Origin of the sequence: Nocardia cyriacigeorgica (genome assembly GCF_005863245.1) — a bacterium.
GTDB classification, from domain to species: domain Bacteria; phylum Actinomycetota; class Actinomycetes; order Mycobacteriales; family Mycobacteriaceae; genus Nocardia; species Nocardia cyriacigeorgica_C.
The window spans coordinates 1-57,671 of record NZ_VBUT01000016.1; the positions used below are offsets into that span (position 1 = coordinate 1).

The window sequence follows — 57,671 nt, forward strand, 5'->3', positions numbered from 1 at the left end:
CGCGCCAGAGCCGACGTCAACGCCACGGCTAGCGACGGCAGCACCCGCATCCGCGTCGGCGGCAGCCGTACCTGCACCAGCACCACGGTCGGAGACAGCGCCCGCAGCGGCACGACGACCAGCGGCAGTAGCAGCGGGACCGGCAGCACCACGACCAGTGGGAACGGCAGCGGCAGGACCAGCAGCAGAACCAGAGCCGGAGGCGGAGGCGGGTGCAGGGGTGGGGCTTTCGGGGTCGTCGGGGTTGCACATGCCGGGGCGGGCGTATTTGGCCAGTAGTGGGTCGAGTAGGGCGCGCAGGACGGGGTCGATCTCGCCGCGGATGGGGCTCATGCCGTCGGGGCGTTGGCGGCCGATGATGATGCCGCGCATGCGGGCTCGATCGTTGTCGGTGGTGAGGCGGCCGTCGGGGTCGAGGTAGGCCAGGATCTTGTCGCCGACCTTGCCGATGTCGTCCGGGGAGCCGGTGCGGGCGAAATCGGTGAGGATTTCCTCGGCGGCGGCCCGGTCCTCATGTGTGGCGCCGCAGGGAACGCGGTTCATGACGGTGGCGATGCCGCGGGCGTGGTCGGCGGAGATCTCGCCAGCGGTCAAGGCTTGCGCGACATTCGGCAGGCGGGGTTCGATGGGGTCGCCGCCCATGTCGTGGAAGGTGGCGACGGTGTGGGCTTGGTGGACGCGGGCACCGGCATCAGCAGAGGCCAGGTTCAGCGTTTCCATCAGGAACCGTTTCAACGTTTTCGCGCCGTGCCGGGCGGGTAGTGAGCGTTCGGAGGCTTCCACCAGCAGCCGGTGACGCACCATGGTCAGCCTCCGCGAACACCGCTCCACCTCACGCATCATCGCGATGACCGCGGCATCCGACAAAGGTGTCAACGGCTCGGCCAGCAGGTCGGTGACCGCGGCGTGCAACCGGCCGACCGCGCCCTCGTCTCCTTCGATCCCCCCACTCGAATACATGTTCGAATACTGCCGCCACCCACCATCCCAGCACCAGCGAAAACAGCATCTGATTGTCTTGGGTCAAGATCTTGGCAGGATCTGACTGCCCACGTAGTTGATGCCCTGGATAGCGAGGCCATCTAGAACGCGCTGTATTGCCGATGAGTGGATACTTCGGAAGGGGCGAGCCGTTCGCTGATCTGTGTTGCATCCGCCGAATCCGGTGGTCGGCAGCCGGTGCGCCCGAAGAGTGTTTCCTCGAAGCATTTCGGAACCCATCCTGCATGTTTGTGTCGTACACCACTGGTCCTTGACCTCATGTTTTGTTGAGGTACGAGGATGTGGTGACCAAGCAGCCGAGGAGAGTAGTGGTGGCGAGATGCGGGTGATCGAGGTGTCCGAATTCGGTGCGCCGGAGGTCTTGCGGGTTCGGACCCGGCCGGACGCAATTCAGGGACCGGGACAGGTTGTCGTCCAGGTCGCATACAGCGGAGTGCTGTCGCTGGATACGGTGATCCGCAGCGGTCGAGGCGGCGACCTGTTCCCGGTGGAACTTCCGTACATACCCGGAGTAGGCGTCGCCGGGGAGATCATCGCAGTCGGATCGGGAGTCGATTCCGATTGGCTGGGCCGGCGGGTTCTGGCCGACATAGACAGTGGTGGCTACGCGGAGCAGGTCGTGACGTCGGTGGAGAACGTAATCGCGATACCGGACATGGTGGACCTGCCGACCGCGATGGCGTTGCTGCACGATGGCAGCACCGCGCTGGCGGTGTTCGACGCGATGGAGGTGCAGGCGGGTGAGTCCGTGCTTGTTCAGCCCGCTGCGGGTGGCCTGGGCAGCTTGCTGGTCCAGCTGTCACACGCCGCCGGTGCACGAGTGATAGGCGCCACCCGGGGCCGGGTCAAGCTGGCCGCTGTCGAAGGACTCGGCGCCGACGCCGTAGTCGACTACAGCGCACCGGATTGGGCCAGCGACGTGGGGCCCGTCGATGTGGCATTCGACGGTGTCGGCGGCGACCTGGGTCTGACCGCGTACCGATTGGTGCGAGCGGGAGGCCGATTCTCCGCGTACGGTTTCGCCGGCGGTGCGCCGGTCCCGGTCGGCGCCACCGATGCTCAGGGGCGGCGCACTTTGGGGCTGGGCCAGCTCGCTGGCTATTCCCCGGACCGGCGGCGCCGGACCAAGCAGATCCTGGATATGGCTGCTCGGGGCGATATCCGGGCGGTTATCGGTGCGACCTACCCGTTGGCAGCGGCAGCGCAAGCGCATCGAGCGCTGGAGTCTCGCGCGGTGACGGCAAAGTTCTGCTGGAGGTTTCCTGACATGACAGAGTCGGCTCAGCTCAGGGTCGGTGTCACGCTGCCCACATTGAGTGAAATTGCCTCTCATGGAATTCCGGACGTGGCGACCATGGCCAGGCATATCGAGCAGCTCGGCTTCGATGCGGTGCGCATTCCCGATCTGGTGATCGGTGACGGCACACCCTCGCTGGATGCGACAGTTGTGGCGGCGACCGCAGCGGTGGCCACCACATCAGTGCGTATCGAGTTCGGTGTCAGGGTTATTCCCTTGCAGCCGGCAGTCACACTTGCTGCACAAATCATTGCCCTGCAACATCTTTCGGACGACCGGATCGTTCTCGGGGTGGGTTCCGGCGGATTTCCCGGCAGCCCGTTCTGGCAGGCGGCGGGTTCGGCCACCCGCGACCGGGCGCGGGCGACCGACGAAACACTGGCGGTGCTGCCCGGTTTGATTGCGGGCGAGGCTACCGAAACGAACGGCACCGTCGTTCAGCTCGCTCCCGGTGCGCACGTTCCGCCGATTCTGGTCGGCGGGAACTCTCCCGCCGCCATCCGGCGTGCGGTCCACTATGGGGACGGCTGGTTACCTTCGAGCCTCACTGCCGAGGACGTGGCGCGTGGTGCTGCCCGTTTGCGGGACATTGCTGCCGAATCCGACTGTCCGGTCCCCGCTATCAGCGTGGCCGGTGGTGCCATACCGGGAACCAGTGAAACGGCACGCAACGCCCGGGAGGATTTCGTGCGGCTGCTACAGCAGTCCTACGGGCGATCGGCCCTGGAGGCCGCACAAATCCCGATCGCGGGCAGTGCCGGCGAGATCGCGGCCGGTCTCGCCACATACGCCGCCGCCGGCGCCGACCGAGTCGGACTCGCAGTCCTGCCCGCCGAGGGCAGTTGGCAACACGCCGTCGAACAACTTGCTCGAGGCGCCGACCTGCTGTCCTGACAACCGATCCCCGACCACAACCTACCCGCATGGGAGACCTCTCCGCGGAAGCAGGGGCCATTGTCCGACACCACCGCGATCGACACCGGCGCGCCATAGATGATCTACACGTCTTCACACTGGACACCCGACCGACAATGGTTGGACGCCAACATATTTCGACGCGCGGGACCTACGCGATCAGCAACTACGAGAAGAAGTAGCTTTCAGTGCGTGTCTGGGAATTCTGGTTATTGTCGCGTGCCGCGCTTCGATACCGCTCGATGTTCCTGGGGCTCGGCCGTGTCCTCGGTCACGGCCGGCCGACAGCCAGAACAGAGCTGTGAGGCCCGATCAGACAGCCGATCAGCCCGCTTTCCGCGGCTCCCACTCGGGACCGGCGAGCAAGGTAGCCGCCCGCTGCCGAACGAGCGATATTTGCTCCCCCCCCCCCTCGAAGATTCGTCTTTGTGTCGATCGTTGCAGCCGGTGGCGGCGATAGCGCAGCGTCACCTGCCCGACGACCACGCCGGGCGCCAGCGCCGATGCCGTCATCAGCAGCCCGGTGTCCTCCATGTTGGACAGCGCCTGCCATCCGCCGGCGGCGATGAGGAGTTCGCGCCGCCACATGATTCCGGCGGGATGCACAGGCAGCCGGTATGTTCCGGTATCGGTCACCCAGTGCTGGACGAGCGCACCGCGGGGGATCGGACCGGGTGCAAAGGGCACCGGATAATCCACGAGGTCGCCGGATCCGAGCAGGTCACGCGCGGGTCCTACAGCGAATCCCGCTGACGGATGCTGCTCGAGGGCGGTGGCGAGGACGGCGAGTGCGTCCGGTTCGAGCTCGTCGTCGGCGTCCAGATTCTGGATCAGTGCTGCGCGCGCCCGGCCCAGCGCGACATTGCGTGTCACGGCGGGGCCTTCCCTGGTGCCGTTGGTCGCGACGCGAACGCGGGGATCCTCCGCCGCACCGCATTCGACCAGGGCGGTACGCGCCGCACGGGCCGGGCCATCGATCTGCACCAGCCACAGCCAATCGGTGTGCGTCTGCGAACGCAGCGAAGCCCAAGCGGCGGAAAGGAATCGGGAATAGTCGGCATGTACCGCCGTGACCACCTCGACCCGCATGACCGAAAGTGTGCCATCCGAGCCGATCCGGCGCTCATATGGTAGGTATGCACAAGGTCGGACTGGTGCCGTTCGGGAGGCAGGGGCAGGTATGGATCATGCGGTGATCGAGGCCGAATTGGCCAGTCTGGTAGGCGGTTCGGCTCCGGGGACGCGGGAGCTCGAGCGGGAATGTCATGTCTTTGCCCAGCGGTACATCGCCGAGCCGGGAGTGGTGGAGCCCCAATTCGACATCACTTCGGCGAACTTCACCTCCGACCCATTCTTGATCTGCGCGGATCGCTACTGGAACCTGCGATTCACTGCCGAGCCGACGCTGGCGACGGCGGTGCAGTGTGCCGGGTGGGCGGCGGAGCGGATCGAGGCCGAGTACCGGCAGCCGATCCTGGAGAAGTGGGCGATCGGCTACGCGTTCATCACGCGCGGCACGGTCGAATCGCTGACCGAGATCGCCGACGCCACCGCCGACATCATCGCCAGTGACGATCCCGAATGCAGCCGGGCCTATTTCGCCACGCTCTACCATGCGGGCAAGTTGCGTGCGAATCTGTCCTTCGATGAGCTGAACCTGTTTCTCAGCTCGTCGCCGCTGGCCAACGCGGCCGGCCGGAATCGCGACAAGCCGCTGTTTGTCGCGCTCCAGGCTTTCGCGGGATTCGGCAGCCGCCAGACCACCAACGAGCACGCCATGACGCTGTTCGAGAAGTCGTGGACCGCGCCGGACCGCACCCACGCCTCGATCGACATCGCCCTGCACGCGCTCGAGGCCGCCGTGCCGTTCGACGAGCAGGGGACGGTGTTGCGTACCAAGGCCGCCGAAGCGATCGCCGAGTATCCGGACAATGCCCTGTTCCGGTTCCGTCTCGGACTCGGTGCTTTCCTCTGTGACGATCACGACGCCGCGCTCACCAGCATCGACGATGCTCTGCGGCTGCTGCCCGCGACCGGTTGGCGTAGCAGCCATGAACTGCTGTCCGAGCAGTTCCTCCACGTCCGCCGCTCGATCCTGCTGGCCCGCAGCGACGCCCGCCGCGTCGCGGATCAGCAACGTCGCCTGGACCGGCACGAACAGGCCGTCGCCGAAACCGCCGACCTTGCCCGCCGTTCGGTGATCAGGGCGGTCGAGCTGGTCGCGGTCTTCGCTGCCGTCATCGCGTTCGCCGTCGGGTCGCTCAACGTCACGTTGAACGGCAACCTCGATCTAGCGTCCCGGCTCTGGATCCTGGTCGTCTTCGGCGGTGGGCTCCTGCTGTTCGTTCTCCTCGTCGTCGGCGGCACCTGGTTGATCACCCGCGATTCGCGGCGAAGCTCACACGGCTGAAGGCGTCGACCTGATCCGGCGAAAGGCCACGGTCTCAGAAACTCCACACCACCGGCACCACGACAACCGCGACCAGCAGGTACCACACCATCATGGCCGAGCCGAGTTTCCAGTAGTCCCCGAACCGGTAGCCGCCGGGTCCCATGATCATCATGTTGGCCGGGGTGGCGACGGGGGTGAAGAAGGAGGCCGCGGCGGCGACGCAGACGGTCATCAGTAGGGGTAGCGGGGAGACGCCGAGGTCGGCGGCGATGACGACGGCGATCGGGGCGATGATCAGGGTCGTGGCGGTGTTGCTGATGAGCTGGCCGAGTGTCACCGTCACCAGGAACAGGCCGACGAGCACCAAGTGACGATCGGCGTCGCCGAGCACGGACATGAACACCGAGGCGAGCTGGTCGGCGGCGCCGGTGTCTCGGATCGCGGTCGACAGCGGGATCATCGCGCCCACCAGGATCAAGGTGGTCCAGGAGATCGAGCGGTGGGCTTGTTCGACGGTGAGGACCCGGCACACGACCATGGCACAGGCCGCGAGCAGGGCGGCGACCGCGGCGGGGACGAGCCCGGTCGCCAGCAGCACCACCATCACGGCCAGGATCGCCAGCGCGGGCTTCGATCCGGGACCCATCGGCAGGGTTTGGCGCCGGATCAGTTCCGGCTCGTGCACCACCCGCACTTCGGGGGCGGCGATGTGCTGGTCGAGTGCGCGCCAGCTGCCACACAGCAGCAGGGTGTCACCGGCCTCGAGTTTCCGCGGGCGGGAACCGAGATCGCGTCCGCCGCGCTGCGCCGCGAGCACCACCAGATCGCCACTGCTGGTGGCCATGCCGGGAAAGACCTTATGGCCGACGAACTCCGAGCGCGGCGGGATGATCACCTCGGCGACACCGTATTCGGCGCCGATCAGCTCATCGGGATGCGGTCCGTCGAAACTGCGGCACGGGGTCAGGGTGTTGTCGTCCACGAAGTCCGTGAGCTGGACGTCCGCGGCGTCGACCACCAGGACATCGCCGGCGCGCAGCGGTGTGTCGCCGGGATCCTGGCCGTCGCGCTCGACGCCACGCAGCTGCGCGCCCTCCGGCAGCGCGTCGACGACCGAGTCGCGGGCTGCCCCGGCGAAAGGCGATTCCGCCGCCACCCGCAACCGGATGAGCCCGCTGTGGATGGTGTACTGCTTGGCCAGCGTGGTCGCCAGCCTGCTCAGATCCGGTGGCATCACGGCCGCGGTGCGGTTCGGCAGCAGCTTGTCACCGAGCAGCACCGCGATGGCGATGGTGCCGATGACCAAGGGCACGCCCACCCAGGCGAATTCGGCGAACCCGATGTGCCGGGCGCCCGCGTCGGCGGCGGTTTCGGAGATGATGATGTTGACCGGGGTCCCGGTGAGCAGCAGCAGCGATCCGGCGTGCGCGGCGAAGGCCAGCGGCATCAGCAGCTGTGAGGGTGAGCGGCCCAGCCGCACCGCGAGCACCACGACCATCGGGATGAGCGCAGCCACCGCGCCGTTGACCGAGATCACCGCCGTCAGCACCGCGCACAGCAGCATCATCGACACCAGCAGCCGGGTGCGGCTGGTGCCGACGCGCGCCATCAACTGCTGCCCGGCCCAGGTGGTGACGCCGGTCGCGTCCAGTGCCTCACTGACCACGAACAGCGCGGCGATGAACACGACGGTGGGGTCACCGAACCCGGACAGCGCCTGGTCGACGGTCAGGATGCCCGTCGCGTACAGGCTCAGCGCGACCGCGAGCGCGACGATCCCGACCGGGAGGCGGTTCCACACGAACAGCACGACCGCGCCGCCGGTGATCAGGAAGGTGATGGTCGACTCGGCCATCAGCGAACCTCTGGCGCGCCGGCGAACGCCGCTGCATCGAGGTGCCGACGTGGGTGGGCGCAATGTTGTTGCCGCGCACCGCCGGCGCTTCGACCGAGTACCGCCGAGGTCGCGGAGCCGGACCGCGCCGCTACGCGCGGAAGGGCCGCGGGGCCGGGAAGGGTATTGCGCATGGCACCCCCTGAGGTCGCTGGATCGGCGGTCGGCATCCGGCTGGCTACGCGCATTAGATCACAGGCCCGTCTGAAGCGATGGTGATCCACATCACAGTGACTATTTCCCGCTTTCGACCCGTTCTACCGCCTCGGCGTGGGGCAAAATCGGCGATGACTATTCCTGTCCTGCCCGCTACCGCACGCCACCGATCGGGAAGTGCGGTCCGTCCGGCCGCCTGCGCGGCTCGCGCAGTCGACCTCCCGCGCGTCACCGCGCGAATTCGGTTCGCGAGAACGAAGTTTGTGCAACTATCGAGCAAGCAAATGTAGGCCTGCGTAATACCCAGCGAGTTGGCGAGGGAATGCGATGTCCGTGCCTGTGTTTCGTCCCGTCGGTGAGGTGGAGGATGCTGTCTCCGCTCTCCTGCCCGACCTGAAGTCGGCCCTGAACCGATTGGTGAGCATTCCGTCGATCGCGCTGGACGGATACCCCACCGAACCGCTGATGCACGCCCACGACGCGGTGGTGGAGCTGTTGCGCGACAGCGGGATAACCCAGATCGAGGAGCTGACCATTCCCGGCAAGACGGCGCCGGTGGTGATGGCGACCGTGCCCGGCCCTCCGGGCGCGCCGACGGTGCTGTTCTACACCCACTACGACGTCGTCCCCGCCGATGACGTCGAACTCTGGGATTCGCCGCCGTTCGAACCGCAGGAACGCGACGGCGCGATCTACGGGCGGGGCACCGCCGATTCGAAGGCCAATCTGGTCGGCATCATCGGCGCGCTACGGGTTTTCGACGCGAACCCGCCGGTGACGGTGAAATTGGTGTTCGAGGGCCAGGAGGAATTCGGCAGCCCGTTCGACTTCTATCCGGCCACCCACCCCGAACCCTTCCGTGCCGACGCCATGGTGATCGCCGACGTCGGCAATGTGCGCCCCGGCGCGCCGACGGTGACCGTGGCCCTGCGTGGTTCGGCGCAGATCACCGTCTCGGTGCAGACACTGAAGGCCGACAAACACAGTGGCCTATACGGCGGCGCCGCGCCCGACGCCCGGCTGGCCCTGATCCGCGCACTCGCCTCGCTGCACGATGATGCCGGCGATGTCGCGGTCGAGGGTCTGCGTCGCGAGGAATGGACCGGAACCTCCTACACCGAGCAGGAGTTCAGGGATCTGGCCGAGGTGCTCGAGGGTAAGCCGCTGATGGGTACCGGCGGTCTCGGCGAGCGCATCTGGTCCGGCCCGGCGATCACCGTCATCGGGTTCGACGCACCCGCGGTGGAGGGGCCGGTGAACGCGGTCGCCGGCTCGGCGCGGGCGGTCCTCAACGTGCGCGTGCACCCGGCTCAGGACGCCGCGGAGGCGCAGGCCGCGGTGATCCGTCATCTCGAGGCGCAACGGCCCTTCGGCCTGGAGGTGACCGCCACCGCGGGCGAGGTCGGCAACGGATTCGCCGCCGAAACCAGCGGACCCGGTTTCGAGGCCGCCGTGGCCGCGCTGAATTCGGCATGGGATGCCGACACCGGCGAGATGGCCGGTGGCGGTTCGATTCCGCTGGTCATGGCTTTGCACACCGGGATACCCGAGGCGGAGAAGCTGCTGTTCGGCGCCACCGACGGCTACGCCAATATCCACGGACCCAACGAGCGGGTCCTCATCGACGAAATGCGCAGGGCCACCGTGGCCAAGGCGTTGTTCCTGCAGGAGTACGCCGCGAGATACGCGGCCGGGCGATCGGACACAGCGCGATGAGTGAAGCACAGACCGCCACCGAGGAGCCCGGCGGTAAGCAGCGCAAGAAGTTCGAGTTCCCCGGCGCCGTCACGGTGTTGGCCATCGTCATGGTGCTGGTGTGGCTGGCGGCGCTGTTCATCCCGGCCGGCGAATACCGTACCGATGCCGACGGCGCCCCGATCCCCGGATCCTTCGATCGGGTGGATTCCCCGCTCACCTTCTGGGAACGGGTCCAGCAACTGATTCTGGCCCCGGTCAACGGCCTCTACGGCATACAGGACACCGCCACTGGATTCGTCGACACGGAGAACATGGGCCGGCTGTTCGGGTCGGTCGGTGTCGTGCTGTTCATCATGGCGCTCGGCGCGTTCATCTCGGTCAGCTTCGCCACCCGCAGCCTCGAGGTCGCCGTCGGCGGTCTCGGCGCCAGGCTGCAGGACAAGGGCTGGATGCTGATCGCGGTCATCATGGTGCTGTTCTCGGTGGGCGGTACCACCATGGGTTTCTCGGTGGAGACCTTCGGTTTCTACGCGCTGATCATCCCGTTGATGCTGGCCATGGGTTATGACCGGATGGTGGCGGCCGCGACGATCATCGTCGGCGCGCTCACCGGGACGATGGCGTCGACGGTCAATCCGTTCTCCATCGGTGTGGCCTCCGGTGAGGCCGGGGTGTCGATCGGCGACGGCATCGTGCTCCGGTTCGTGCTGTGGGTCGTGCTCACCGCGGTCGCGGTGGTGTTCGTGATCCGGTATGCCCGGCGCATCCAGCAGGACAAGTCGCGTTCACTGGTCGGGTTCGACAGCGACGAGGACGAGCCGGACACCGACACTCCCGAGGGCGAGCGGCAGCTGACCGGCACGCAGAAGTGGGTGCTCGCCATCACCGCGTTCACCTTCGGCCTGATGATCTTCTCGGTCATCCCGTGGTCGGCCATCTTCGGCGCCACGACCACGCCCGCCGAATACGACGTGTACCACGAAACCGCCACCGAGCCGTACTGGTTCGAACTCGGCTGGTGGTTCCCGCAGCTGTCGATGCTGTTCATCATCGCGGCCATCGTGGTCGGTGTGGTGGCCAGGATGAGGGAGAAGGACATCGTCTCGCTGATCACCCGCGGCGCGGGCGATATGGTCGGCCCCGCCATCGTGATCCTGCTGGCGCGCGGCGTCTCGGTCATCATGACCAACACCCAGACCCTCGACACCGTGCTCAACGCGATGGAGGAACTGGTCAGCGGCGCGTCGGCCGGGATCTTCGCGGTCCTGGTGATGATCGTCAACATTCCGCTGGCGGTGCTGATCCCGTCCTCGTCCGGGCATGCGACGCTGGCGATGCCGCTGCTGGCTCCGCTCGGCGATTTCGCCGGGGTGAGCCGTTCACTGGTGATCACGGCGTTTCAGATGGGCCACGGCCTGACCATGCTGATCGCGCCGACCAATGTGGTGGTCGTCGGCGGCCTGGCGATGGCCAAGGTCGGCTACGACAAATACCTGCGCTTCATCTGGCCGTTGATGCTGATCAACTTCGTTATCGTGTGCGTGGTGATCGGCGGCGCCGCGTTACTGGAGTGATACGGGGCTGGACGACGACCTGAGCACCGCCACCCGCGGTGGTCAGGTCGTTCGTCGTTAGAGCAGCGACGGGGCCCGGCCGGGATCCGCTGCGCCCGTTAGGGTTGATGGTGTGAACGTGGATGTGACCCCGCTGCCGGGAATCGGTGTGCGCAAAGATTTTCAGCTGACGGGTGTCCGTCGACGGATCGGCGTGATCGACCACAAAGACGGCAGTATCGACCTGATCTTCACCAAGGCCGGCGACCCCGACACCACCGTGCAGATCCCGTTGAGCGCGAACGAGGCGGGCGTGCTGGCCAACCTGCTCGGTGCGCCGCAGCTGGTCGCGCAGCTGCGCGAGGAACACCGCGATATGGACGGCGTCATCACCCGTCAGCTGCCCATCCTGGAGGGCTCGCCCTACGACGGGCGCACGCTCGGCGAGACCGGAATGCGCACCAGGACCACCTCCTCCATCGTCGCGGTCATGCGAGCCGGACAGGTGATCGCCTCGCCGGGGCCGGACTTCGCGTTCACCGCGGGCGATCTGCTGGTCGTGGTCGGCACCGGTGAGGGGCTCGACGCCGCCGCCCGGATCCTGACCGACGGCTGAGCGGTGCAGGTGAGTGCAACCGCGCTGGCCTTGATCCAGCTGGGGGCGGTGTTCTTCGGCCTTGGTGTGCTCGGGCGGATCGCGGCGAAGATCGGCATGTCGCCGATTCCGCTGTATCTGCTCGGCGGCCTGGTCTTCGGCGAGGGCGGCATTGTCGAACTGCACGAGGTGGACGAATTCATCCACCTGGCCAGCGAAATCGGCGTGGTGTTGCTGTTGCTGCTGCTCGGACTCGAGTACAGCGCGTCCGAACTCGTCACCGGGATGCGACGATCTTGGCCCGCCGGGCTGCTCGATATCGCGTTGAACGCGACGCCCGGTGTGATCGTGGCCCTGATGCTCGACCTCGGCGCGACCGGAGCCATCGCGATGGCAGGCGTCACCTACATCTCGTCGTCGGGCATCGTCGCGAAAGTGCTCAACGATCTCGGGCGCCTCGGTAACCGGGAAACACCGGTCGTGCTGTCGATCCTGGTGTTCGAGGACCTGGCCATGGCCGGATATCTGCCGGTGCTGACCGCGGTGCTCGCGGGCGTCGGGTTCGTCGCCGGGCTGAAAACCCTCGGTATCGCGTTGATCGCCATTACCGTCGTGCTCGTCGTCGCGCTGCGCTACGGCAAATACGTCTCCGCGGTGGTGGCCAGCGACGATCGAGAGATCTTCCTGCTCAAACTGCTCGGCGCCGCGCTGCTGGTGGCCGGGATCGCCTCGGCGGTGCAGGTGTCGGCGGCGGTCGGCGCGTTCCTGCTCGGCATCGCCATCTCCGACTCCACCGCGCACAACGCGACCAAGATCCTGGAACCGCTGCGGGACCTGTTCGCGGCCATGTTCTTCGTGCTGTTCGGGCTCAGCACCGACCCGGCCAGCATCCCGCCGGTGCTCGGCTGGGCGGTACTGCTCGCGGTGGTCACCACGGCGACCAAGATCGCGACCGGCTGGTGGGCGGCGGCCCGCTCGGGCGCCACCGAACTCGGCCGGGCCCGCGCGGGCGCCGCGCTGGTCGCGCACGGTGAATTCTCCATCGTCATCGCCGGACTGGCCGTCGCCGCGGGCGCGGTGCCGGACGGATTCGCCGCGCTGGCCACCACCTACGTGCTGTTGATGGCGGTCATCGGACCGGTGGCCGCGCGGGTGGTGGAACCGGTGGTCGGGCTCGTCACCGGGCGGCCCAAACCTGCCCCCGATCCGGTCGAGGAGTGAACGGGGGTGCGGCTCCGCGTGACTGTTGCCGCGCCCCGGGCCGGGCGGTAGGGTGCCCTGAAGGTCAGCTGGGGAGGTGAGCACATGGCTACCTGGCGGTTCACCGGCCTGGAGTTCGACATCCTCTGGTCCGCGTACGGCCACGACCGGCTGCCGTACCCGCTGCGCTATCGGCCGGTCGCCGACGATTTCGAGGACCTGCGGCGGCAACGTGAAGCCGCGGTCGACGTCCTGCTGGAGAAGTACTACTCGACCGAACTGGTGGATGTGCTCACCCTGCTGCGTGAGCCCGAAGTGCGGATCGAGGTCAAAGGGTACGGCGGCCGGGATATGGCCCGCACCTACCGCTTTCACGGCGCGATGCGCGGAGCCGCGGGCGCGACCCTGGTGCAGTTACCGGGCGCGTCCGCCGATATCGGCGGCGACGTCATCGTCACCAATTGCGCCGCGAACCAGGTCCCCGCGCAAGCCGTGGCCGCCCTGCCACCCGCCAAAGCAGGCACCCGGCCGCCGGTCGAGGTGCGCCGCGCCGACCTCAGCGCCGACCGCACCCGCTACGTGCGCAATGTCGACGAACTCAGCCTCACTCAGCAATTGGACCGCGTCTTCAAACGCCGGCGCCGCTCGCTCGGCGAGATCATGATCTTCCCCGGACCCGCCGTCGACGCCCGCCCGTCCTTCGGCCGCAGCTTCTGGTGGATGGACTACGAGGACGGCCGCTACTACGTGCGCACCGGCGACCCCATCATCGCCAAACCCGCGGGCCCCACCGCCCTCACCAACGAAATCACCCGCTTGGCCGGGATCACGCGGCGCTTCTACCGCGAGGATCTCGCACACGACGAATACCTGCGGGTCAACCGCTGAGCCGAGTCGCCGGTCCAGCAGGAGCCCGGAGGCCACACATCGTCCGAGTTCGCCATGCCCGCCGGTCGGGCATCGGCAGCTCACGCCACAACGTCCGAATCCGTCCGCCCACACCCCGTCGATGTCGGATCGCGGCGTGCGGGGCCCGGCAGCGGGACTGTGCGCGTCGTGGCGCCGACCATGGCGACCATGGCACACGACATCACCGGTTTTCATCACGTCGGCATCGTCAACCGCGACCTCGACACCATGGCGGCGCGATACCGCTCGTTCGGCTTCACGCTCAGCCCACGATCACGGCATCTGCTCAGCGAGCGTCCCGGCGCGCCGTTGACCGCGGGGTGCACCGCGAATATGTGCGTGCTGTTCGGCGATTCGTATATCGAACTGCTCGGGATCGTCGATGAATTCGCTCCTGATCCGTGGCACACCAAGCAGATGGTGGAACAGTTCGAAGGGCTGCGGATCCTGAGCCTGGACACCCACGACGCGGCGGCCACGGATGCGTGGTTCGGCGCGGCGGGGCTGGCGACATCGGGGGTGCTGGAACTCGAGCGTCCGGTCGACACCGAGGACGGCCCCGCCACCCTGCGCGCCCGGTCGGTGCACCTCGATCCGCGCACGACCGCCGAGGGCTATATCGGTGCCGCACAACATCTCACCCGCGAATACGTCCGGCAACCGCGCTATCTCACCCACCCCAACGGCGCTCACGGTCTCGCGTCGATCCTGATCGTCGCCGAGGACGCGCACATGGACGTGATCACCCAGCGGTACCGCGACATCCTCGGCACTGCTACCGAGACCGCCGGACCGGCCACTGTGCTGGAACGCGGCGGTGCCCGGATCGAGATCGTGCCCGCCTCGGTGGTCGCGCGGGTGCTGCCAGGGGAAACGGCCCCGGCGCCGTCGTATTTGGCGGCGTTGACCATTCGCGTCGACGACGTCGATCACGCGCGCACGTTCATCGCCGGCACCGGAATCGGCACCCGGACCACCGAGTCGGGCTTCTTCGTTTCCGGCCGCGATGCGTGTGGGGCCGGACTGTTCTTCACCTCGGCCTGCTGATCTGCGCGGTTCGCGCCCGGTGAGTGGTCAGCAGCGCCCGGCAGTTGGCCGTGCTCAGCGTATCGATGCGATGAAGGACTGCAACCACCGGACAGTGTGCTGATACCGGGTCACGGGGTTGCCGACACGTTCGGCAACCCCGCGACGGGCACGACAGCCGATGCGTAGCGACCAGACCCGGTGCCTGCTCTCGCCGCGCGATATGCCAGCCTGGAAGGGGTCTAACCACGGCAGAGACCGGGTGGGCCGGGGGAGACACCGATCTCGACGATGAGAGTGAGGACCGTGATGTCCGCTCGCCCCGATGTTCGTCCCGCGCGGCGCGACGAAATTCCCGCGTTGTCAAAGACTTTGGCCGCCGCGTTTCACGAGGATCCGGTCTCGGTGTGGCTGTGGCCGGACCCGCGACGGCGGGCCGCCGGATTGGCGCGCTTCTTCGCGACCATGACCCGCCACCACCACTTCGCCACCGGCGGCGTCGACCTCGCGGTCGATGCGTCCGGCGCGATCGGTGGCGCCGCGCTGTGGAATCCGCCCGGACGCTGGCAGCACTCGACGGTCTCGGAGCTGTTGATGCTGCCGCAGTTCGCCCGCGCCATGGGCATCCGGATGCTCGCGGGTAAACGGCTGGGCGAAATCATGACCGAACGGCACCCGCGGGAACCGCACTGGTATCTCGCGGTGATCGGCAGCGACCCCGCCCAGCGGGGTCGCGGATACGGGCACGCATTGATGAGCAAGCGCCTCGACCAATGCGACAGCGAGCACGTGCCCGCCTATCTGGAATCCAGCAATGAAGCCAATATCGGCTACTACCAGCGCTTCGGATTCGAGATCACCGACACCATCACCATCCCCGGCGACGGGCCGACGCTATGGGCGATGTGGCGTATGCCCCGGCCACGGGGATGAGCTGGAGCGCTTCACGATTCGCCAGACGTCGGCGGTGTCGACCCGGTCGACCCCCGCAAGGCTGCCGACGCGCTCGGTGACGTAATCGAACAGGGCCCTCGCGTCCCGGCAGACGGTGAAGACCAGCAGGTTGTGGCTGCCGGTGGTGGCGCCGACGAAGGCCACCTCGGGATCGGCGGCCAGCTCACCGCCCACCGCGGTGAGCCGGGCAGGCGCGACGGTCAACCAGAGCACGCATTGGAAGGTGTAGCCGAGCACGACGGCGTCGACCTCCACATCGAACCGCAGGACGGCGGCGCGGCGCAGTTCGTCCAACCGCCTGCGCACCGCCGATTCCGACCAGCCCAGCGCGCCCGCCAGCCGCGGATAGGCCGCGCGGCCGTCGACGGCGAGCGCGGGCAGCAGGCGCCGATCCAGCTCCGTCAGCGTGACCGGACCGGACAGCTCACCCGACGGCGGGTCGAGGGCGGCGACCTGATCCGGCGCCAGCGCCGACGTGCGGCCGGGCCACGGCCGCGTCATGAGGTTGCGCAGCAGCCGATGCGCCTCCACGTCGACCACCTCACGGTGGCGGGCGAGCGCCGCCACCGGCGCCGGCTCGGTCGCGCCGGTGCGGAACACACAGACGATCTCGGTGCCACTGGACAGCATCGTCACCCACGCGGCATCGGGGCGGCGCGCCAGCGCCTGGGCGACGGCATCGGCTCCGCCCGGACGCACCCGGATCCGCACCACCCATTCGGCGTCGCCGGTGCGCCGGCTGTCGATCACGCCGGTGACCCGGACCAGCCCGTTCGCACGCAGACGCGCATAGCGGCGGGCCGCGGTGCGGTCGGAGATATCGAGGACCTCGGCGATCCGGCTGAAGGGTGCCCGTCCGTCCACTTGCAGCGCGTGCAGCAAGCCCAAGTCGGCGGTGTCGAGCGTGACCGGATCCACCACAACACAATAGGCGGATGTCGCAATCCGTCGCATCGGGCGCGATGCGGTGGCGGGATGTGCGGAGGCCAGCACGATCGGGCAGGTCACTACCTTCTCCAACCTTTCCGAGGACACGACATGTTCGACACCCTTCTGCTCCTGCTGGTCCCGACGCTGGCCTGCCGGCTGCTCGGCCGGTTCGGCGTCACCCAGTTCACCGCCTGGACCGTGTGCCTGGCGCACGGTCTCGCGGTGATGTTGCTGTTCACCGGGGCGGCGCACTTCCTGCCCGACAGCGTCGAGGCCATGCCGAGCCATGCGGATCTGACCGCGATGGTGCCGCCCTACCTGCCGTTTCCGGGTGTCCTGGTGTATGTGACCGGCGTGCTGGAACTGCTGGGCGCCGCCGCGCTGGTGATCGCGTCCACGCGCGCGGTCGCGGGCGTGGGGTTGGCGCTGCTGTTTGTGGTCATGCTCCCCGCGAATGTCTATGCCGCGATGGAATCGGTGCCGTTGAACGGTGATCCCGCGACGCCGCTGTGGTTCCGCATCCCGGAGCAGATCGCGTTCATCGCCGTCGCGTTGATCGCTGTCGCCGCGGCGCCGGACGGGCCGGTGCGGCGTGCGCTGCTCGGCGTGGTCCGGCGTCGGTCCCCTCGCGCGGCGGTATCCGGATAGGGAACGCGTCAGGCGAGGTGGTGGGTGAGCTGGTGCACGGCCTCGCCCGGATGGGTGGCGTAGACGGGTTCGCCGATGGCCTGCATCTTCCAGCCGGTGTCCGCCAGGTACAGCTTGGCCATCACCATGCCGGTGTGCGGGCCGCCGCCGTTCAGGTCGAGGTGGGCCAGTTCGGCGCCGGTGCCCGCGTCGACCAGGCGGCAGAAGGCATTGCGGATGCTGTCGAAGCTGTGGCCGTGGTAGCTGGTGACCACCAGGATCACCGTCGCCACCTGCGGATGGATCCGGGACAGGTCGACGGTGATGACCTCGTTCTCGCCGCCGCCTTCACCGGTCATGCTGTCGCCGAGATGACGTACCGCGCCGTCGTTGGAACTGAGCTGGGCGAAGTAGACGGCGTCGAGCAGGTGATGGTCGCGGTCGAACATCAGGGCGGCGGCGTCGAGATCGGCGGGGGTGGCGGCGCCGCCGACGAGCTTGTGGCCGGGCACGGGATCCCAGCCGAGGCCGAGGCGCACCATGTCGAGGGTGGGACCCGCGCCGGTACGCAGGCGCACGACCTGCCCCGGAACGAGACCGAGCGGGCGGTCTTCGGACAGGACGGTGGCATCGACCTGCTCACGGCGATCGGGACGGGAACCCACCTGAACGTGGCTCTCGGCCAGCACCGCGGCGAATCCGCCGGCATGCCCGCGTCCGACGACGGTGATGCCCCAACCCGCGCCGCTGCGTTCGATATCGAGGGCCACCACCGCCGAGACCGCGCCCACTCCGTCGAAGGTGCCTCGATACACCTCGCCGCCCCGGCTGTCGGCGACGGTGAGCGCGGGTGCGTCCGCCTCGGCGAAGGTGCGGTGCGGATTGTCCAGGGCCAGCACCACCCGGACGGTGGTCGCCGCGTGCGGGATCGAGGACAGTTCGATGTGCAGCGTCGGCGCCGGAGCCATCCCCGGACCGGCCAATCGCAGCCCACGCGCCTCGGATTGGGTGCCGAACACGAAGTCGGTCTCGTCGTGGATGGCGCCGTCGGGTCCCAGCAGGATCGCCGCGAGATGGGCGGGCAACTCCGACCGCGCGGTGACCACCAGGCTCTCCGCGGCTATCGGTACGAGCTGTTGCTGTCGGAGCCCTTCGGTCACGCGCATCCCCTTCATCGGCTGCCAGCACACATGCGGTGCGCCAACGCATTCCACGCCGGCCTGCATTGAGTGCCGATCGGACCGCCGCGGCCCGACGCTCCCACTGTAGGTGCCGGGCCTTCCGCGACGGCCGATTCGGCGCGATGACCCGGCCCGGCGCGCGGTGCGGTGACGCTTCCGACCGCTCCCGATCCGTGCTATCGAGTGACCATGACATCGACGCGCTCGGACTACGACGTGGTGATCGTCGGCGGCGGCCACAACGGGCTGGTCGCCGCCGCCTACCTGGCCCGGGCCGGCCGCTCGGTGCTGCTGCTCGAACAGGGCGCCGAGGTGGGCGGGGCGGCGGTGTCGGCGCGGGTCTTCCCCGGCGTCGACGTGCGGTTGTCGCGGTACTCGTACCTGGTGAGCCTGTTGCCCCGCCAGATCGTCACCGATCTGGGCCTGCGATTCGAGACCCGGCGGCGGCGGATCTCCTCCTACACACCGGTCGGCGATTCCGGGCTGCTCGTCGACACCGGCTCCGAGGCGCGCACCAGGGACAGTTTCGCCCGGCTGACCGGTTCGGACCGGGAATTCCAGGCATGGCAGCGGTTCTACGCGATGACCGGCACCCTGGCGCGCCGCGTGTTCCCGACCCTGACCCGGCCCCTGCCCACCAAGGCGGAACTGCAACACACGGTCGGGGATGCCCGCACCTGGGAAGTGATCTTCGAGCGTCCGCTCGGCGAGACGATCGAGGCGTGGTTCGCCGACGACACCGTGCGCGGCGTCGTCTTCACCGACGCGCTGATCGGCACCTTCACCCACGCCCACGACCCGAGCCTGCTCCAGAACCGCTGCTTCCTCTATCACGTGATCGGCGGCGGCACCGGCGACTGGGACGTGCCGATCGGCGGAATGGGCGCGCTCACCACGGCATTGGCCACCGCCGCCCGATCCGCGGGCGCGCAGCTGCGCACGGGCTGCCGGGTCACCGCCATCGAGACCGATGGCAGCCGCGCCGAGGTCCGGTGGGCCGGAGGTGCGGTGGGTGCGCGGCATGTGCTTGTGAACGCGGCACCCGCCGAGCTTGTCCGGCTGCTGGGGCAGCCGGGCGGCATACCACCCGAAGGTGCGCAAATGAAGATCAACATGGTGCTGCGCAGGCTGCCGCGCCTGCGGGACGCCGCCGTCGATCCCCGCGACGCCTTCGCGGGCACATTCCATGTGGCCGAATCGTATTCGCAGCTCGAGCAGGCCTACACCGAGGCCGCCGCCGGCCGGGTCCCGGCGACCCCGCCCGCCGAGATCTACTGCCACACCCTCACCGATCCCAGCATTCTCGGCGCGGATGCCGCGGGCCTGCACACCCTGACACTGTTCGGATTGCATGCGCCCGCACGGCTGTTCGACACCGATCCGGCGGCGAAGGACGAGTTGGTCGCCGCGACGCTGGCCCAGCTGGACGAGGTCTTCGCCGAACCCGTTCGCGACTGCCTGGCCACTGATGCCGACGGGAACGTGTGCCTGGAAGCGAAGTCGCCGCTGGACCTCGAGGCCGAGGTCGGCCTGCCCCGCGGCCATATCTTCCACCGCGACCTCGCCTTCCCGTACCTTCCCGAGGGCGAGCAGCGCGACGATCCCGCGGCGCGGTGGGGTGTGGCCACATCACACGCGAACGTCCTGCTCTGCGGGGCGGGCGCGCTGCGCGGCGGGGGAGTCAGCGGTATTCCCGGTCACAATGCCGCGATGGCTGTGCTGGAAGCCACCAGCGGCGGAAGATAATTCGGTTGAAAGCAGATCCTTCCTATTATTTCGACCCGAGTATCGGGTGAGCGAGAATGGCGGTAGGGTTGGCGCCCGTGGACGGCGCCGATGCCGTCCGTTCCGTTGATCCGGCGCCGAGGAGAACAGGTGGAGCTCGATACCGTCCGTGAGGAAAAAGCGATACGGGACTTGGAGAATCGCCTGGTCGACAGCCTTCCGGAGGCCACGCCCGAACAGGTCGGCAGCGCGGTGCAGAATGCGCACCAACGATTCGACGGACTACCGATCAGGGATTTCGTGCCGATTCTGGTGGAGCGGATCGTGCGCCGCGAACTCGACCCCGAACCGGTCGTGGAAAAGGTCGTCACGCGAATCGAAACCGCAACGGAGAAATCCGATAACGCAATTGTCGATTCGAATTCCGATTCTCGTCATCTGCCGGAAACCTTGCGGGCCGCGCTGCTTTCGCGCGGACGGCTGATTCCGGTGCTCGGGGCCGTCGGCGTGCTGGTGGTGGCCGCGGTCGCCGTGGCCGCCGTGCGCGATTCCGAACCTGCCCCGGCTGCCGCTGCCGGCGCACCGCTTACGGTGGTCGAGGGCGTTGTCGGCTCGGAGAAGATGGCGTTTTTCGATGATCCGCGCGTGGTGGACGCATTGGCGAAACACGGCATCGATGTCGATGTGCGACCGGCCGGTTCCCGCCAGATCGCCACCTCGGTGGAACTCGGCAACCTGGATTTCGCCTTTCCGTCGAGTCTTCCTGCGGCCGAACGAATTCAGCGTGAAGCCGGAGTGAGCCGACACTACACGCCGTTCTCCTCGCCGATGGTGATCGCGACCTTCCAGCCCATCGTCGACGTGCTCATTCGCGCGGGCGTGGTCAAGGCGGGCACCGTATCGACTTTCGACATGTCCGCCTACCTGGACATGGTCGCCCGCGGCGTGCAGTGGGACCAGATCGAGGGCAACACCGCCTACCCGGTGCGCAAGAACGTGCTGGTGTCCACCACCGATCCGCGTAGCTCCAACTCCGCGGCCATGTACCTGGCCGTGGCAAGCTATGTCGCCAACGGCAACGCCGTGGTGCGGGGCAGCGCGGCCGAAGCCCATGTGCTGCCGCTGCTTTCGCGCCTTTTCCTCGCCCAGGGCTACACCGAGAACTCCTCGGAAGGGCCATTCGGCGAATATCTCGACGCAGGCATGGGGCCGGTGCCGATGGTGTGGGCGTATGAGGCGCAGTACGTGGCGGCGGCGGTCGACGGGCGGATCAAGCCGGGGATGAAGTTGCTGTATCCGTCGCCCACCGTGCTGTCCCGGCATGCTCTGGTCCCGCTGAACGACGACGGTGACCGGGTGGGGCAGCTGCTGTCCACCGATCCGCAACTGCAAGCCCTCGCGGCCGAACACGGCTTCCGCACCGGCGATACCGCGAAGTTCGACGCCGTCACCGTGGCCAACGATGTGCCCGTCGCGCGCGATCTCATCGACGTGGTCGACATCCCGGCCTACGAAACGCTCGAGAACCTGCTCGACGGCGTGGCGAATTCCTACAACTGATCAGCGGGTTCGGCCCTGACACACGGCTTCTCGCGGTTCCCGGTGCGCTCACCGTGCCGGGAACCGCACGATCCGGTCGTCGCCGGCACGGACGTCGCCACGCCCGTCCGTATTGGATGTGGTCAGCCACAATGCGCCGTCGGGTGCCACCACCACCGTGCGCAGGCGGCCGTAACCGTCGCGGAAATGATCGGTGGGCGCGCCTAGGCCGGTGGTGGTCACCGGGACGGTCCACAGCCGCTCGCCGCGTAAAGCGGCCGCGTACAGCGTGTTCGCGGTGATGGCGATCCCGGACGGTGAGGCTTCGTCGGTGGACCAGGTCACCAGCGGATCGGTGAATCCGCGGCCGGTGCCGCCCGTGCCTTCGACCTCGGGCCAACCGTAATTACGTCCCGGCTCGATGAGGTTGATCTCGTCGACATCGTTCTGCCCGAATTCGGCGGCGAACAACCGGCCCGTCGTATCCCACGCCAGGCCCTGCACATTGCGGTGCCCGAGCGAGTAGACGGGGGAGCCGGGGCGCGGATTGCCGGGAGCGGGAGCGCCGTCCGGCGTGAGGCGCAGGATCTTCCCGTTGGGGCTGTCGGGGTCCTGCGACGTGGCACGCCTGCCCGCGTCACCGGTGCCCACGTACAACATCCCGTCGGGACCGAAGGCGAGCCGCCCGCCATTGTGGTTGCCCGCCTTCGCGATCCCGTCGAAGACGACCCGCGGCGGTTCCCCGAGCCGGAACCGGACGATGCGGTTGTCCGTGGCGGCCGTGAAGTAGGCGTACACAGAGCGGTCCTCGGCGTAGCGCGGCGACACCGCGATGCCGAGCAGTCCGCCCTCACCGCCCGCGACCACACCGGGTACCTGGTACACCTGCTCGGCGGGTCGCCCCGGCACGACCCGCAGGATCCGTCCGGTATCGCGTTCGGAGATCAGCGCCGCGCCGTCCGGCAGGAAATCCAAGCCCCACGGCGTCTCGATGCCGCGCACCACCTCCTCGCCCGCGGATAGATCCGGCGCACCGGCCGGTCGGCTCAACTCGGTCGTGGACGCGAGCGGCGGCGGTGGGGACTCGGGCCGATCGGAGCTGTCCTCGCCACACGCGGCCAGGCCGCAGACCAGGAGAAGTGCCGCCGCACCGCGGGTCGCTCTGGCATGGCGAGGCGATCTCGCGGTCGGAATGAGACCGGTTCGCTGGCGTACGCGCATGATCACTGACCTCCGGGGGTAGCCGCTCCCTTCGATCGTGCCCGCCGCCGCGCCGACAATCGACTACCGGCGCGGTGCGGCGTCACCACGGATCCGCCGTCAGCTGCGCACGGCCTGCCGGTCCTCGACGACCTCGACCACCCCGCCGGTCCGGTCGCTCCGCATTCCCGGCACCCTCCAGAACAACACGTATGTGCAGATCAGACTCAGCGCACAGATCCCGACCGCGTAGACACTGACCGCCAGCGACGAGGACCCGGCCGTCCACAGCGCAGTCGCGATGAGCGGCGCCAACCCACCGCCGAGAATCACCGACACCTGCACGATCAAGGAGGTCCCGGAATAGCGGACCGCGGGCGGGAACAGCTCGGCCACGATGATGCCGCCGACGCTGTGGCTGATCGGCAGCGCCAGACCCATACCCAGCAGCGCCACGTACACCACCGCCGCGTTACCGGTGTTCAGCAGCGGGAAATACACCGCCGACCAGACCACCAGCGCGGCCGTGCCCGCGAGGAACACCCGCGCGGTGCCCACCCGGTCGGCCAGCGCACCCCACAGCGGCATGGTCAGACACCACAGCACCGAGGACACGATCACCCCGGACAGCAGGAAATCCCGGCTGAACCCCAGCGACTTCGTGCCGTAGGTGAGCGTGAAGACCATGAAGATATAGACCACCGCCGACGTCGCGATCGCCGCGCCGAGGATCAGCAGCAGCCGCACCGGTCCCACCCGCAGCGCATCGCGCAAGGGAAACGCCGAGGTCTCACCGCGTCGCACCAGATCGGCGTACTGCGCCGACTCGGTGATGGTGAGCCGCACCGCGAGCCCGACCACCACCAGCACCACGCTCAGCAGGAACGGGATCCGCCAGCCCCAGGACAGGAACGCCTCGTCCGGCATCAGCGCGCTGGTGCCGAGGAACACCGCGTTGGCGAGCACGAGCCCGGCCGGCGTCCCCATCTGCGGGAAACTCGCGTACCGGTTGAGCCGGCCGCCGGACGCGTGCTCCATCGAGAACACCACCGCCCCCGCGCCCTCGCCGCCGAGCCCGACGCCCTGGATCAGCCGCAGCACCACCAGCAGCACCGGCGCCCAGAACCCGATGCTGTCGTAATTGGGCAGCACGCCGATCAACGTCGAACTCACACCCATCAGGATCAGCGACACCACCAGCGTGGCGCGCCTGCCGATCCGGTCACCGAAGTGCCCGAACAGCAGCCCACCCAGTGGGCGCGCACCGAAACCGACCGCGAAGGTGGTGAACGCGGCCAGGGTCCCGGCCGCCGGGCTCATCGACGGAAAGAACTGCTTGCCGAAGATGAGCGCCGACGCCGTGCCGTAGAGCATGAAGTCGTACCACTCGAGCGTGGTGCCTGCGAGGGTCGCCGCGGCGACTTTGCGGTGAGTCGGCGCGACGGGCGCGCCGGAGGGTCGTGCGGTCACTACTATCCGTTCAGCCTGCGGCGCAGCCGCGTCTGGGCAACAGCCGGACGACGCTCAGAGCTGAGCGCCCACCTGCTGGGCGATCAGCTCGAGATGATCCAGATCGGCGAGGTCGAGAATTTGCAGGTAGATCCGCTGCGCACCGATCTCGGCGTAGCGGCCGATCTTGTCGGCCACCTCGGCGGGGGAGCCCGCCAGACCGTTGGCCTTCAGCTCGTCCACCGCGCGGCCGATCGCGTCGGCCCGGCGCGCGACCTCGGCGTCGCTGCTGCCGACGCACGCTACCAGCGCGCTCGAATAGGTCATGGCGTCGGCCGGACGGCAGCGCTCGGCCACCGCGGCGCGCACGCGCTCGAACTGCGCGGCGGTGTCCTCGAGCGAGGAGAACGGCACATTGAACTCGGAGGCATAGCGGGCGGCCAGGCGCGGCGTGCGGCGCGCGCCCTTGCCGCCGATCAGCACCGGCACCGGATCCTGCACCGGTTTGGGCAGCGCGGGGGAATCGGTGAGCTGGTAGTGCGCGCCGTCGAAGCTGAAGGTATCGCCGAGCTTGGTCTCCCACAGCCCTGTGATGACGGCGAGCTGCTCCTCGAAGCGGGCGAACTTGTCGGCGGGAAACGGAATGCCATACGCGGCATGCTCTTCGGCGAACCAGCCGGTGCCGAGCCCGAACTCGACCCGGCCGCCCGACATCTGGTCCACCTGCGCGACCTGAATGGCCAGCGGTCCGGGCAACCGGAACGTCGCGGCGGTGACCAGGGTGCCGAGCCGGATGCGCTCGGTCTCCCTGGCCAGGCCTGCGAGGGTGATCCAGGCATCGGTCGGACCAGGCAAACCGCTGGCATCACCCATCGCGAGATAGTGATCGGATCGGAAGAACGCCCCGTAGCCGAGGTCCTCGGCGGCCTTGGCGACCTTCAGGAGCGTGTCGTAATCGGCGCCCTGTTGTGGCTCGGTGAAGATACGCAATTCCATATCGTCATCGTGCCGCACCGCCGGGCGGCGGGCGCGGCCGGCACCGCGCCGGGTGGTCAGCCGCGGCGTTGACCGGCGGTCATCGTGGTGGGCCGGACCCGATCGGCCCAGCCGCACGGCAGCGAACAGGTGGCCGTTACCCAGGTCTCTTCGTCGTCGTTGTCGAAAATGTGCTTGGTGGTGGCGGCACGTGCGGGATAGCCACAGGCACCGCATTTGCCGAAGTAGTTGAGGATCTCTTCGGTGTGGGTGATCGCCACGCGGCGATCGGGTTTCGTCATCGCTTCTCCTTCGTCGATGGTGGCACCGTCCAGTGTGCCGAAAATGTGGCTGGCGTCACACCGGATTCGGTTGGGAGTTGTCATAGGGCTGGTCGGACGGGTTTGGGGGAACGGCCAAGCGCGCGATCGGGGATCGGCGCAAAAGCCGTGGTGAACTTCGGGCAACAGGATTCGGGGGCCCTTACCGGCGGCCGCGGTGACGCCGAAAGGCGGTGGTGGGAACCACAACCCCGCTGTATTGTGACTGACGTTACACAGTAGCTACCCGCCGACCCGAGTTGTTCGTTGCGGGCCGACGAGAAGATGTACGCAGTTGGTTACCGACGTCATCGATGTGGTCGCTGAATTAGCGGCAAGCCGGGTAGCAGTATGGGATCTGCTGCTCGACGCGCAAACCTATCCACGTGTCTTCGCCGGCATCGGCGCCGCCGAACGCCTGGACGTGCCCGACCGCAACCCTCTGCTGGAACTGCGAGTCGGCACCCCCGACACCGGCATTCGCATCCACCAGATCCGCGTGGCGATCGGCCGCTGGTACGAGAGCATGGAACTGCACAGCCCGATGCAGGGCAGTTTCGCCTCGATCCGGTTGAGCGGAGAGGGGGAGCGCACCCGCGTCTGCGTCACCTACTTCAGCCCCGGCCGGATGCATCCGCAGCTGGCGAAGCTGTCCAACGGCGCGATCACCGCATGGACCGAGGCCGGGCTGCGTCGCATCGAAGACATCGTGCGCGGTGCGCGCACCTCCGTGGTCGTCAACGGGGAGAACTCGCCGGTCCGGCGTCAGGTCGGCGTGCTTCGCCAGGTCATGACCACCGGCGTGGTGAACACCGGACGCCCGGACGTGGCCATGAAACAGCTTCGGTCGCTGAGCAAATGGGGCTTCAACCTGGCGGGCGGCTACGCCGCGGGCGCGGTCCACTCGCCCGACCGCATCGCCGTGGCCGACGACCGCGGCAGCCGCACCTTCGCCGAGATGCACGAACGCACCAATGCCCTGGCCGGCGCCATGGGATCGCTCGGGCTCACCTCCGGCGACGCCATCGGGCTGCTGTCGAACAACCACGCGGGCATGGTGGAAACCATGGTCGCCGCGGGCAAGCTCGGCGTCGATGTGGCCCTGCTCAATTCGGGCCTGTCCGGGCGGCGCATCGAAGAGATCGTGCAGCGGCACCGGCTCTCGGCGCTGTTCGTCGACGGTGAACTCGAAGAACTGGTCCGCTACCTGCACACCGACGTCCCCCGCTACAACACCGACGGCAGGCCGCCGGTGCCCGACCGCACCACCATCGACGAGCTGATCGCCATGGGGCAGTACGAGTTCCGTCGCCCGAGCCAACCGGGCAGGCTGATCGTGCTCACCTCCGGGACCAGCGGCCGGCCCAAGGGTGCGCGCCGCCCGCATCCGAAGGGCTTCGGCACCATCGCCGCGCTGCTGTCCCGGATCCCGCTGGGCATGGACGAGGCCATGCTCATTCCCGCGCCGCTGTTCCACACCTGGGGCCTGGCCGGCCTGCAATTGAGCACCGCCCTGCGCTCCACGGTGGTGCTGCCGGAGAAGTTCGACGCCGAGGACTGCCTGCGCCGGATCGAAGAACATCGCGTCGTCACCCTGATCGTGGTGCCGACGATGGTCAAACGCATCATGGATCTTCCGGTGCAGGTGCGCTCGCGCTACGACACCTCCAGCCTGCGCCACGTCGTCAGCTGCGGTGCGCCGCTGGCCGGGGCCACCGTGCTGCGATTCATGGACCTCTACGGCGACATCCTCTACAACGTCTACGGATCCACCGAGGTCAGCTGGGCGTCGGTGGCCACACCGGAGGATCTGCGCACCTCACCGACCACCGCGGGCAGGCCACCGCTGGGCACCAAGGTCGCGGTGCTCGGCGAGGACCGCAAACCGGTGCCCATCGGTGCCGCCGGGCGCATCTTCGTCGGCAACCACATGCTCTTCGACGGCTACGTCAACGCCGCGCCGCCCGATGAGGCCGACGGCATGCTCGACACCGGCGACCTCGGCTATTTCGACGTCGCCGGGCGGCTGTTCATCGCCGGCCGCGACGACGAGATGATCATCTCCGGCGGCGAGAACGTCTTCCCGCGTCCGGTGGAAGAGGCGCTGTCGCATCTGCCGCAGATCAGCGAGGTGGCCGTGGTCGGCGTCCCCGATGACGAATTCGGCCAGCGGCTGGCGGCTTTCGTGGTCAAACGCGAAGGCGCGGGCCTGGATCCGGACATGATCCGCACCTACATCCGGCACCGGCTCAGCCGATTCTCGGTGCCGCGCGACGTCACCTTCCTGAGCGCGCTGCCGCGCGGGGAGACCGGCAAAATCCTCAAACGCCTGCTGACCGACGCCGGCGGCCCCGGACGCCCGCCCGCGATCGGTGGACTGGCGCTGCCCGGACCGATGTAATCGCGGCAGGTGCCCCTGCGGGCATGCGGCGCCATCGCGTAGGTTCTTCTACGCGAATGCCCGGCATGTTGGAAAGGCGCCAGTGATCGTCGTCTCGGTTCTCATGGGTCTGCTCGCGCTCACGGTGCTCGGTGCGCTGCACTGGTATCTGTGGCGGCGGCTGGTCCGCGACACCACCCGGCCGGGGTCGGTGGGCTGGTGGTTCGGCACCGGCGTCATCGTCGCAGGCGCGGTCCTCATGGTCGCCGCATTGGTCGCGCAATTCACCCGCGCGCCAATGGGTTTCGTCCGGCTGGTGTCGTGGCCGGGGTTCCTGTGGGCCGCGCTGATGATCTATCTGCTGATCGGGACGCTGGTCGGGGAGCTGCTGCGGCCGCTGGTGATGCGCTGGTACGACGGGGTGCGCGGGGACGGCGGGGTGTCGACGGGTGACACCGGGGCGCAGGTCGACGGCAGCGAGCAGCGAGGTGACCGAGGTGACGCTGGATCGCTGCACTCCGACTTGCCGCACACCGGGCCGCACGCGGGATCGCCACAGCTCACGACCAGGTTAGACGTGGCGCAGGCCGCGTCCGAAGACGGATCACCGCGCGCCGCGACCGAGCCGGAAACGCCCGGGGAGGTCGCCGGATCGCCACAGACCGCGGCCGGATCCGGTGCACCGGGCTCGGCGATCGGCACCGCCTCCCAGCTCACTGCCGTGGCAGACCCGTCCGAGACCAGCACCGCGGCGGCCGCGCCCGTGTCGCGGCGGCTGTTCGTCTCGCGCGTGCTCGGTGGCGCCGTGGTGGCGGCCGCGGTCGGGACCGTCGGACTCGGCACTTACAACGTGCTCAGCGGTCCGGCCGTGAAACGGATGACGGTGCTGCTGCCCAAGCTGCCTCCCGAAGCCGACGGATTCCGGATCACGCTGGTCAGCGATCTGCATGTGGGCCCGGCGCTCGGCCGTTCGTTCACGCAGCGGGTGGTCGACACCGTCAACGGCACCGATCCGGATCTGATCGCCGTGGCGGGCGATCTCATCGACGGCAGGGTCGCCGACCTGCGCTCGACGGTCGCGCCGCTGGCCGAGCTGCGCTCGCGTCTGGGCACCTACTACGTCACCGGCAACCACGAGTACTACTCCGGCGCCGACGAATGGGTCGAGCACGTGCGGGAACTCGGCATGCGGGTGCTGATGAACAGTCGCGTCGAGCTGCCCGGATTCGATCTGGCCGGTGTGGACGACGTCGAAGGCGAGGCCGAGGGCCGCGGCCCCGATGTCGCGGCGGCGCTGGCGGGCCGCGACCCGGCGCGGGCCTGTGTGCTGCTGGCGCATCAGCCGGTCGTCATCCACGACGCCGTCGATCACGGCGTGGATCTGCAACTGTCCGGCCACACCCACGGCGGCCAGCTCTTTCCCGGCAACCTGATCGCCGATCTCGCCAATCCGACGTTGGCCGGGCTGGAACGCTACGGCGACACCCAGCTCTACGTCACCCGCGGCGCCGGCGCGTGGGGTCCGCCCGTGCGGGTGGCGGCGCCGTCGGATATCACCGTGCTGGAACTGCGCACCGTGCGGGACCGGATCAGCGCGTCGCGTCGTTGAGCAGCGCGCCGATCCGCGCCAGGCGCGGCAGTTGTTCGTCGCGGAACGACGGCGGATGGTGCACTTCGACGCTCAGCTGATCATCGAAGGTGCTGATGATGATCGTTCCGCCGCCGGGTTGCGGTAGCCGCCGCCCGGTGCGGTCGCGTTTGGCGATCATGGTGGAGCGGAAATCGGTGATGCGCAGGCCATCCGGGGTGACCAGGCGGGGAATGCGGCCCCAGTTGGTGGCGATCACGGTGCCCAGCGGAGTCGGTGGCATCTCCGGAATCTGCAATGGCGTTTGCTGGATGAACCCGGAATCCAGCCCCTCACGCAACGCGGCGCCGATGCCCCGGGCGAGCCCCACCAAACTGGGTTCGGTGCCCGGACTCGCCCGGTAGGAGGTGTAGCCGAGCACGTTGGTGGCGTCGGTGGCCCCGACCGTCGGACGCAACCGCCGCCGCAGATCGACCGAGTACGCGTAGTGCAGACGATCGACCGGCACGCCACGCGTCGCGGCTTCGGTGAGCAGCAGCGCCGCCGACACCAGCCCGTGCACGGTGACGCCGGTGCGGTGGCCGAGGTCGATGAGCGCGGCGGTGGCGGCCTTGCTTAGCCGGCACCGGGTGGTGATGAGCGCGGGGTAGGGGTCGTCGGCCGCCGAGGTCTGGGCCGAGTGCGCAGGCGGCCGCGGCGTCGCGCCGGGCACCGGGCGTTTGACGATCCCGCGCTCGGACAGCAGCGTCTCCACCGACGCCGGATACGGCCGCTCCGGCACCACCGGCGCCCGCCCCGCCGCGGCCTCCCGATAGCAGCGCCACAGCTCGGCGAAGATCGACAGCGAATGCACGGCATCGGCGATGCTGTGGTGGGTCAGCAGCGTCACGCTCGCGTAATCACCGTCGCGCACCACACACAATGCGCACGCCGCCCGCCGCTGATCCGGGTCCGCGCCGGTCAGCAACTGTTCGGGCACGCCGTCGGCCACCGTGAGCCCGGGTGCGTCGCCGTCCGGGGCGAGCAGGACGTGACCGAGGTCGTCGACCGGCGCCAGCCGCGCACCGAGCATCGGATGCGCCCGCAGCACGGCATCGAAGGCCACCGCGAGCGCACCCGGATCCAGCCGTCCGCGGACACGCGCCGAATATCCGACGAAAACCTCCGCGAATGCGAAAATTTGCTCACTCGGCGCCAAAGGACGCAAAACAGTGGCTGCGGTCATATCAATGCCTTCCCCGGTGACCTGCTGTGAGACTATCCCAAAACCCTGGTGCCGCCGGGAATTTCATGGCCGCGATACAGTCACATCGGGGTCGATCGACGGCTCGTGTATCGTTTGGTTAGGTAAACCTAACTCGCCGAGGGAGGCTGGATGGCCAGGAAGCGCACGACCTTGACCGTGGTCGAGACCGAGCGGATCGGCCCGCATTTCGTCCGGGTCCATCTCGGCGACCCCGGATTCGATGATTTCACCCCGATCGAATTCACCGACGCCTACGTCAAGCTGCTCTTCGACCGCCCCGACGGCGAAGTGGCGCGCACCTACACCGTGCGCTCGGTCGACCCGATCGCCCGCCGCATCGCGATCGACTTCGTGGTACACGGCGACGAGGGCATCGCGGGCCCGTGGGCGGCGAATGTGACTGTGGGCGAACAGATCACGATGTTCGGCCCGAGTGGCGCCTATGCCCCGCGCGCCGATGCCGACTGGCATCTGCTCGCCGGCGACGAATCCGCCCTGCCCGCCATCTCGGCGGCCGTGGAGGCGCTGCCCGACGGCGCCATCGCCAAGGTGTTCGTCGAGGTCGCCGACGCCGCCGACGAGATCGCCTTCAACTCCAAGGCCCAGCTCGAGGTGCACTGGATCCACCGCGGCGGCGCGGCGCACGAGGTCGGCGAGGAGCTGGCCGGCGACAATGCCCCGATCATCGCCACGGTCCGCGACGCCGAATGGCTGCCCGGCCAGGCCGGTGTGTTCATCCACGGCGAGGCGCAGGCGGTCATGCACAACCTGCGCCGCTACATCCGTAAGGAACGCGGGGTGCCCGCCGAGTTCGCCTCGATCTCCGGCTATTGGCGGCGGGGCCGCACCGAAGAGAGCTTCCGGGTCTGGAAACGCGAACTCGCCGCCGCCGAGTCCGGGGACAACGCCTGATCAACCGGCAAGGCAGGTGCCCTCCGACAGCACCGGCACGCAGATGCCCGCCGTCGCCGACAGCAGCAAGCCCGCGCCGAGTGCGAGCGCGCCGAGGCTGATCGCCGCGAACACCAGCACCCACAGCAGCCCGGGCAGCCTGGTCAGGCGCGCGAGCTGATCGGCGTCGGTGGTCAGCTCGGCCGACCGGCGCCCGGACCGGGTGCGCTGCAATTCGATGACGGGCCTGATTCCCGCCAGCAACAGCAACCAGGTCGCCAGATAGGCGAAACCGGCTTGCAGGGTGTCCGAGCCGAACCAGGACACGCCGAAAACCAGTGCGCCGGTGAGGAATACCGAGACGACGCCGTAGACGTTGCGCACCATGATCAGCATCGCGGCCAGTGCGGCGATCGCGATCCACAGCATGAGCGTGATCCGATTCGCGCCCAGCAGGGCGGCGAAGCCGAGGCCGAGCAGGGCCGGCGCCGGATATCCCGCGAGCGCGGTGCAGATCATGCCGAGGCCGTAGGGCTTGCCGCTCGAGACCGTTAGCCCGGACGTATCCGAGTGCAGGGTGATGCTGGTGAGCCTGCGTCCGGTCAGCAGGGCGACCAGTGCGTGCCCGCCTTCGTGGGCGATCGTCACCACATTGCGCGTCAGCCGCCACAGCGGCCCGTATCCCACCAGAACCAGCGCCACCGCGGCGGCGCCGAGCACCAACCACGACGGCGGGGCCGCCTGCGTCGTCGTCAATCGATCCGCGATCGAGCTGCCACGGTCGACCAATTCGGCTGTATCCACCGCCGCACCCTAATCGAGACGGCCGATCGTCGCAGCACGCCCGCGACCGAACTGCGGGCGGTTGCCCCACTGTCGCCGCCACGAACCGAGATATGTGTGAATGGGACGTTTCACAATTCCGTGGTGCGTCGATTCGGCGGATTGCCGAAGTACGGAGGATGTGACCGGTTCGCCCGATAGACCGGGATACGTTCGAGGTGTCGGTGGTGGTTCGGTGGAGGGAATGCGATGAGTGAGGATGTCCCGTACGACACGGCGGCGCGGGACTCCCCGGTGGCGCGGCGCGCGGAAAGCGATTTCGGCACCGCGCTCGGACTCGGTCTCGATATGGCGTTGGTGCTGCTCGACGACTCGGATCCGTCCTCGCGGCGGGTGATGGCCCGGCTGGAGCGGGCCGCCGCGCGCTGCGCCAGGGAGCAGGTGCCGCTGGAAGCGATCCAGCACGTCATCCACGACAGCGTCAAGACCGGGCTCGGTCTCGGCGATCCGGGCCGTCGGCGGCTCGGGTTCGGGATGGGTGGCAGCGACGAATGCCTCATCGTCGATCTGCTCGACACGTTGACCTCGGCGGTCTCGCGCGCCTACGTGGCACAGCTGCGCTCGGCGCCCGGTTCCGTGTGAGGCGGGCGCAGGCAGTGTTCGCCGGATGTCAGGACGAACGGTAGGTGCGCGCGACCAGCGCCGACCGCAGGTACCACAGACCGGAGGGCTGGGTCGGGTCGAAGCCGGTGAGCTGTGCGATCCGCTTGAGCCGGTAGTCGATGGTGTTGGTGTGGATGTGCATGACCCTGGCGGTGCGCTGCCGGTTGAGGTTGTTGGAGATATGGCGTTGCAGCGTCTCCAGCAGTTCCGGGTGGTCGTCGAGCGGGTCGAGCAGCGAGCCGAGATACTCACGGCCCGGCCCCGGTCTGGTCAGCTGATACTCCAGCGCCATATCGTCGAAGCGGTACAGCCCGCGCACGCAGCGCAGCCGCTGCACCATATCCAGCAGTTCATGAGCCTGGTCGGCGGCGCCGGGAATCTTGTCGGTGGGCGATTCCACCACCGCCGCGGTGATGGGCACCTGCGCGGCGCGCGAGAGCTGGGTGACGAGTTCGTCGAGTTCGTCGTCGGCGAAGGTCGCGCTCGGGATGAGGATGGTGCCGCCGTCCACGCTCAGCAGCGACAGCGCCCGTTCCCCGCAGCGGGTGGCCAGCTCCGCCTGCACCCGGCGCAGTTTGCGCCGCGCCACCACCTTGCCGTCCAGGGTCGGGTCGGCCTCGTCGGGATGGGCGGGGATCGCCATGGCCAGCACGGTGTAGGACTCGGCGATCTCGATCCCGCATTCGCGGGCCATCGTCGAGGTGCTGTGCCCGCCCAGCAGCGCGGAGGTGAGCGTGTGCACCGCGGTGTGGTGCTCGCTGACGACCGCGCGCAGCTCGCGCACATACGCCATGGAGATCGCCGAGGTCATCCGGTCCAGCATCTCCACCACCAGCTTGGCGCCGTCGACCAGGTTGGAGTAGTCGGTGACCGAGGCGTTCGACACCACCAGGTCGAAGCCCAGCTTGAAGCCCTCGTGGATGGCGTGGTGGATGGTGTCGATCGGCACGCCCTCACGCGCCCAGCCGGCCGCGGCGTTCTCCAGGCGCCGGGTCTTCTCCGGGATATCTCGCCCGTCGAGCATGCTCACGGCCAGCTCGAGACAGACCCGGGTGATCGTGGTGACGTCGCCGTAGATGGCGTCGCCGGGCAAGGTGCCGCAGGGCACCACGTTCTCCACGAAATGGCCGACCATCTGCCGCGATAGGCTGCGAACGTCCTGCAGGGGCGCCGACATCGGCTGCCCGGAAACCGTGAGTGCTGCTCGCATCGCGCTGTCGACGGCCATGGTGACTCCTTCTACCCCCCGATTGCGACTGTGCGGTAATACGCTAGCCAGCCCGTCACCGCAACCGGGGAGTTTTCCGAGTGGATTGGGCGGGCGCGGGTCTGTGAACGACATTGTTTGTGAGCGATCACAGCTGAATTCTTCCTGGTGGCACCGAACGCGCTCAGCCGGGTAGGCCGGGCGCGAGGACCGTGGTGATGTGCTCGACCGTGGTGCAGCTCGGCTCGCCCGCGGGATCGGCGCTGCGATCCACCCGGATCCGCACCACCCCGCCACCGGCGGTGCCCAGTGCCAGCGAGCAGTTGGTGTCCTGGCCGTCGCCGGACTGGTGGAAGCGCAGGGCGGGCCGGTTGGCGACGGTGGTGTCGGTGGCATCGGCGATGCCGGGCTCCTCGCGCAGTTGCGTGAGTTCGGTGTCGTCGGCGAATTGGATGCGCACGGCGGCGTCGGCGCTGCTCCACCCGCAGCCGGTCCAGGTGTCGTCGGCGCCGACGGCCACATCCTTGCGTTTGGACGCGGGGGAGAACCCGGCCTCGGTGATCAGCTGATCGGAGAGCGTGCACGGATCCCACGACGGGGCCGCCGGAGTCTCGGCGTCCCCGGAACCGCATCCGGTCACCAGGATGCCCGCGCTGATCACTACCGCCGCCAGTCGAATCATGGCGCGGATGCTAGCGAGATCGGAGCCTCGCGCACACGTCTGTTGTGCCGGTTCACAGGCATCGGCGCGATGAGATTGATCCTGCAACAAAGGATGCGCCGGACACCGCGACGCCGGCGACCGACGGCAACGCGTCGCCGCCAACCTGAGCCGAACGCCGCCCACCACGTGCGGTGGTCGGCGTTCGCGCAGTCCTGCTGATCTGGGAGGAGAAAGCTCAGTACTGCGTTCCGGCAGCGATCGCCCTCGGCAGGAGGTGCCGACGCTGTCGCGTCGGTTGATGTCGAGCGCAGCGGCCCTGTTCAGCGACTCGGGTGGCCCACCGAAGGCCCCCGGGCTCACGGATCGTGCTATGGAGGAGCACCGGCAGAACACGCGCGGCGCGGTGGCCCGGCCGACCTGGCTATCAGCGAGGTCGGCGGGACCATCGTGCGACGCGGACGCTCGGGCATTCCCTACCGCGATTTACGCCAGAACCCGCGCTTCGGTTCCACCTGGTCCCGTGCGGATTCGGCCGCCCGGGCGCTGGTGTCGGCCAGGTGCGCGCTCTGTTCGCGGGCGGCCGCGGCGAGTTCGGCGGCGCGCTGCCGGGCGAGTTCGGCCCATTCCGCACCGCGGTGCTTGGCGACATCGGCGAACTCGGCTCCACGATGCTTGGCCACATCGGCGAATTCCGCACCGCGGTGCTTGGCGACGTCGGCGAGTTCGGCGCTGCGCGCTTTGGCGAGTTCGGCCCATTCCGGTCCGTGCTGCTGAGCGGTCTCGGCGAGGGTCGCGCCGCGCTGTTTGGCCGCCTCGGCCAGCACGGGTCCGCGTTGCTGGGCGGTTTCGGCCAGGACCGCGCCGCGCTGCTGGGCGGTTTCGGCCAATGCGGCACCACGGTGTTTGGCGGCTTCGGCGAGTTCGGCGCCACGGTGCTTGGCCGCCTCGGCCAGCACGGGGCCGCGTTCCTGCGCCGTTTCGGCCAGAGCCGCACCCTTGCTCGCGGCGACACCGGCGAGCTCGCGACTGCGCTCGGCCGCGTGCTGGAGCTGTTGGCGCAGGGCGTCGCCGGTGCCGTCCTGCGACGACGCACCGAACGGCAGTGCCGCGCTCACCGCGGCCGCCGCGCCCTTGGCCGCGCGCCGCCCCCGCCAGCCCAGCGACGGTTTGCCCTCGGTATCGGCGCTGGCGATCATGAGCCCGCCGAGCAGACTCACGTCCTTGAGGAACGCGGTGCGTTTGGCGGCTCTGCGCTCGGGATCGGATTCGGCCCAGAAGTCCTGCTGGGTGAGGGTGGCCGGGACGACGGTCGCGGCCAGGGCCAGCGCAGCCAGCCGCGGAGCCTTGCCGAGCGCGAGCATCGCCCCACCGGCGACCTGGGTCACCGCGGTGGCCTTGACCAGCAGGTCGGGATTGCTCGGCAGCTTCTCGGCCACGTCCGACGGCAGCTTCTCATGCCCCTGCTGCACCACCGCCGATGCCGTTTTCACCCGGGGCTCCGGATGCATGAGGGTGTCGACGCCGTCCACGACGAAAGCACTCGCCAGCAATGGTCGGGCGAGCCTGCGGATCAGCATGATGGGAACCCCTTTCCTCGGGAGTCTCGATCGTGACGTGATGGTCGTGCGGTCGAACTCTGGCGAAGCCGCGGCAATGGGTCGTCGCGGACCGGTGAGGGGCCAGGCCGACATCGTCGTCGGCCCGCCCACCAGGTGTTTCCGACCGTACCACCGCGTATACCCGCTATGACCGAGGTGAATCGGGGCGCGCGGAGAGTTGCCCTCAGCCGAAGCGGCTCGGGCTCATCACAATTTGTCGGCGGTGCGCCGCGGCATCAGCGCGCACGCGAGCACCGTCAGGATGGTCGTCACCAGCACCGCGATGAACACCAGATGCACGGCGTCGGCGAGCAGGTCCGGTGTGGGGCTGTCGGTGTCGCCGATGCGCGCGTTGACGATCGCGCCGAACACCGCCACACCCACGGCGCTGCCCAGCGAGCGCGCGAACATATTCGCCGAGGTGACCACGCCCCGTTCGCTCCACTCGGCGCTGGTCTGCGCGGCGATCAGGGTGGGAGTGGCGACCAGGCCCATGCCGGATCCGATGACGAAACAGGACGCCGCGACCTGCCACAGCGGGCTCTGCGCGGTAATCAACAGCATCGAGGCGGCACCGGCGGCCGCCAGTGTGCTGCCGATCAGTGCGGTATTGCGGAACCCGAGCCGCAGATACACCCTTCCGGCCTGCGAGGCGGCCAGCGGCCAGCCGAGAGTGAGCGCGCCGACGGTCAACCCGGCCACCAGCGCCCCGGTGCCCAGCACACCTTGGGCGAACGTCGGAACGTAGGAGGTGAGCCCCAGCAGCAGCGCACCGACCATCAACGACACCGCACTACTGGCCACCACCACCCGCCGGGTGAACAACCACAGCGGCAGGATCGGGTGCTCGGCCCGGCGCTGCACCCAGATGAACAGCCCGATCACCACCACACCGCCGGCGAAGATCGCGATACTGGCAGGCGACTGCCACGCCCACGCCTGCCCGCCTTCGAGCAGCCCGAGAATCAACGCACCCGCTCCCAGGGTGAGCAGGGTGGCGCCCAGGTAGTCCACCCGCTGACGTCGTCGCGGCGCGGTCTCGGTGAACTTGCGCAGCAGCATCCAGCCCGCCAGCGCCGAGATCGGGATATTGATCAGGAAGATCCACTGCCAGCCGATGTACTCGGCGAATACCCCGCCCAGCAGCGGTCCCGCCACCGACGACATCGCCCACACGCTGGCCAGGTAGCCCTGCACCTTCGCGCGTTCGGCGAGGTTGTAGAGGTCGCCGGCGATGGTCATCGTCATCGGCTGGATGGCGCCGGCGCCGACGCCCTGGATGGCGCGGAAGATGATCAGGCCGAGCATGCTGCCCGCCAGCCCGCACAGCAGCGACCCGAGCGCGAACACCCCGATCCCGAACAGGATCACCGGTTTGCGCCCGACGATGTCGGAGAGTTTGCCGTAGATCGGCACCGTCACGGCCTGGGCCAGCAGATAGATGGAGAACAGCCACGGGAACTGGGCGAAGCCGCCGAGGCTTTCGGTGATGGTGAGGACGGCGGTCGCGATGATCGTCGAATCGAGCGCGACCAGCGAGGTGGCCAGCATCAGGGAACCGAGGACAGCACCGCGTTCCGACCGCAGGCCAACCGCTGATTCCGCTGTATCCGTCACCATCGGCGGCCCCTATCGTTCGCTCGAGTAAACAACTCGAACGAACACCGGCGCCACCGGAATATTCCTGGCAGCTGCATCAGAAGCGGATCTTCAGCTGGTCGCTGCGCGGCCGCGCCTGGCAGCCGAGGATGTAGCCGGCGTCGATGTCCTCCTGGTCGAGGATCGCGCTCGGCGGCATATCGACCTCGCCTTCGACCACCGTGCACGCGCAGGACCCGCATTCGCCCTCGCGGCAGGAGTAGGGCACATCGAGTCCCTTCGACAGCATGATGTCGACGAGGGTGCGCGAGCGCGGCCAGTCCATCTGGTGCACCTCGCCGTCGAGTTCCACCGCCACCGCGGCGGAGTCCTCGTCCGGATCGACGTCGTCGATCTCGGCGAACGGGTCACCCGAGAGCGAGGTGAAGACCTCGGTCCGCACCCGCTCGCGCGGCCACCCCGCGCCGGTCAGCGCGTCGCTCACCGCGGCCATGAACGGCGCGGGGCCGCAGATGAACGATTCGTACGCGCCGAACGGTTCGGCGAAGGCGGCCAATTGGGCGGGGGTGGGCAGGCCTTGCAGCGTTTCCAGCCGATGCACCACCGTCAGCCGATCGGAGTGGCGTTCCACGAGTGCGCGCAGCTCATCGGCGAAGATCACCGAATCCTGATCGCGGTTGGCGTAATACAGCACGACGCGGCCCGAGCCCTCGGCCAGCGCGGACCGCAGGATCGACATCACCGGGGTGATGCCGCTGCCCGCCGCCCACAGCAGGAAATCGGTATCGAGCGAGTCGGGGGTGAAGGTGCCCGACGGCGGCAGCACCTCGAGTGCGTCACCTGCGGAGACGTTGTCGCACAACCAGTTCGAGCCGTAACCATCGGCTGTGCGTTTGACCGTGACCTTCGGCGCATCGTCGGCGTAGGGCGAGCTGGCCAGCGAATAGCAGCGAGCCACTGAGCCGGTCTGCTCGCTCGGGATGCGCACCGTGAGGAACTGTCCCGGACGGTAGCGGAAGCGGTCCGCGACCTCGTCCGGAATCTCGAACACCAGCGAGCGGGCGTCGGCGGTTTCCTCGATCACCTCGGTCACCCGCAGCGTCACCGCGCGCGAGCTGCGCGGTAGATCAACAGTCGCCGTTGTCACTTCTTCCTCCTGCGGTCACGAATGGGCGCCGAGGTTATGCTCGCCGATCCCGGCGGCCCGATGGGCGCGCGCTCCCGATGGCCGGGACGCCGCCGTCGACCGCCCGCTCACCGGGAAGCTGCGCCGCAGCGCGGCTCGACTCGCCTTACCGTCACGCCGGTGAGCAGTCGATTCCCCGGGAGCATCCCATGAACCGCATGCAGGACAAGGTCGCGTTGATCACCGGCGCCGCGCGTGGGATGGGGCGCACCCACTGCCGCAGGCTGGCCGAAGAAGGCGCCGACATCATCGCGCTGGATCTGGCAGCCTCGGCCGATGATCTCGCCGCCACGGCGAAGGAGGTGGAGGGCCTCGGGCGCCGGTGCGTCACCGCATTCGCCGATGTGCGCGATCAGGACTCGCTCGACGCCGCCGTCGCCGCGGGAGCGGGTCGCCTCGGCCGCCTCGATGTGATCGTCGCCAATGCCGGCATCTACGCCGATCTCGGCCCGTCGTGGGAACTGACCGACGCCGCCTGGCAGCGCACGCTCGACATCAATCTCACCGGTGTCTGGCATACCGTGCGGGCCGGCGCGCCGTATCTGCCGAACGGCGCCTCGATCGTCATCGTCAGCTCCACCAACGGCCTCAAAGGCGGTGCGAATGCGGCGCACTATTCGGCCAGCAAGCATGCCGTGGTCGGACTCGCCCGCACCCTCGCCAATGAGATGGGACCGCTGGGCATCCGGGTCAACACCGTGCATCCGGGCTCGGTCGGCACGCCGATGATCCTGAACGAGAGCGTGTTCGCGAAGTTGCGCCCGGACCTGACCCATCCGACCGAGGCCGACGCGGCCGAGGCGCTCGCGCAACGCAATCTGCTGCCCGTGCCCTGGGTCGACCCGGTCGACGTCAGCAACGCGGTGGTGTTCCTCGCATCCGACGAGTCCCGTTATGTCACGGGAACCCAGCTCGTCGTGGATGCCGGACTGACTCAGAAGGTGTGATATGGGACGAGTTTCAGGCAAGGTCGCGCTGGTCACCGGCGCGGCGCGGGGGATCGGGCGCGCGCAGGCGGTGCGACTGGCCGAAGAAGGCGCCGACATCGTCGCGCTCGACATCTGCGCGCCGGTCGAAACGGTGATCATCCCACCGGCCACGCCGGAGGATCTGGCGGAGACCGCGCGGGCGGTCGAGGCGGTCGGCGCGAAGGTGGTGACGGCGACGGTCGACGTGCGTGACGGCGCGGCTCTGCGCGCGGCGACCGATGCCGCCGTCGCCGAACTCGGCGGCCTCGACATCGTCTGTGCCACCGCGGGTATCACCTCCAGCGCCCCGGCATTGGAGTTGAGCGAAGCGGCCTGGCAGACGATGCTCGACGTCAACCTCACCGGCGTCTGGCAGACCTGTAAGGCCGCCACCCCGCATCTCATCGAACGTGGTGGCGGCTCGATGATCCTCACCAGTTCCATTGCCGGTCTGCGCGGGCTGGTGGGCGTCGCCCATTACACCGCCGCCAAACACGGCGTGGTCGGGCTGATGCGTTCGCTCGCCAAGGAATTGGCGCCCCACCAGGTGCGGGTGAATTCGGTGCACCCCACCAACGTCGATACGCCGATGATTCAGAACGACATGGTGCGCAAGGTCTTCCGGCCCGACTGCGAACATCCGACGCGCGCGGAATTCGCCGAAGCCGCCATGTCGATGAATATGCTGTCGATTCCGTGGGTGGAGCCGATCGATATCGCCAATGCCTCGCTGTTTCTCGCCTCCGACGAGGCGCGCTATATCACGGCGGTGACGTTGCCGGTGGATGCGGGGAGCACTCAGCGGTAGAGGTTCACCCTTGCGGGTCCGGGGGCCTTGGCGATCGCCCGCCCGCGCTTATGCCCTCCGGGATCTCTGCATCAAAATAGTTCGGCCCCATCATCTGATGGGGCCGAACTGCGTCAGATCCTGTCTACGGAGCCGAATCACTCCTTACGCAGCAGGAACGCCCGCACCGCTGACTCGAACGCTTCCTTCTGCTCGATCATCGCCCAATGCCCGCAATTGGGGAACACATGCAATTCCGCGCGCGGAATCGTGCGCATCGGAATCAACGCCATATCCAGCGGACTCACCCGGTCGTCGCGACCCCAGGTCAGCAGGGTCGGCGCCTTGACCTTGTGCAGCATCGCCCACGGCGGGGGAGCGTCGGAGGCTTCCATCGCGCGCACCATGGCGGTGAACGCGGCCTTGCTGTACATCCGGCGGGCACTGTCGAGGGTTTCCGGATCGGTGGCCTGCGTCCAGCGTTCCTCGATGAGTTCCTCGGTGACCAGCGCCGGGTCGTACACCATCGAATGCAGCCATTCGATGAGCCGAGCCCGCGTCGGGTTCTCGGTGAACTCCTGTAGCAGCTTGATGCCCTCACCCGGTCCCGGGCTGAAAATGTTCTTGCCGATCCCGCCGATCGTCACCAGTTTGCCGACCTTGTTCGGTTGCGCGATCGCGTAATTCAACGCCACCCCGCCACCCATCGAATTGCCGATGATATCCACCCGATCGAGCCCGAGCGCGTCGACGAACCGGCCTACCGCCTCCAGCGCGGTGACCATCGGATGCCCACCGAAATCGTCACTCACCCCGAAACCGGGAAATTCCAGGATCAAACACCGGAAGTCCTCGGCGAACACCCCGAGATTCCCGCGGAAATTCCGCCACCCCGTCACCCCCGGCCCTGACCCGTGCAGCAACAGCAGCGGCGCCCCCTGCCCGGCCTCGTGATACCGCAGCACCCCCGCCTCGGTCCGCACCTCCCGCAGCGTGCCCTCATAACTCAGGTCCGAAGACATACCCAACCTCCATCTCAGTCGTTCACCCCCACGTTGCCACTCCCGCCCCCGATCCCGGCCCCCCTGTTCCGTTCAGCGGGCGCACCCCGTTCCCTGCCCGAAAACCTATTCCCGCACCGGCCCATTCGTCCTGCGATCGGCGTTTCCGCACCGAGCGAACGCATCCGTGCACGAGCACGAGCACGAGCCGGCCGTGCACGTGCACGACCGGCCCGGCCCGAAACACTCAGTGGGCGAACACCAGCCCTTCCTCGCCGGGATCGGTCACCGCCGCCGGCGCGGACAGCTGGACGATCCGGCGCGGCAGCGCCACCGCGACCACCGCACCGATCACCGCGGTGGCGGCGCCGATCAGGAACGCGATGGTGTATCCGCGATCGAGGTAGAACACCGCGCCCTGGGTCATTTCCGGCGGGATCGGCGCGATGTAGGAGTTGTTCATGACCGTGAACGCGATGACGGGCAGCACGGCGGGGAACACGCTCTGCGAGACGCCGACGATGCTGGCGGTGCTTGCCTGCAACTGCGGCGGCACGGCCTCGATCAGCAGGTTCGGGATGGAGGCGTAGGCCATGCCCATGCCGGTGCCGAAGATGCCGGCGAAGACGATCAGCAGCGGCTTGCTGTCGTGCACGAAGGCGGTCAGGGTGAAGCCGGCGGCCATCAGCAGCATGCCGGAGGCCATCAGGATGCGGGGACGCACATCGCGTCGGCCGACCAGCAGGCCGACGAGCACGCCGCCCACCACGACCATCAGACCCACCGGCGCCTGGAAGATCGCGAAACCTTCGGCGCTGACACCGAATCCGTAGCCGAGCCCGAGCGCAGCCGGTGTCATGGCCAGCATCGGCAGCAGGATGGTGAACAGCCCGCTCGATCCGTAGCAGAGTCCGGCGCCGATCGTGGTGAGCAGCACCGGCCTGCGCCCGAGCACGTCCAGGTCGATCAGCGGTTCCCGGATCATCCGCGCGGTCCCCGCCCACGCCAGCAGCAGCACCACACCGCCGGCGAGGTAGGCCAGGGTCGAACTGTCACGCCAGCCCCAGGTCGGTCCGAAGCTCACCGCGATCAGCACGCCGGCGATACCGCCGCCGAGCAGTACCGCGCCGAGCAGATCGAGCCGCGACCGCAGCCGCACCGGCGATTCGGCGGTGGTGAGGAAGATCAGCGCACCCAGCACGGCGAGCCCGATGACGAAGAACCAGAAGATGCTGCGCCACCCGAAGTTGTCGATCAGCCACCCGGTGAGGAAGGGCGCGGGAATCGCGATCAACCCCATGCCGCTGGTCGCGATGCTGACGGCCAGCGCGATCGTCTTGGCCGGGAACACGTCCCGGATCAGCGAGTAGCTCAGGAACAGGCAGGGCACCAGCAGGCCGGTGAGCGCGCGGCCGGCGATGAGCACGGCGTAGCTACCGGCGACGGCCGACAGCAGTGAGCCCGCCGCCGCGACGGTCACACAGCCGAGCAGGGCCTTGCGCTTGCCGTACATGTCGGCGAGCTTGCCGATCAGCGGCGCGGTGACGGCTCCGACCAGCAGGAACGAGGTCAGCAGCCAGGCACCCTGGGTGGTCTGGTAGTGCGCGGCGATCGACGGTAGTGCCGTCGAGATCATCATGTAGCTCACCGCGAGCATTTCCAGTAGAAGCACGATCGAGGCGAGCGAAAAGATCAGGCGCGGGGTCCAGCGCTGCGCGATGTCGGGTGTGGGGGTGGGAGCGACCATCAGCGGTCCTTTCGGGGGTGGTTCTCGCATTCGACGAATCGATCGGAATGCGTAACCGACATCACACTTTCCCCCGGCGTGTCGCAGTGCCCGATATCCCACCCACTGGGAGACGAATATGACTGATCGACAGATCGGTGACCTGAAAACCCTTGATGATCAGCGATTTCCGCGTGTATCACATCGGATGAATTCACGCTCGTGGCTGGAAACGGCGAAACCCCCGCGGACAGTACTGTCCACGGGGGCTTCGATGGGAGCGCGAATTCCGTTACGTGCGCGGGAAAGACGAAATCGTGAGAATGAGAGCCTGCTCAGCTCACGCGTGCGTACCTCCATCGATCCGGATCTCGGTGCCGGTGATGAACGCACCGTCTTCGGAGACCAGCATGGCGATCACACCGGCCACCGCCGTGGGATCACCCATGCCCGCACCGCCCGACTCGAGATGTGTCGGCAATACCGGCGAGAGTTTCGCGAACAACGACCAATCGGCGTCGGCGGGAACGTAACCCGGTGTCGCGTCGGTGATTCCGGATTTGATGCTTCCCGGCGCGACACACACGGCGCGCAATCCCTTGCCGCCGAATTCCAGCGCGAGCGCGTGGGTGAACGACTGGATTCCGCCCTTGCTCGCCGCATACGCGGCCATATATGGATGGGCGAACGCCGCCGACGTGGAGCTGAAATTCACCACCGACGACCGCGGATTGGCCAGCAGCGCGGGCAGCGCTTCGCGGACCACCAGAAACGTACCGGTGAGATTGATGCCGATGATCTGATTCCACAGATCCAGACCGGTCTGCTCGGTATGCGAGGCGCGCAGAATGCCCGCGGCGTTCACCACCGAATCGAGGCCACCGAGCGTTTCCACCGCCGTCCGCACACCGTCGATCACCGACCGCTCGGTGCCGATGTCCATGGTGAGGGTAGTGAGCCGGTCCGCGGTCCCGCGTTGCTCGGCGCCGGCCTTGGTGGCGGCCAGGCCGTCGGCGGACACATCGGCCGCGACGACCGCGGCACCTTCATCGAGCAGCCGCAGCGCGGTGGCCTGCCCGATCCCTGAGGCCGCGCCGGTCACCAGCGTGCGATGGCCTTCCAATCGCTTCATGAATTCTCCTCGTCTGAAAGGGTGGGTCAGCCGATCCGGCCGGGGACCGGTTCGTGCCGTAGTTCGTCGGTGGCCAACGCGCCCTTGGCGACCGCCGCCTCGATCGAATCGCGCAGCGCCGGGCAGGTCGGAATCCATTTGCTGTGCTCACCGAGCGCGGCCCGCCGGGCGAATTCCGGGCAGGCCGATTCGGCCTCGTCGAGCCACTGCACGCTGGTGTGGCTCGGACTGAACTTCTCCACCAGGACGCGGTTACCGCATGTGCCGCACTGTATCGCTTGCATCTGGATGCTCCTCGTCAGCGCACCGGCGGCGCGCTTGGCGTGTTCGGTTCAGCCGAGGCTGATGTCGTCGGGCGACCAGAACGCGCGCATGCTGGTGATCCGCGCGTCCTCGTCGAAGGTCATGACGTCGATGGGTTCGATGACGATGGTCTGCTCACCGGTGTCGGTGATAACGCGGAATCCGAACGCGGCCTCCGCGCCCGCGACGCGGACGTTGTGCAGTTCGGTACTCACCTTCACCGATTCCAATGCGCTGTAGAACTTTTCGATCGCCGCGCGCCCGATGTGCGGCGGGCTGCCGACCGGGTCCTCGACGGTGGCGTCGTCGGTGTAGAGCGCCGCGATGTCCTTCGCGGAGCCGTTCGCCACGGTGTCGAGGTAGCGGCGCACTGCCGCGCGGATGTCGTCTGCTGAGGCCATCGAGGGCTCCTCCGGGGTTCTGGGTGATTACGGTCAGTGGCCGAGCAGGTCGCGCACGGCGAGGTGGCTGAACAGCATGGATGCGCCGATCGGGTTGCCGCCGCCTGGGTAGACGGTGCCGCTGACGGCCGCCATGGTGTTGCCGGCCGCGTACAGCCCGGGAATGGGCTCACCGTCGCGTCCGAGCACGCGCGCGGCGCTGTCGGTGCGCAGCCCGCCCTTGGTGCCGAGGTCGGAGATGCCGAACGCGGCGGCGTGGAACGGTCCCTGCTCGATCGGCACCAGCGGCGGTTCACCACCGGAGAACGCGCGATCGTAGGCCTCGTCGCCGCGACCGAAATCCGGATCGACGCCGGTCTCGACGAAGGAGTTGAACCGCTGCACCGTGGCAACCAGCGTCTCGGCCGGGACACCGATCTTCTCGGCCAGCTCGGGCAGCGTGTCGGCGGTGTGCCACAGCCCGGCCGCCACATACTTCTCCGGTTCGACCATCGAGACGTTGGTGGCCTTGACCGGCGGCACCTCGCCCTCTCTGTCGTCGTAGATCATCCAGTAGGGCAGGGCCAGCGAACCGTCGTCGAGCTTGCCGATGATGTCGCGGCCGAGCCGGTCGTAGGGCGCGGATTCGTTGACGAAGCGTTTGCCGTCCTGGCCGACGAAGATGCCGCCGGTGAACCACAGCGCGAACGCCGAACGCCCGTCCGGATGCGTCAAACCCGGCGACCACCAGGCCTGATCCATCAGATCGGTATCCGCGCCCGCGGCGATACCCGCCTTGTGCGCCTTACCCTGATTGCCCCACGGGCCCATGGTGTCGCGGGCCTCGCCGGGCACGCCGTAATGCTTGCGTAGCTCGTCGTTCTGCTCGAAACCACCAGCCGCGAGCACCACGCCCTTGCGGGCCCGGATCGCGAACGGCTCGCCCTCGCGTTCGGTGATCGCGCCGACCACGACGCCCTCCTCGACCACCAGCTCGACCAGCGGCGTATTGAGATACAGCCGCACGTCCGGATACGACGACAGCGCCAGCAGGAACCGACCGATCAACGCCTGACCGCCGATCAGCATGTCCGGCAGCGGCGCCCCCAGCCGGTCGGTATCGAGCGGCCCGCGCAGCTGCTCACGCATCTCGCCCAGCGCGGAGGCGGGCAGCGGGGTCGGCATGATGTGGCGCTGCCCGTCCAACCGCGCCTTGGGCGCCTTACCGAAGTAGTCCGGCCACGGCAGCATCTCGAACGCGAAATGCTCATCCGATTCCAGGTATTCGATGAGATCGCCGCCGCGGCGGACGTAGGTTTCCTGGAGTTCGCGCGGGGTCCGGTCACCGACGACGGCGTGGTAGTAGGTGAGCGCGTCCTCGATGGTGTCGTCGGTGCCCGCGCGGCGCAGCACCGGATTGCACGGGAACCACATGCCACCGCCCCCGGAATACGCGGTCGTGCCGCCGAACTTGTCGGTCGCCTCGACCACCGCGACGGTCAGCCCTTCGCGGGCCGCGGTGTAGGCGCCGGCCAGGCCGCCGCCCGAACCCGCGACCAGCACGTCCACCTCGTCGTTCCAGTCCACCACTGTGTGGGCCTTCGGGTCTGCCACTGCCTGTCCTCCTGTGCTCTTGCTCACCGTCGACGCTATGTCGAACAACTGCCCGCGGGGCGCGGCTCTCCCGGTCACCGGGAACGTGGCGGCGGCTGCGGTGAACGTGCCGGTCAGCGGGAGAACGCCTGCTCGAAGGGCCCGCGCAGTACTTAGCGTCGCAGGAGAACTGGAGATTGCTTCGAAAGGTAGGCATGTGAACGCCGAGACGCCAACGTCTGTAGAGACCGTCCCGACCAGCGTCGACGTGGTGGTCGTCGGTGCGGGCATCGCCGGGCTGTACGCGCTGCACAAATTCCGCTCGCAGGGTCTGACCGTGCGGGTCTTCGAGGCCGCCGACGGGGTGGGCGGGGTGTGGTACTGGAACCGCTATCCGGGCGCGCGCTGCGACGTCGAGAGTGTGGACTATTCGTACTCCTTCGACGAGGCCCTGCAACAGGAATGGAACTGGAGCGAGAAGTACGCCACCCAGCCCGAGATCCTTGCGTATCTGAACCACGTCGCCGACCGCTTCGACCTGCGCCGCGATATCGAGTTCGGCGCCCGCGTCACCGATGCGGTGCTCGACGAGTCGACCCTGCGCTGGGAAGTGCGCACCGACACCGGCACGGTGGTGTCGGGGCGGTTCGTCGTGCTGGCGGTCGGCCCGCTGTCGAATGCGAACACCCCCGACATCGAGGGCCTGGGCAGCTTCGCCGGTCCGGTCCTGCACACCTCGCAGTGGCCGCATGAGGGCGTCGATTTCACCGGGCAGCGGGTAGGCGTGATCGGCACGGGTTCCTCGGGGATCCAGGCGATTCCGTGCATCGCCGAACAGGCCGACCGGCTGCACGTCTTCCAGCGCACGCCCAACTACAGCGTTCCCGCGGGCAACGTGCCGCTCGATGAGGACACCCGGCGCGCGCAGAAGGCGAACTACGCCGAGCGGCGCCGCCTGTCGATGGCCAGCGGGGGCGGTTCCCCGCATCAGCCGCATCCGAAATCCGCGCTCGAGGTGTCGGAGGAGGAGCTGCGCGAGGCCTACCAGAAGCGGTGGGAGCTGGGCGGGGTGTTGTTCAGCAAGACCTTCCCCGACCAGATGGTGACCCGCGAGGCCAACGACACTGCGCGCCGGTTCTGGGAGGAGAAGGTGCGCGCGGTGATCGACGATCCCGAGGTCGCCGAACTGCTGATCCCGACCGATCACCCGATCGGCACCAAACGCATCTGCACCGACACGAACTACTACCAGACCTACAACCGCGACAACGTGCAGCTGGTGAACCTGCGCGCCACCCCCATCGAACGCATCGATGCCGGCGGCGTGCACACCACCGCCGACTACTACCCGCTCGACGCGCTGGTGCTCGCCACCGGATTCGACGCGATGACCGGTTCGGTGGCCAAGCTGAACATCGTCGGCCGGGACGGGCGCACCCTCAACGAGGCGTGGCGCGACGGCCCGAAAACCTATCTCGGGCTCGGCGTCACGGGCTTTCCCAACCTGTTCAACCTGACCGGGCCCGGTAGCCCGTCGGTGCTGGCGAACATGGTGCTGCATTCGGAGCTGCACGTCGACTGGGTGGCCGGCGCCATCGAGTACCTCGACCGCAACGGCGCGACCGCGCTGGAGGCCAGGCCCGACGCGGTGGAGGCCTGGGTGGCCGAATGCGCCGAACGTGCCGCACGCACCCTCATGCCCACCGCGAACTCGTGGTATCTGGGGGCGAATGTGCCGGGCAAGCCGCGGGTGTTCATGCCGTTCGTCGGCGGATTCGGCGTCTACGGCGAGATCATCGCCGAGGTGGCGGCCGCCGAATACAAGGGCTTCGACGTCATGGCGGGCTGACCGCAGAAACGAAACGGGTGGTTGGACCGGCTCGTCGGTCCAACCACCCGTTTCGTCGTCTTCGGGGTTCAGTCGGCGAAGCCGCCGAAGGTGCCCTTGTAGAACAGCAGCGGCCGCCCGTTCTCGTCGGCGGCCAGCTCGGTGACCCGGGCCAGCGCGATGGTGTGGTCGCCCGCCTCGTGTTCGAACTCCAGCGTCGCCTCGATGTGGGCGAGTGCGCCGGTGATCGCGGGAGCGCCGTTGCTGCCGTGGGTCCAGTCGATCCCGGCGAACTTGTCGCCGCCGCTGACGGCGAACTGACGGCAGATGTCGCGCTGATCGTGGGCCAGCACGTTGATGCACAGCGAACCCACCGAGCGCAGCATCGGCCAGCTGGTGGAGGTCTTGGCGGGGCAGAACGACACGAACGGCGGATCCAGCGACACCGATACCACCGACTGGCAGGTGAAACCCAGCGGCCGGGTGCCGTCGTGGGCGGCGATCACCGCGACACCGGTGGCGAAGTGCCCGAGCACCTTGCGGAGGGCGGCGGGCCCTGGGCAGCCCGGTTCGATGACGATGTTGTCTGCGCTCATGCGTGGGGTCCTCCCGAAGATCTGTCGAACTCCAGCATCGAGTGTGCACGGTGGGTGTCTCAATGCGCCGTCCCGGTCAGTGGTTGTTCGGCGGGTACGGGTGATTTGCCTGGTTGCTAGCATTTGCCGGTGGCATCAAGTGAACCGGAAATCGGCCTGGTCAATCTCCCGCCGACCAGTTGGGCCGTGCTCGCCATGCTCTCCTATGAGGAAGAGATCTCGGGCTACGACCTCAAGAAGTGGGCCGACTGGAGTATCCGGTACTTCTATTGGAGCCCCTCACACAGTCAGATCTACTCGGAGCTGAAGAAGCTCGAAAAGCACGGTTACGCGACCTCGCGCGTCGACAGCGACAATGCCATGCGCGGGCGCAGGCTCTACCGCATCACCGACGAAGGCCGCGCGGCGGTGACCCAGTGGTGCAATGAGGCGCCGGTCGACAAGCCCGTCCTCAAGCACCACGTGATGCTGCGGATCATGTTCGGGCATCTGAGTTCGCCGGAGCGGCTCAAGGAGATCCTGCGCGACCACATCGAGGACATCGACCGTCTGCGCAAGCGGGCCGCGATCGATTCCGCCGCAGCCAAATCCGAACCCGGCTGGGCGTACTCGCAGATCGTCTTGCAGTGGGCCGAGCGGCATTACGCGGCCGAACGCGATCTCGCTCAGGAGCTGATCGAACAGATCGACGCGGCCGATTCGATCCTGGTGAAGGCCGAGCACGACGACCGGTCCGAATACCCGCATCCGACGCCGGGACGCTGGCGTGAGGTCGAACAGCGGGTGCAGGAATCGGAGGGAACGGTCGAGGACTGAACGATTTTCGCGCTCGGGCACGGTGCTCGAGCGCGAAAAGTTCGGAGTGAGCGACGGTTAGCTCTCGTCGAGCCGAGTCAGTCGCGTGAGATCGGCCCACACGTCCTTGCAGGCCTGCCCGGCCAGTTCGAGCACGGGCATTGTCATGAAACCGTGGATGACGCCTTCGTAGCAGCGATGAACGGTCGTGACGCCGGCCTCGGCCAGGGCGTGGGCATAGGCGTCGCCCTCCGAGCGCAGCGGATCGCAGCCGGCCGTGACCACGATGGCAGGGGGCAGCCCGGCGAGATCGGCCGCGACGGGGCTCGCGTACGGATGGGTGCGGTCGGCGAGATCGGGCACGTACTGGTCCCAGTACCAGCTCATGGCGGCCCGGGTGTTGTAGAAACCCTCGCCGAAACGCGTGTAGGAATCGGTGCCGAAGTCGGCCGCGAGCACCGGATACAGCAGGGCATGCGCCGTGATGGCGGGCCCGCCGCGATCACGGGCCATCAGTGCGACGACGGCGGCGAGGTTGCCGCCCGCACTGTCACCGGCGACGGCCAGCCGCGCCGGATCGGCGCCGAACTCCCGCGCGTGCTCGACAGCCCACAGCGTCGCCGCGTAGACGTCCTCGGCCGCGGTGGGCCACCGATGCTCCGGCGCGAGCCGGTAATCCACCGACACCACCACCGCACCCACCCCGTTGGCCATCGACCGGCACAGCCCGTCATGGGTGTCCAGATCGCAGAACACGAACCCGCCGCCGTGCGCGAACACGATGAGCGATACGAGTCCATCGGCCGAAGCGGCCGGACGGTACACGCGAACTCCACCACCCGATGGCAGATCTCGTTCGATGATCTCGCCTACCCGCTCGGGCTCATCCGGCAGCCGCAACCGCGCCCGGATCGCCGCTCGCGCTTGCGCCCCGGTCATGGTCTCGACCTTGGGGAACCCGGCATCGAGCACCGGCAGTAGTGCCGCGACTTCGGGGGCGAGTTCGGTGTTTTCGTCAGTGGTCATGAGGCACAACGCCTTTCCCGATGTGCGGCGCCGCGCACCGCGAAGGCTTGGAGCAGAGGCAGTCGGCACGGGTGCAGCGGTCGGGCGAATCCGAGTGCCGCGGTTCGGGCTCGTGCCGGTTGTGGGCAGTGCCCGGGCGTATTTCCTGCCGTGGTGGAGCGGATTACACGTATTCCAAGGGCCGGACAGGAGCGGCCGGTGTCCGCATCGCCGGTCCACCGCGCAGCGGGCGCGACTGCTGCAAGGTCGGATGCACCCGCGACATCCCGTCCTCGATATTGCGCCAGATGCCCAGCGCGGTGGTGCGCACCGGCGCGGTGAGGCGATAGTCGAAGTTCATCCGGTCCACCGGCCCGCACACCGACACCGCGGCGATGGCCTCGCCGATATTGCCGATGGGCGCCGCCACGCAACCGAATCCCGGCAGCGACTCCTCGCGTTCGTGGGCGATGCCGTGGGCGCGGACCTTGTCCAGCTCGGCACGCAGCTGCGCCTTGTTGGAGATGGAGTACTTGGTGCTGCGGTTCAGCACGCCGGCACCGAGTGCGGCAATGCGGTCCTCGTCGGAGTAGGCCAGGATCGCCTTGCCGACGCCGGTACAGTGCGCCGGCCTGCGCCCGCCGATGCGGGTCGGCACCGCCGCCGCCATCCGGCCGCCGATCTTCTCCAGATAGACCACGTCGGGCCCGTCGAGGACGGCCAGATGCACCACGAACCCGGTCGCGCGGTACAGCTCGTGCAGGAACGGCATCGCGGCGCGATGCAGCCGGTCCTGGTGCACGGCGAGCGAGCCCAGTTCCACCAGCCGGATGCCCAGCTCGTAGTCGCGGCCCTCGCGGCGCAGCCAGCGCAATTGCACCAGGCGTTCGAGCATGCGATGCGCCGAGGACCGGGGCAGCCCGGTCCGGCGCACGATCTGGGCGAGGGTGAGCCTGCCCGGTCCGTCGAAGGCGTCCAGGACCAGCGAGACGCGGTCCAGCACGGCACTCGGGGTGGCGGCGTCGGCCTGTGTGTTCATGTGGCCCTCCCTGCGGGGTCTACGAGCTGATGCCCAACGGGATATTTCTATTAGGCATATGCCTATTCATACCATGTCTTTGTGGGCGCTGTCACACAAATCGGACACAGTGATGTAAATCACAACGACCCCGGGGTTTCAGCCGTGACGACTGAAACCCCGGGGTCGGGGAGGGGAGCGGTATGCGACTACATCGCGGCCAGCGGCTCGCTACCGGACCAATCGTGGCCCCAATAGCTGTCGGCGGTGATTTCCTCTGCGGTGTAGTACTTTTCGTCCACGCGCATACCTTCGGTGCCGAATTCGATATCCCAGCCGCCGGGCGCGCGCACGTAGAACGACACCATCTTGTCGTTGGTGTGCCGGCCCAGCGTCGAGGAGACGGAGAAACCGTCCTTGACAACGCGGTCCAGCGCCTGGCCCACCGCGTCGAGCGAATCGACCTCCACCATGATGTGCACCAGACCCGGCGCACCACCGTGCGGAGCCGGGCACAGCGCCAGGCTGTGGTGCCGCTCGTTGACACCCATGAACCGGATCCGCACCGGCCCGAACTCCGGCGGCGCCGGAATGCGGAAGGCACCGCGCGGCAGGAACCCGAGCACCTCGGTATAGAACTCGAAGGCGCCATTGGGATCCATGGTCGGCAGCACGACATGGCCGAGGCCCTGCGCGCCCGTCACGAACTTCGCGCCGAACGGGGTCACCACCGGGCTGTGATCGAGCACCGCGCCGTGGAAGACCTCGACGGTCGCGCCGGTCGGATCGACGAAGGTGATGACCTCCTCGACCCGGCGCGCGTCGGCCTCCTCGACCGACAGCGGCTTGACCGCGACGCCGGCCGCCGACACCGCCTCCTGCACGCGCACCAGCGCGGCGTGATCGCGCACCTCCCAGCCGATGGTCACCACTTCGTCGGTCTCGCCCGGCACGATGACGATCCGCGCGGCCCGCTCATCCATCCGCAGGTAGAGCGCATTCTCATCCGGTCCGCTGCCCTCGGCGAAACCGAGCACCTCGAAGGCGAATTTGCGCCAGCGGTCCATGTCGTTGGTCTGGATCTTGACGTAGCCCAGACTCTTGATATCAGGCATTTCTCTTGTCCTTCGTGATATTTCGAGGTCAGATCATCGAGCGCAGGTGCTGCGGCGGTTCCACCCCGAGCGAGCCGAGCGCGGCCGCGTGGAACACCGTGCTCGGCACGTGGATCGCGTGATTGAGGCCGGCGTGGGCGTCGCGCCAGTACCGCTGCAGCGGCTTGTCCATGCGCAGCGCGTTACCGCCGGACCGGGCGAAGATCTGATCCACGGCCATCACCGCGCGCCACGCCGCCCGCACCTGGGTGCGGCGTCCGGCGGCGCGATCGGCGAAGGAGACCTCCTTGCCCGCCTCCACCAGATCCCACATCTTGTCGACATTGGCCAGCAGTTCCTGGCGGGCGGCATTGATATCGGCCGCCGCCTCGCTGATCGCGAACAACACGTACGGGTCGTCCTTGATCGCGGTGCCCTGAGCGCCGACCCGGTCGCGCTGGTAATCCAGGTGAGCGGCCAGCGCGCCCTCGGCGATGCCGATCACCGCGGAGGTGATGCCCAGCGGGAACATGTTCGACCACGGCATCTTGTACAGCGTCTCGGTGACGCCGTACTCCTTCTGGGCGGTGCCGTCGATGACGTGATCGCCGTTCATCACCCGGTAGGACGGCACGAAGGCATCCTTGACGATGATGTCCTTGGAGCCGGTGCCCTTGAGCCCCACCACATTCCAGGAATCCTCGACGATCGTGTAGTCGCTGCGCGGCAGGATCATGTGCAGCATGGTCGGCGGGGTGGCGATATTGCCGTCGGTGTCGCCGAGCATGGCGCCGAGGAAGATCCAGTCACAGTGGTCGGTGCCGGAGCTGAACTGCCAGCGGCCGTTGAAGATGTAGCCGCCGTCCACCGGGCGGGCGATGCCGGTCGGCGCGTACGGCGAAGCCATCCAGGTGTCGTTGTCTTCGCCCCACACCTCCTCCTGCACCTTCGGATCGGCGAAGGCCAGCTGCCACGGGTGCACGCCGACGATGCCGCAGATCCAGCCGGTCGCCGGGTCCAGCGCGGCCGCGGCCATGACGGTTTCGGCGAAATCGCGTGGGTGCGCCTCGAAGCCGCCGTACTTCTTGGGCTGAAGCAGCTTGATCGGGCCCGCCGCCTTCAGCATCTTCGCCGTATCGTCGGGCAGTTGGCCGAGACGCTCGGCCTCGGGGGACTGCTCGCGCAGCTGATCGGCGATGGCCGTGATGTTGTCGAGAACCTTGTTCATCGGGGCTGTTGTTCCTGTCGTGTGCGCGGGCGGATTAGGTGGTGGTGATGACAGCGCCACGGGCGATGTTGTCGGCCACTTCGGCCTCCCAGCTCGTGACGGCGCGCTCGGTATCGATCTCGAACTCGAACCGCTTGGTCATGTCGTCGGTGATGTCTTCGACGTCGACGTAGAACTGCTTGTACCAGCGGCGCAGCTGATACACCGGCCCGTCTTCCTCCGATAGCAGCGGATTGTCGATGGGCGCCTTGTTCTTCCAGATCGCCACGTCCTGCTCGAACCCGACCTCGACACCGCGGGCGAACTGCGCGGCCATCGCGTTGGCGTCCTCATCGGACATGCCCTGCGGCTTCTTCACCATCGCGCCGTACTGGAGCACGAACGAGTTCTCCGTGACGGGGTAGTGGCAGTTGATCAGCACCGTCTCGATCGTCATGCCGTTGGCCTCGCTCCACAGCCAGTCGATCATGTACGACGGGCCGAAATACGAAGCGTCCGAACGGAGGGTGGAGTTCGGGTCGTCGTAGTTGGTGCCGACCTCGATGTCCTGGCGCGGCGTCGAGCGCATGTACTGGGTGGCGACATGGCCCTCGAAGACGTTCTTGAAATACCGCGGGAAGGCGTAGTGCACATAGAAGAAGTGCGCCATATCCACGACGTTGTCGACGATCTCGCGGCAGTGTGAGCCCTCGATCAGCATCGAATTCCAGGTCCAGTCGGTCCACTCCGGGCTGCCGTATCCCTCGATCTCGGGGATGGTCACCTCATCGGTGGGCTTGCTGCCCTGCGGATCGTGCCAGACGTAGAGCTGGCCGTTGCGCTCGAGCGTCGGCCAGGAGCGGGTCTTGGCCAGCGGCGGCACCCGGCGCGCGTAGGGGATACCGGTGCAGCGGCCGTTGCCGCCCCAGCGCCAGTCGTGGAACGGGCAGGCGATCGAATCGCCCTTGACGGTGCCGTGGGCGAGGTTGCCGCCCATGTGACGGCAGAACGCGTCGAGCACGTTCAGTTTGCCGTCGGACTCGGACTGGAAGACCACCAGCGTGGTGCCGAACGCCTTGATCTCGTGTGGTTTGCCGTCCTGGAAGGACTTCAGCAGGCCGAGGCAATGCCAGCCGCGGGCGAACCGGGTGGGCGCCGCCGCGGCCTCGATCGTCCTGAATTCGTCCGTGCTCTGGGCTGAGCCGTTCGGTGATAGACCCGGCATCGAAACCTCCATGTTCCACCGGATGACTGTGATCTGAGTCAAATAGTGGACCTGCTCGGCGGCTCGCGGACGTCGTCCTCCCGGTCAGCGGACAGGTTTCGTCGGCGGTGAAACTGCAGGCTGTGCGGCTCCCGGTGAGCGGGCGCGGTGGTGATGGTGCGGTATCCGCGGCGTGGACGCGCGGGCGCGGTGGCGGTGGCGGCCGGCGGGTCATCCGGCTGTGGCGGGCGAGCGGATGGTCGCGATGGGAGGGGCGACAGCGACCGCTGCGGGCGGGCGGACGCGGTGGGGCTAGGGCAGTGATAGGTGCGGGCGATCACGGTGCGGACAGCACGGCGGTGTCGAGGGCGCCGAAGCTGTGGCACAGGCGCGTCACGATTTTGGTGCCGCGTTCGGGATCGAACCAGCGGTCGATGTGCGCCCAGTGGTACGGGTGGGTCATGTAGGGCCCGGTGAGGCCGTTGAGATCGGTGAATTCCTGCTCCCAGACGTGCGTCCAGCCGGTGCCGCCGTCGACGCGGCTCAGCTGGGACGCGCCGATGGCGTGGATGTAGTCGGGCATGGCGGCGGTTTCGGATTCGAACTGCGCCACCTGTGCCGGGTCGGTCGCCGGGTCGACCGCGGCGAGCAGGGCCCGATAGATGCGCGCAGGTTCGGCATGTCCGGCGGGCCGGGGTGTCGAGAGTGACGGCGCTGTCTGATGTCGCGCGTGTGGTGCGGCGTGCGCGGCGGCTGCGGACAGTGGTGGTCCACCTGTTGCCGGTGGCCGCTCGCGCTGCGGAGCGGCGGTAAAGGTTGCCGTCTCGACCCTGTCGACGAACGATTCGCTCAACCACCGGCCGACGGTCTTCTCCGCAGACTGCCGCTCGGCCTCGTCCGCGAAACCGAGCCGCACGATCAGATCTCCGGCGTCGATCCCGCCCGGCAGCGTCGTCGTGACGAGTGATCGGCGCAGGTGTGGCGCTACCAGACCGCGCAGCTGCGCGGCGAGCTCGGCGCTGCGTTCCGGATCGCTCAGGTGAACGAGGTGCACCACCTCAGACATCGGTCACAGCCTCCACATCGTCGTAGGCGCAGCCGGTGGTCCTGCGCCGGCTGACGAGCATCTCGTCGGCAGTCCGCCACCACTGGGCAACCTGTGGATCGCGGCTCGCGGCGAGCCGCTGATTCCACCACTGCTGCGCGCCGCGCACGGTCCAGCTGACGGTGATCGTGTTCGATTGCTCGGCCAACCACACCGGCGGACTCACCAGCACCCGGTCCAGTTCGAGCCCGCGCTCACGCGCGCCGGGCGCGTACTCGCGCAGGTAGCGGTCGAGGAATGCGTGACCGTGCCCGGGTGGGGCGACCATTTCATCGACGATGTAGATCGGCGCACTGTCCATCTCTCACCCTTTCTGCGTGAACCCGGCATCGACGACGAGTTCGGTGCCGGTGATGTAGCGGGATTCGTCGGAGGCCAGGAACAGCACGGCATTACTGACGTCCTCCGGGTCCACCCACGGAACGGGAATCAGATGTCGCCGCGCCAATACAGCTTCGGCGTCGGCGGAGGTCGGGCGCTCGATGTCCGGGCACAATCGCGCGATCGCCTCCGGGCTCAGCGGTCGCCCACCGACGGCTCCGGGATGCACCGTGTTGACCCGGATCGACCGCCTGCCCCACTCCGCC

The 57,671-nt window shown here is 68.1% G+C and carries 51 protein-coding genes (1 of these 51 running past the window's edge); 20 read left to right on the forward strand and 31 right to left on the reverse strand.

Going from position 1 to position 57,671, the window contains the following annotated elements:
* On the reverse strand, positions 1–960 hold a 960-nt coding region (locus FEK34_RS28790), incomplete at its 3' end, for a DUF222 domain-containing protein (protein ID WP_249359710.1).
* Positions 961–1,321: 361 nt separating this feature from the next.
* Here FEK34_RS28790 and FEK34_RS30505 point away from each other — a divergent pair.
* Positions 1,322–3,193 (forward strand): LLM class flavin-dependent oxidoreductase, encoded by a 1,872-nt coding sequence (locus FEK34_RS30505; protein WP_212748844.1) that lies wholly within the window; start codon positions 1,322–1,324, stop codon positions 3,191–3,193.
* 345 nt (positions 3,194–3,538) lie between these two features.
* On the opposite strand, the gene FEK34_RS28805 is transcribed toward FEK34_RS30505, so the two are convergent.
* Positions 3,539–4,303 carry a glycosyltransferase family 2 protein gene (locus FEK34_RS28805; RefSeq protein ID WP_138453026.1) on the reverse strand — a complete coding sequence of 255 codons (765 nt, stop codon included), beginning with the start codon at positions 4,301–4,303 and terminating at the stop codon, positions 3,539–3,541.
* A gap of 91 nt (positions 4,304–4,394) precedes the next feature.
* Here FEK34_RS28805 and FEK34_RS28810 point away from each other — a divergent pair, with 91 nt between their 5' ends.
* Positions 4,395–5,624, forward strand: coding sequence for a hypothetical protein (locus tag FEK34_RS28810; RefSeq protein WP_138453028.1), 1,230 nt, complete (start codon positions 4,395–4,397; stop codon positions 5,622–5,624).
* 34 nt (positions 5,625–5,658) lie between these two features.
* Here FEK34_RS28810 and FEK34_RS31040 read toward each other — a convergent pair whose 3' ends face one another.
* Positions 5,659–7,461, reverse strand: a complete 1,803-nt coding sequence (locus FEK34_RS31040; protein ID WP_138453030.1) for an SLC13 family permease — start codon at positions 7,459–7,461, stop codon at positions 5,659–5,661.
* 522 nt (positions 7,462–7,983) lie between these two features.
* On the opposite strand from FEK34_RS31040, the gene FEK34_RS28820 reads away from it, so the two are divergent.
* The 7 genes from FEK34_RS28820 to FEK34_RS28850 all read left to right on the forward strand — a co-directional run bounded on the left by FEK34_RS28820 (position 7,984) and on the right by FEK34_RS28850 (position 15,570).
* Positions 7,984–9,372, forward strand: coding sequence for a M20/M25/M40 family metallo-hydrolase (locus tag FEK34_RS28820; protein WP_138453032.1), 1,389 nt, complete (start codon positions 7,984–7,986; stop codon positions 9,370–9,372).
* The gene (locus FEK34_RS28825; protein WP_138453034.1) at positions 9,369–10,928 is read left to right on the forward strand and encodes a YfcC family protein; all 1,560 of its coding nucleotides are present in this window, start codon (positions 9,369–9,371) and stop codon (positions 10,926–10,928) included. The genes FEK34_RS28820 and FEK34_RS28825 overlap by 4 nt, the downstream gene beginning before the upstream one ends.
* A gap of 112 nt (positions 10,929–11,040) precedes the next feature.
* Positions 11,041–11,523 (forward strand): cation:proton antiporter regulatory subunit, encoded by a 483-nt coding sequence (locus FEK34_RS28830; protein WP_171048466.1) that lies wholly within the window; start codon positions 11,041–11,043, stop codon positions 11,521–11,523.
* Positions 11,524–11,532: 9 nt separating this feature from the next.
* Positions 11,533–12,723 (forward strand): cation:proton antiporter, encoded by a 1,191-nt coding sequence (locus tag FEK34_RS28835; RefSeq protein WP_138453036.1) that lies wholly within the window; start codon positions 11,533–11,535, stop codon positions 12,721–12,723.
* Positions 12,724–12,807: 84 nt separating this feature from the next.
* Entirely contained in the window at positions 12,808–13,590 is a 783-nt protein-coding gene (locus FEK34_RS28840; protein ID WP_138453038.1) for an ESX secretion-associated protein EspG, read from the forward strand.
* A 189-nt stretch (positions 13,591–13,779) separates the two neighbouring features.
* Positions 13,780–14,658 carry a VOC family protein gene (locus FEK34_RS28845; RefSeq protein WP_249359711.1) on the forward strand — a complete coding sequence of 293 codons (879 nt, stop codon included), beginning with the start codon at positions 13,780–13,782 and terminating at the stop codon, positions 14,656–14,658.
* Between the two features lie 288 nt (positions 14,659–14,946).
* The gene (locus tag FEK34_RS28850) at positions 14,947–15,570 is read left to right on the forward strand and encodes a GNAT family N-acetyltransferase (RefSeq protein WP_212748845.1); all 624 of its coding nucleotides are present in this window, start codon (positions 14,947–14,949) and stop codon (positions 15,568–15,570) included.
* Here FEK34_RS28850 and FEK34_RS28855 read toward each other — a convergent pair.
* Positions 15,532–16,509 carry an Lrp/AsnC family transcriptional regulator gene (locus FEK34_RS28855; RefSeq protein WP_138453042.1) on the reverse strand — a complete coding sequence of 326 codons (978 nt, stop codon included), beginning with the start codon at positions 16,507–16,509 and terminating at the stop codon, positions 15,532–15,534. The two genes, FEK34_RS28850 and FEK34_RS28855, sit on opposite strands and share 39 nt — an antisense overlap.
* Before the next feature lie 120 nt (positions 16,510–16,629).
* Between FEK34_RS28855 and FEK34_RS28860 the strand changes: the two genes are divergently transcribed.
* A complete protein-coding gene (locus FEK34_RS28860; RefSeq protein ID WP_138453044.1) occupies positions 16,630–17,169 on the forward strand; it encodes a DoxX family protein in 540 nt (179 codons plus the stop codon).
* A gap of 8 nt (positions 17,170–17,177) precedes the next feature.
* On the opposite strand, the gene FEK34_RS28865 is transcribed toward FEK34_RS28860, so the two are convergent.
* Entirely contained in the window at positions 17,178–18,308 is a 1,131-nt protein-coding gene (locus tag FEK34_RS28865) for a TerD family protein (RefSeq protein ID WP_138453046.1), read from the reverse strand.
* Between the two features lie 210 nt (positions 18,309–18,518).
* Here FEK34_RS28865 and FEK34_RS28870 point away from each other — a divergent pair, with 210 nt between their 5' ends.
* Positions 18,519–20,075 carry a phytoene desaturase family protein gene (locus tag FEK34_RS28870; protein ID WP_138453048.1) on the forward strand — a complete coding sequence of 519 codons (1,557 nt, stop codon included), beginning with the start codon at positions 18,519–18,521 and terminating at the stop codon, positions 20,073–20,075.
* A gap of 129 nt (positions 20,076–20,204) precedes the next feature.
* Positions 20,205–21,614, forward strand: coding sequence for a three-helix bundle dimerization domain-containing protein (locus FEK34_RS28875; protein WP_138453050.1), 1,410 nt, complete (start codon positions 20,205–20,207; stop codon positions 21,612–21,614).
* A gap of 48 nt (positions 21,615–21,662) precedes the next feature.
* Here FEK34_RS28875 and FEK34_RS28880 read toward each other — a convergent pair whose 3' ends face one another.
* The 4 genes from FEK34_RS28880 to FEK34_RS28895 all read right to left on the reverse strand — a co-directional run bounded on the left by FEK34_RS28880 (position 21,663) and on the right by FEK34_RS28895 (position 25,519).
* On the reverse strand, positions 21,663–22,643 hold the full coding sequence (locus tag FEK34_RS28880) for a PQQ-dependent sugar dehydrogenase (RefSeq protein ID WP_138453052.1): 981 nt from the start codon (positions 22,641–22,643) through the stop codon (positions 21,663–21,665).
* A 270-nt stretch (positions 22,644–22,913) separates the two neighbouring features.
* Positions 22,914–24,263 carry an MFS transporter gene (locus FEK34_RS28885; RefSeq protein WP_138453054.1) on the reverse strand — a complete coding sequence of 450 codons (1,350 nt, stop codon included), beginning with the start codon at positions 24,261–24,263 and terminating at the stop codon, positions 22,914–22,916.
* A gap of 54 nt (positions 24,264–24,317) precedes the next feature.
* Positions 24,318–25,238: an LLM class F420-dependent oxidoreductase gene (locus tag FEK34_RS28890; RefSeq protein WP_138453056.1), complete on the reverse strand. Its 921-nt coding sequence runs from the start codon at positions 25,236–25,238 to the stop codon at positions 24,318–24,320.
* Between the two features lie 56 nt (positions 25,239–25,294).
* Positions 25,295–25,519 carry a hypothetical protein gene (locus FEK34_RS28895; protein WP_138453058.1) on the reverse strand — a complete coding sequence of 75 codons (225 nt, stop codon included), beginning with the start codon at positions 25,517–25,519 and terminating at the stop codon, positions 25,295–25,297.
* A 313-nt stretch (positions 25,520–25,832) separates the two neighbouring features.
* Between FEK34_RS28895 and FEK34_RS28900 the strand changes: the two genes are divergently transcribed.
* The gene (locus FEK34_RS28900) at positions 25,833–27,938 is read left to right on the forward strand and encodes an AMP-binding protein (protein WP_138453060.1); all 2,106 of its coding nucleotides are present in this window, start codon (positions 25,833–25,835) and stop codon (positions 27,936–27,938) included.
* A gap of 82 nt (positions 27,939–28,020) precedes the next feature.
* Positions 28,021–29,526 (forward strand): metallophosphoesterase, encoded by a 1,506-nt coding sequence (locus FEK34_RS28905; RefSeq protein ID WP_138453062.1) that lies wholly within the window; start codon positions 28,021–28,023, stop codon positions 29,524–29,526.
* Here the strand turns inward: FEK34_RS28905 and FEK34_RS28910 are convergent.
* Positions 29,507–30,730, reverse strand: a complete 1,224-nt coding sequence (locus FEK34_RS28910; RefSeq protein ID WP_138453064.1) for a phthiocerol/phthiodiolone dimycocerosyl transferase family protein — start codon at positions 30,728–30,730, stop codon at positions 29,507–29,509. The genes FEK34_RS28905 and FEK34_RS28910 overlap by 20 nt on opposite strands.
* A gap of 150 nt (positions 30,731–30,880) precedes the next feature.
* Between FEK34_RS28910 and FEK34_RS28915 the strand changes: the two genes are divergently transcribed.
* Positions 30,881–31,663: a siderophore-interacting protein gene (locus tag FEK34_RS28915; RefSeq protein ID WP_138453066.1), complete on the forward strand. Its 783-nt coding sequence runs from the start codon at positions 30,881–30,883 to the stop codon at positions 31,661–31,663.
* Here the strand turns inward: FEK34_RS28915 and FEK34_RS28920 are convergent, their stop codons facing one another.
* Entirely contained in the window at positions 31,664–32,446 is a 783-nt protein-coding gene (locus FEK34_RS28920; protein WP_138453068.1) for a M50 family metallopeptidase, read from the reverse strand.
* Between the two features lie 228 nt (positions 32,447–32,674).
* On the opposite strand from FEK34_RS28920, the gene FEK34_RS28925 reads away from it, so the two are divergent.
* Positions 32,675–33,067: a hypothetical protein gene (locus tag FEK34_RS28925; protein ID WP_138453070.1), complete on the forward strand. Its 393-nt coding sequence runs from the start codon at positions 32,675–32,677 to the stop codon at positions 33,065–33,067.
* Between the two features lie 28 nt (positions 33,068–33,095).
* Here the strand turns inward: FEK34_RS28925 and FEK34_RS28930 are convergent, their stop codons facing one another.
* The 5 genes from FEK34_RS28930 to FEK34_RS28950 all read right to left on the reverse strand — a co-directional run bounded on the left by FEK34_RS28930 (position 33,096) and on the right by FEK34_RS28950 (position 39,303).
* Positions 33,096–34,316, reverse strand: coding sequence for a PucR family transcriptional regulator (locus tag FEK34_RS28930; RefSeq protein WP_138453072.1), 1,221 nt, complete (start codon positions 34,314–34,316; stop codon positions 33,096–33,098).
* A gap of 163 nt (positions 34,317–34,479) precedes the next feature.
* Positions 34,480–34,977: a DUF3558 family protein gene (locus FEK34_RS28935; RefSeq protein ID WP_138453074.1), complete on the reverse strand. Its 498-nt coding sequence runs from the start codon at positions 34,975–34,977 to the stop codon at positions 34,480–34,482.
* A gap of 455 nt (positions 34,978–35,432) precedes the next feature.
* Positions 35,433–36,536, reverse strand: a complete 1,104-nt coding sequence (locus FEK34_RS28940; RefSeq protein WP_138453076.1) for a DoxX family protein — start codon at positions 36,534–36,536, stop codon at positions 35,433–35,435.
* Positions 36,537–36,764: 228 nt separating this feature from the next.
* A complete protein-coding gene (locus tag FEK34_RS28945) occupies positions 36,765–38,177 on the reverse strand; it encodes an MDR family MFS transporter (RefSeq protein ID WP_138453078.1) in 1,413 nt (470 codons plus the stop codon).
* 76 nt (positions 38,178–38,253) lie between these two features.
* Entirely contained in the window at positions 38,254–39,303 is a 1,050-nt protein-coding gene (locus FEK34_RS28950; RefSeq protein WP_138453080.1) for a ferredoxin--NADP reductase, read from the reverse strand.
* A 188-nt stretch (positions 39,304–39,491) separates the two neighbouring features.
* Here FEK34_RS28950 and FEK34_RS28955 point away from each other — a divergent pair, with 188 nt between their 5' ends.
* Both FEK34_RS28955 and FEK34_RS28960 read left to right on the forward strand, forming a co-directional pair.
* Positions 39,492–40,289: a mycofactocin-coupled SDR family oxidoreductase gene (locus FEK34_RS28955; protein ID WP_138453082.1), complete on the forward strand. Its 798-nt coding sequence runs from the start codon at positions 39,492–39,494 to the stop codon at positions 40,287–40,289.
* Position 40,290: 1 nt separating this feature from the next.
* Positions 40,291–41,118, forward strand: coding sequence for a mycofactocin-coupled SDR family oxidoreductase (locus tag FEK34_RS28960; protein ID WP_138453084.1), 828 nt, complete (start codon positions 40,291–40,293; stop codon positions 41,116–41,118).
* A 137-nt stretch (positions 41,119–41,255) separates the two neighbouring features.
* Here FEK34_RS28960 and FEK34_RS28965 read toward each other — a convergent pair whose 3' ends face one another.
* The 6 genes from FEK34_RS28965 to FEK34_RS28990 form a co-directional block, all read right to left on the reverse strand.
* Positions 41,256–42,119: an alpha/beta fold hydrolase gene (locus FEK34_RS28965; protein WP_138453086.1), complete on the reverse strand. Its 864-nt coding sequence runs from the start codon at positions 42,117–42,119 to the stop codon at positions 41,256–41,258.
* Positions 42,120–42,345: 226 nt separating this feature from the next.
* Positions 42,346–43,845 carry an MFS transporter gene (locus FEK34_RS28970; RefSeq protein ID WP_138453088.1) on the reverse strand — a complete coding sequence of 500 codons (1,500 nt, stop codon included), beginning with the start codon at positions 43,843–43,845 and terminating at the stop codon, positions 42,346–42,348.
* A gap of 319 nt (positions 43,846–44,164) precedes the next feature.
* Positions 44,165–44,956, reverse strand: coding sequence for an SDR family NAD(P)-dependent oxidoreductase (locus tag FEK34_RS28975; protein WP_138453090.1), 792 nt, complete (start codon positions 44,954–44,956; stop codon positions 44,165–44,167).
* Positions 44,957–44,982: 26 nt separating this feature from the next.
* Positions 44,983–45,240, reverse strand: coding sequence for a hypothetical protein (locus tag FEK34_RS28980; protein ID WP_138453092.1), 258 nt, complete (start codon positions 45,238–45,240; stop codon positions 44,983–44,985).
* 48 nt (positions 45,241–45,288) lie between these two features.
* Complete coding sequence (locus FEK34_RS28985; protein WP_138453094.1) at positions 45,289–45,660, reverse strand: nuclear transport factor 2 family protein; 372 nt, start codon at positions 45,658–45,660, stop codon at positions 45,289–45,291.
* 33 nt (positions 45,661–45,693) lie between these two features.
* Positions 45,694–47,229, reverse strand: coding sequence for an FAD-binding protein (locus FEK34_RS28990; RefSeq protein WP_138453125.1), 1,536 nt, complete (start codon positions 47,227–47,229; stop codon positions 45,694–45,696).
* 220 nt (positions 47,230–47,449) lie between these two features.
* Between FEK34_RS28990 and FEK34_RS28995 the strand changes: the two genes are divergently transcribed.
* Positions 47,450–49,081 (forward strand): flavin-containing monooxygenase, encoded by a 1,632-nt coding sequence (locus FEK34_RS28995; RefSeq protein WP_138453096.1) that lies wholly within the window; start codon positions 47,450–47,452, stop codon positions 49,079–49,081.
* Positions 49,082–49,149: 68 nt separating this feature from the next.
* On the opposite strand, the gene FEK34_RS29000 is transcribed toward FEK34_RS28995, so the two are convergent.
* Positions 49,150–49,656: a flavin reductase family protein gene (locus FEK34_RS29000; protein ID WP_138453098.1), complete on the reverse strand. Its 507-nt coding sequence runs from the start codon at positions 49,654–49,656 to the stop codon at positions 49,150–49,152.
* 195 nt (positions 49,657–49,851) lie between these two features.
* Between FEK34_RS29000 and FEK34_RS29005 the strand changes: the two genes are divergently transcribed.
* Positions 49,852–50,472 carry a PadR family transcriptional regulator gene (locus FEK34_RS29005; protein ID WP_249358516.1) on the forward strand — a complete coding sequence of 207 codons (621 nt, stop codon included), beginning with the start codon at positions 49,852–49,854 and terminating at the stop codon, positions 50,470–50,472.
* Between the two features lie 57 nt (positions 50,473–50,529).
* On the opposite strand, the gene FEK34_RS29010 is transcribed toward FEK34_RS29005, so the two are convergent.
* From FEK34_RS29010 to FEK34_RS29045, 8 genes are all read right to left on the reverse strand, one after another.
* On the reverse strand, positions 50,530–51,477 hold the full coding sequence (locus FEK34_RS29010) for an alpha/beta hydrolase (protein ID WP_138453100.1): 948 nt from the start codon (positions 51,475–51,477) through the stop codon (positions 50,530–50,532).
* 163 nt (positions 51,478–51,640) lie between these two features.
* The gene (locus FEK34_RS29015; protein WP_138453102.1) at positions 51,641–52,495 is read right to left on the reverse strand and encodes an IclR family transcriptional regulator; all 855 of its coding nucleotides are present in this window, start codon (positions 52,493–52,495) and stop codon (positions 51,641–51,643) included.
* A gap of 188 nt (positions 52,496–52,683) precedes the next feature.
* Positions 52,684–53,589 carry a biphenyl-2,3-diol 1,2-dioxygenase gene (bphC, locus tag FEK34_RS29020; RefSeq protein ID WP_036536158.1) on the reverse strand — a complete coding sequence of 302 codons (906 nt, stop codon included), beginning with the start codon at positions 53,587–53,589 and terminating at the stop codon, positions 52,684–52,686.
* 28 nt (positions 53,590–53,617) lie between these two features.
* The gene (locus tag FEK34_RS29025; protein ID WP_138453104.1) at positions 53,618–54,796 is read right to left on the reverse strand and encodes an acyl-CoA dehydrogenase family protein; all 1,179 of its coding nucleotides are present in this window, start codon (positions 54,794–54,796) and stop codon (positions 53,618–53,620) included.
* Positions 54,797–54,830: 34 nt separating this feature from the next.
* Complete coding sequence (locus FEK34_RS29030) at positions 54,831–56,000, reverse strand: Rieske 2Fe-2S domain-containing protein (RefSeq protein WP_249359714.1); 1,170 nt, start codon at positions 55,998–56,000, stop codon at positions 54,831–54,833.
* A 316-nt stretch (positions 56,001–56,316) separates the two neighbouring features.
* Positions 56,317–57,045, reverse strand: coding sequence for a Dabb family protein (locus tag FEK34_RS29035; RefSeq protein WP_138453106.1), 729 nt, complete (start codon positions 57,043–57,045; stop codon positions 56,317–56,319).
* Complete coding sequence (locus FEK34_RS29040) at positions 57,038–57,385, reverse strand: hypothetical protein (protein WP_138453108.1); 348 nt, start codon at positions 57,383–57,385, stop codon at positions 57,038–57,040. Before FEK34_RS29040 ends, FEK34_RS29035 begins: the two co-directional genes overlap by 8 nt.
* Positions 57,386–57,388: 3 nt before the next feature.
* Positions 57,389–57,671, reverse strand: the 3' portion of a protein-coding gene (locus FEK34_RS29045) for an SDR family oxidoreductase (RefSeq protein ID WP_171048468.1). It continues 587 nt past the right edge of the window; 283 of the gene's 870 nt are visible here — the last part of the coding sequence; its start codon lies off the right edge, out of view — the gene reads right to left on this strand; the stop codon is at positions 57,389–57,391.

What these genes read in the sequence shown, in the direction of transcription:
- FEK34_RS28805 (WP_138453026.1), bottom strand. Translation starts at nt 4,303, where the DNA reads ATGCGGGTCGAGGTGGTCACGGCGGTACATGCCGACTATTCCCGATTC.
- FEK34_RS28825 (WP_138453034.1), top strand. Translation starts at nt 9,369, where the DNA reads ATGAGTGAAGCACAGACCGCCACCGAGGAGCCCGGCGGTAAGCAGCGC.
- FEK34_RS28985 (WP_138453094.1), bottom strand. Translation starts at nt 45,660, where the DNA reads ATGGCCTCAGCAGACGACATCCGCGCGGCAGTGCGCCGCTACCTCGAC.
- bphC (WP_036536158.1), bottom strand. Translation starts at nt 53,589, where the DNA reads ATGCCTGATATCAAGAGTCTGGGCTACGTCAAGATCCAGACCAACGAC.
- FEK34_RS28850 (WP_212748845.1), top strand. Translation starts at nt 14,947, where the DNA reads ATGTCCGCTCGCCCCGATGTTCGTCCCGCGCGGCGCGACGAAATTCCC.
- FEK34_RS28965 (WP_138453086.1), bottom strand. Translation starts at nt 42,119, where the DNA reads ATGTCTTCGGACCTGAGTTATGAGGGCACGCTGCGGGAGGTGCGGACC.
- FEK34_RS28960 (WP_138453084.1), top strand. Translation starts at nt 40,291, where the DNA reads ATGGGACGAGTTTCAGGCAAGGTCGCGCTGGTCACCGGCGCGGCGCGG.
- FEK34_RS28890 (WP_138453056.1), bottom strand. Translation starts at nt 25,238, where the DNA reads ATGGAATTGCGTATCTTCACCGAGCCACAACAGGGCGCCGATTACGAC.
- FEK34_RS28810 (WP_138453028.1), top strand. Translation starts at nt 4,395, where the DNA reads ATGGATCATGCGGTGATCGAGGCCGAATTGGCCAGTCTGGTAGGCGGT.
- FEK34_RS28915 (WP_138453066.1), top strand. Translation starts at nt 30,881, where the DNA reads ATGGCCAGGAAGCGCACGACCTTGACCGTGGTCGAGACCGAGCGGATC.
- FEK34_RS28970 (WP_138453088.1), bottom strand. Translation starts at nt 43,845, where the DNA reads ATGGTCGCTCCCACCCCCACACCCGACATCGCGCAGCGCTGGACCCCG.
- FEK34_RS28840 (WP_138453038.1), top strand. Translation starts at nt 12,808, where the DNA reads ATGGCTACCTGGCGGTTCACCGGCCTGGAGTTCGACATCCTCTGGTCC.
- FEK34_RS29015 (WP_138453102.1), bottom strand. Translation starts at nt 52,495, where the DNA reads ATGAACACACAGGCCGACGCCGCCACCCCGAGTGCCGTGCTGGACCGC.
- FEK34_RS28925 (WP_138453070.1), top strand. Translation starts at nt 32,675, where the DNA reads ATGAGTGAGGATGTCCCGTACGACACGGCGGCGCGGGACTCCCCGGTG.
- FEK34_RS28820 (WP_138453032.1), top strand. Translation starts at nt 7,984, where the DNA reads ATGTCCGTGCCTGTGTTTCGTCCCGTCGGTGAGGTGGAGGATGCTGTC.
- FEK34_RS29025 (WP_138453104.1), bottom strand. Translation starts at nt 54,796, where the DNA reads ATGAACAAGGTTCTCGACAACATCACGGCCATCGCCGATCAGCTGCGC.
- FEK34_RS28955 (WP_138453082.1), top strand. Translation starts at nt 39,492, where the DNA reads ATGAACCGCATGCAGGACAAGGTCGCGTTGATCACCGGCGCCGCGCGT.
- FEK34_RS28945 (WP_138453078.1), bottom strand. Translation starts at nt 38,177, where the DNA reads ATGGTGACGGATACAGCGGAATCAGCGGTTGGCCTGCGGTCGGAACGC.
- FEK34_RS28980 (WP_138453092.1), bottom strand. Translation starts at nt 45,240, where the DNA reads ATGCAAGCGATACAGTGCGGCACATGCGGTAACCGCGTCCTGGTGGAG.
- FEK34_RS28975 (WP_138453090.1), bottom strand. Translation starts at nt 44,956, where the DNA reads ATGAAGCGATTGGAAGGCCATCGCACGCTGGTGACCGGCGCGGCCTCA.
- FEK34_RS28870 (WP_138453048.1), top strand. Translation starts at nt 18,519, where the DNA reads ATGACATCGACGCGCTCGGACTACGACGTGGTGATCGTCGGCGGCGGC.
- FEK34_RS29040 (WP_138453108.1), bottom strand. Translation starts at nt 57,385, where the DNA reads ATGGACAGTGCGCCGATCTACATCGTCGATGAAATGGTCGCCCCACCC.
- FEK34_RS29035 (WP_138453106.1), bottom strand. Translation starts at nt 57,045, where the DNA reads ATGTCTGAGGTGGTGCACCTCGTTCACCTGAGCGATCCGGAACGCAGC.
- FEK34_RS29000 (WP_138453098.1), bottom strand. Translation starts at nt 49,656, where the DNA reads ATGAGCGCAGACAACATCGTCATCGAACCGGGCTGCCCAGGGCCCGCC.
- FEK34_RS28935 (WP_138453074.1), bottom strand. Translation starts at nt 34,977, where the DNA reads ATGATTCGACTGGCGGCGGTAGTGATCAGCGCGGGCATCCTGGTGACC.
- FEK34_RS29005 (WP_249358516.1), top strand. Translation starts at nt 49,852, where the DNA reads ATGCTCTCCTATGAGGAAGAGATCTCGGGCTACGACCTCAAGAAGTGG.
- FEK34_RS31040 (WP_138453030.1), bottom strand. Translation starts at nt 7,461, where the DNA reads ATGGCCGAGTCGACCATCACCTTCCTGATCACCGGCGGCGCGGTCGTG.
- FEK34_RS29010 (WP_138453100.1), bottom strand. Translation starts at nt 51,477, where the DNA reads ATGACCACTGACGAAAACACCGAACTCGCCCCCGAAGTCGCGGCACTA.
- FEK34_RS28940 (WP_138453076.1), bottom strand. Translation starts at nt 36,536, where the DNA reads ATGCTGATCCGCAGGCTCGCCCGACCATTGCTGGCGAGTGCTTTCGTC.
- FEK34_RS28845 (WP_249359711.1), top strand. Translation starts at nt 13,780, where the DNA reads ATGGCACACGACATCACCGGTTTTCATCACGTCGGCATCGTCAACCGC.
- FEK34_RS28930 (WP_138453072.1), bottom strand. Translation starts at nt 34,316, where the DNA reads ATGGCCGTCGACAGCGCGATGCGAGCAGCACTCACGGTTTCCGGGCAG.
- FEK34_RS30505 (WP_212748844.1), top strand. Translation starts at nt 1,322, where the DNA reads ATGCGGGTGATCGAGGTGTCCGAATTCGGTGCGCCGGAGGTCTTGCGG.
- FEK34_RS28860 (WP_138453044.1), top strand. Translation starts at nt 16,630, where the DNA reads ATGTTCGACACCCTTCTGCTCCTGCTGGTCCCGACGCTGGCCTGCCGG.
- FEK34_RS28895 (WP_138453058.1), bottom strand. Translation starts at nt 25,519, where the DNA reads ATGACGAAACCCGATCGCCGCGTGGCGATCACCCACACCGAAGAGATC.
- FEK34_RS29030 (WP_249359714.1), bottom strand. Translation starts at nt 56,000, where the DNA reads ATGCCGGGTCTATCACCGAACGGCTCAGCCCAGAGCACGGACGAATTC.
- FEK34_RS28910 (WP_138453064.1), bottom strand. Translation starts at nt 30,730, where the DNA reads ATGACCGCAGCCACTGTTTTGCGTCCTTTGGCGCCGAGTGAGCAAATT.